Below are 42,730 nucleotides of genomic sequence, written 5' to 3'. Positions count from 1 at the left end.
GTGAGCTGGCCCCTTGAATGACAGGACACGGTCTATCGCTTATCTTTAAAGATAGGAGTAGGACTGTGAGTACGACTAGGAATACGGATACCGTTGAAGTGATCATGAGAGACCAGCGTCGCAGGCGCTGGTCCCTTGCAGAGAAGGCCGCGCTGGTTCGTCGAACCTACGAGCCGGGTATGAGCGTGTCGCTCGTTGCACGCCAGGAAGGTGTCGCTGCCAGCTTGCTGTTCCAGTGGCGCAAGCTGGAACGACAAGGGGCGCTCACCGCTGTATCGGCCGGCGAGGCAGTGGTGCCTGCATCCGAGCTGGCTGCCGCCCGCGCCGAGATCGCCAAGCTGCAGCGTGTGCTCGGCAAGAAGACCCTGGAGAACGAGATCCTCAAGGAAGCCGTGGAGTACGCCGCCGAAAAAAAGTGGATTGCGCGCTCACCCTTGCTGGACGGGGACGGCCTGTGAAGGCCGTCTGCCGTGCGCTGGGGTTGGCGCGCTCAAACATCCATCGCCTGCAAGTTCGACCTCGGGACTGGGTTGACGGTCGAACACAGCGAACCGCTGCCGCCAGCGACGCTGCGTTGCTCGCTGAGATCACGGCTCAGATCACAGACCTGCCGACCTACGGCTATCGGCGCGCTTGCGCATTGGTCAATCGCCAGCGGGTCAGCACCGGCGCTGCGCGCGTGAACGCCAAGCGCGTCTACCGGGTGATGGCGGGCCAGGCTTTGCTGCTGCCGAAGGCGCCGAGGCGTCGACAGTCCAGCCGACCCCACGAGGGCAAGGTGGCGGTCGACCAAAGCGATGCGCGCTGGTGCTCGGATGGCTTCGAGATCAAATGCGACTCGGGCCAGACCGTCACTGCAACGTTTACGAAGGACTGCTGCGACCGCGAGATCGTGGCGTATCGGGCGTGGGAAGGCAAAGGGCTACCGGGCGAGCCGGTGCGCGAGATGCTCATCGAGGCGGTAGAAAAGCGCTTCGGACACGTGGACGCCATTCCCAGCGCGCATGTGCTGGAGTTCCTCTCTGACAACGGCAGTGCCTACATCGCGGCCGAGACCCGGCAAATTGCCCGGCAGTTGGGGCTGAAGCCGGTCAACACCCCAGTGTGCAGCCCGCAGAGCAACGGCATTGCCGAGAGCTTCGTGAACACGTTCAAACGCGACTACGTCAGCCGCATGGACCTCGCCGATGCCAGGACCGTGATGGCGCAAATGCAGGCCGCCTTCGAGCACTTCAACGAGGTGCACCCGCACTCGAGCCTGAAGATGAAATCACCCAGGGAGTTCAGGCAGCAGCGCGCTGCCCAGGGACGTCTCGCTCAAGCCGAGACGCTACATTGCGAATAGCCGTGTCCTGAAATACGGGGGCAAGATCATCAGGAACAAGGCGTGCTGAATTTATGTGTTCCTGGAGACGTCGAATCTCTTTGCGAGCCGCCTTCGCCTTCTCTCTCACCGCCCATGTAGCCTCTCTCCATAACATTGCTCGGTCCAACACCTCAGTGGCAGCTTCTGGCACCATAGCTGTCCCGCACGCCAGAAATCCGCTCAACAGAACCGCCGCAAAGCGGTCGCCGACCTGCGCGAAATCACGGGCGGCAACGGGTCGCAATCCGACATCCTGGCTCTGCGCTTTTGCTCACCCTGCAAGATAAACGGATCATCCAACCTGAATGAAGCGGTCCATAGCATCCTGCGCACGCACCGCCTGCACCCAGGCGCTCACCGCTCCCTCATCGGTCAGCGTCCGCACCTGCTGAAAAGCCACCTCGGCCTCGGGAAAACGCCGGCGCAGCAGGTTCAGCCACTGCTTGAGCCGCCCTGCGCGCTGGCGCGGCTCCAGGTCGCGGCACACCAGTTGCCAGAAGTCGGCGATGTGCGGCAGCAGGTCGGCCCACTGCACCGGCGCGGGCTGCGTGCCCGGGGCAGCGCCATCGGCCGCGCGGATCGCCCAGGCCAGGCCCGGGTCGGCCACTATGCCGCGCCCGAGCATCAGTGCGTCGCACCCGGAGAGTGCGCGGCAGCGCTGCGCATCTTCCACGGTCCAGATCTCGCCGTTGGCCACCACCGGAATCGACACCGCCGCGCGGATCGCCGGGATCTGCTCCCAGTACGCGGGCGGGCGGTAGCCGTCGAGCTTGGTGCGCGCGTGCACCACGATCTCGCAGGCGCCGCCGGCCTGCATGGCCTGGGCGCATTCGAGCGTCAGGCTGGCGTCGTTGAAGCCCAGGCGCATCTTGGCCGAGACCGGCAGATGCGCGGGCACGGCGCGACGCACGGCCGCCACCAGGGTGGCGATGCGCTCGGGCTCCTGCAGCAGCGCGGCGCCGCCGCCGTGGCGGTTGACCACCTTGGCCGGGCAGCCAAAGTTCAGGTCGATGCCCTCGGGGCCCAGCGCCGCCAGGCGCGCCGCGTTGTCGGCCAGGCTCGCGGGGTCGGACCCGAGCAGCTGCGCGCGCACCGGCGTGCCGGCGAGCGTGCGGCCTTTGTTGCGCAGCTCGGGAAGGTAGCGGTAGAACACCTTGTCGGGCAGCAGCGTGCCGGTGACACGGATGAATTCGGACACGCAGCGGTCGACCCCGCCGACGCGCGTGAGCACGTCGCGCAGCACAAAGTCGAGAAGGCCCTCCATCGGGGCGAGCAGCAGGGTCATGCGGTGCAGGCGCCGCACCACGGCGCGCAGTATTCGGTCAAATCAGCCCCAAACGCTTGCCAGACAAGCGCTTGCAGCTATCAAAAAAAGAGCCAGGCAACGTGCGCTGCCTGGCCCTGGTCACGCGGGTGCGGTGGTCAGGCCGCGGCCAGGCGCCACAGCGAGGTCACCTCGGCCGCGCGCGCCGCAGCCAGCGCATCGCCCGACTCGGTGGCCTTGGCGTGCTGCGGGCGCACATCGCGGCGCTCGACCACGCGCAGGCCGCCCTCGGCGATCCAGGCCAGCAGCTGCTCGCGCGGGCGCAGGCCCAGGTGCTCGGCCAGGTCGGACAGCACCAGCCAGCCTTCGCCGCCGGGCGCCAGGTGCGCGGCCAGCCCGGCCAGGAAGCCGCGCAGCATGCGGCTGCCTTCGTCGTACACCGCGTGCTCGATCGGCGAGCTCGGGCGTGCCGGCACCCACGGCGGGTTGCAGACGATGAGCGGCGCCTGCCCGGCCGGGAACAGGTCCACGTCCTGCAGCTCGACCTGTTTGGTCAAGCCCAGGCGCTGCAGGTTGTCCTTGGCGCAGGCCAGGGCGCGCGGCGCGTTCTCGGTCGCCACCACGCGGCGCACGCCACGGCGCGCCAGCACGGCGGCCAGCACGCCGGTGCCGGTGCCGATGTCGAAGGCCAGTTCCTTGGACGGCAGCGGCGCCTGGGCGACCAGGTCGATGTATTCGCCGCGCACCGGCGAGAACACGCCGTAGTGCGGGTGGATGCGGTTGTTCGGCCCCTCGCCTAAGGCGGCGATCTCCACGCCCTTCTTGCGCCATTCGTGCGCGCCGACCACGCCCAGCAGCTCGCGCAGCGACACCACCTGCGCCTCGCCCGTGGCCGGGCCCCAGGCTTCGGTCAGCGCCTCGGTCCAGTCGGGAGCGCGGCGCAGGTTGATGCTGTAGTCGCCTTCCACGCGGATCACGATGGCCGCGAGCGTGCGGGCACGCTGCGACTGCGCTTGGCGGTGCAGGTGGAACACCTCTTCGGGCGTCGAGCGCGCGATTTTCTCGGCCGCGCGGGCGGCCGCCTTGGGCGGCTTGGCCTCGATGCGGCGCTGCAGCGCCTGCAGCAGCAGGCGGGCGTTCTGAAAGTCGCTGCGCCACAGCATGGCGGTGCCGGCACAGGCGAAGCGGTAGGCCGAGTCGGCCGACAAAGTGTCCTTGGCCAGTTCGACGCGGCGCGGCGCCGGCGCGCCGCTTTCGGAACGCCAGCGCGCGGAGCGCACCTCGCCCTGTTCGTTCCATTCAATCATGGGGTCTTTCAGTTGAGGGGGCGCTTCAAGCGCACTTCTTCGATCTTCACGCTGCCGACCACGGCCGTCTTGGCGGTGGTCATTTCGCGCTTGAAGCCGGCGAGTTCGTGGAAGCGGATGGCGCGCTCGTTGCGCAGCGGCACCCAGGCGGTGACGTTGGTGCAGCCCTCTTCGGCCAGGCCGTCGCGCGCGGCGTCCCACAGCGCCAGGCCCACGCCCTTGTTCCAGTGCGTAGGAGCGGCGTAGATGGCCCAGATTTCTCCGGTGGTGGGGCGCGACTTCTCGTCGCGCGAGCGGTCGTAGCCGACGAAACCGACGATCTTCTCGTCTTCCACCGCCACCTGCACCTGCGGTTCGCAGTACTCGATGGCTTCGCGCCAGTAGGCCTGGCGCTTCTCGACGGACATGGATTTCAGTTGGTCGTCCGGCACCAGGCCTTTGTAGGCGGTCTGGGCAGACAGGGTGTGAATTTGGGCGATGGCTTTGGCATCGCGGAGCGTGGCGGGACGTACCTGAATACTGGACATGGAAAAACCGAACGGAAACGGAAAAAAACAGAAAGGAGCGGCATTGTCGCCGCAAACGAATTTCCAACCTCAGCGCTCGTGTTGCGTCCACCCGCTGCACGGGCCACGGCAGGCGCCCGGCGCAAGGCCTGCGCGGCGCGCGCCCGGCCGGGCGCGGCGCCTCAGAGCCAGCGCCGCAGCAGGCCCATCACGCGGTCGAAGCGCGCGCCATAGGGCGGATAGAGCAGCGCGCCCAGCGACCAGCGCGACTGCACCAGCACGGCCTTCTGGTGGCAAAAGCGCAGGAAACCCGGCTCGCCGTGGTACGCCCCCCAGCCGCTGTCGCCCACGCCGCCAAAAGGCAGGTTGTCGTGCGCGATGTGCACCAGGGTGTCGTTCACCGTCACGCCGCCGCTCACCGTGCGGTGCAGCACATCGTCGCGCGTGGCCTCGCTGTTGCCAAACCAGTACAGCGCGAGCGGGCGCGGCCCGCCGTTGATGTGGGCAATGGCATCGTCGAGCCGCTCGTAGGCGATCACCGGCAGGATGGGGCCAAAGATTTCTTCCTGCATCAGCTGCATGCCGGCGGTGGCACCCAGCACCAAGGTGGGCGGCATCTGGCGGCCCATGCCGCCGTCGAGCACGGCGCTGGCCGCGTGTGGCGCGGCGCCCGGCGCGGGGTCCATGTCATGCACTTCGGCACCCTGCGACTGGGCCTGCTGCAGCATCGAGCGCAGTCGCGCGATGTGGCGCGGGCTGATGATCGAGGCGTAGTCGGGGTTGCCGACGATGCGCGGAAACAGCCGCGCCACCGCGGCGCGGTAGGCCTCGGCAAAGGCTGCCTCGCGCCCGCGCGGCAGCAGCACGTAGTCGGGGGCGATGCAGGTCTGGCCGGCGTTGAGCAGCTTGCCGTGGGCGATCTTGAGCGCGGCATCGCCCAGGTCGCAGTCGGCGTCGATGATGCAGGGCGACTTGCCGCCCAGCTCCAGCGTGGTCGGCGTGAGGTGGGCCGCCGCGGCCTGCGCCACCTTGCGGCCCACTGCGGTCGAGCCGGTGAACACCAGGTGGTCGAACGGCAGCGCGGCAAAGGCGCCCGCCATGGCGGCGTCGCCCTGCACGACGCAGAATTCGTCGGGGGCAAAGAACTGCGCCGCCAGCAGCGCCAGCTGCGCCGCGGTGTGCGGCGTAAGTTCGCTGGGCTTGAGCATCACGCGGTTGCCGGCCGCCAGCGCCGCGATGACCGGGGCCAGTGCCAGCTGCACCGGGTAGTTCCAGGGCGAGATCACGCCCACCACCCCGAGCGGCTGGCGCTGCACCCAAGCCCGCGCGGGCTGCAGGTGCAGCGGCGTGCGCACTTTTTGCGGTTTGGCCCAGCGCGCCAGGTGGCGCAGCGTGTGCGACAGCAGCGCGCGCAGTACGAACATATCGGCAACTTCAGTCAACCGCTGCGAACGAACGCCAAAATCCGCCTGCACAGCGGCGGCCAGCGTCGGGCCATGTTCGTCGAGCAGCTTCTGGATGCGCAGCAGGCGCTCACGGCGCACCAGCAGGGGCACGTCGGTGTGGGCGCGGCTGGCCGCGTACTGGGCGTCGAACAGGGGGCGAAGGTCGGCAGGGGTCATGGAAAACATCATAGGTGCCGCACCCGCGCACGCTTGTAGGAAAAGCCGTTGAGAAAGCGCCTGCGGTCAAAGATCGCGCGGCTGCACGTCGGTCACCTCGCCTGCGCCGGGCAGAACGCCGCCGCGCCGCGGAGGCTCCGGCGCCGCAGCGGCCCCGCCGGGGTCGGCGCGCGGGCCGGTCCAGCGCGCGCCCGAGCGGTAGACCGTGCTCCAGCCGGTGCGCGGGTCCATGCGCATCGTCCAAGGCACGACGGGCTGGCCCGTCAGCCGTGCCCACCCTGCGCGCAGCCCCCACACCAGGGCCAGCACCAGCGCGGCCGCCAGCAGGCTCAGGAACAGCACCAGCCCGGCGGCCAGCAAAACGGCCCGGATGAGCCAGCGGGTCAGGCCCGCAACAAAATCGTTCAATCCATCTCCTTTCAGGGTCTGTCCCTGGGGCAGCCCGCAGGGGCCGCAGGTTTCAAGCCAAAAAGGCTGCCAACACTGATGCAGCAAGCGCCGGCAGCTCTCATTTTGATCCAGCCGCATCACGCAGGCTGGGCCGCGCTGAAGTGGAAGACCCCCGGCTCCAGCACCGGATCGACCCCCACCGCAATCACGCTCTTGGGCGGGAAGCGCCCTTCGAGCAGCAGTTTGGACAGCGGGTTCTCAATGCGCTGCTGGATCGCGCGCTTGAGCGGCCGCGCGCCAAACACCGGATCGAACCCGACCTTGGCCAGCTCGGCCAGCGCCGTCTCGGAAACGCGCAGCTCCAGGTCCATCTTGGCCAGGCGCCCTTCGAGCAGCCGCAGCTGGATGCGCGCGATGGACTCGATGTGCTTGGCGTCGAGCGCGTGGAACACCACGGTTTCGTCGATGCGGTTCAGGAATTCGGGGCGGAAATGGTTTTTTAGTTCCCCCCACACCGCTTCCTTGATGTCGTCCGCGTCCTGGCCGACCATGGCCTGGATCAGGTGCGAGCCGATGTTGCTGGTCATCACGATCACCGTGTTCTTGAAGTCCACGGTGCGGCCCTGGCCGTCGGTCAGGCGCCCGTCGTCGAGCACCTGCAGCAGCACGTTGAACACGTCGGGGTGGGCCTTTTCGACCTCGTCAAGCAGCAGCACCGAATAGGGCTTGCGGCGCACGGCCTCGGTGAGATACCCGCCCTCCTCGTAGCCGACGTAGCCCGGCGGCGCGCCGATCAGGCGGGCCACCGAGTGCTTTTCCATGAACTCGCTCATGTCGATGCGCACCATGTGGTCTTCGCTGTCGAACAGGAAGCCCGCCAGCGCCTTGCACAGCTCGGTCTTGCCGACGCCCGTGGGGCCGAGGAACAGGAAGGAGCCGGTGGGCCGGTTCGGGTCGCTCAGGCCCGAGCGCGAGCGGCGGATCGCATTGGCCACGGCGGCGATCGCCTCGTCCTGGCCGACCACGCGCTCGTGCAGCTTGTCCTCCATGACCAGCAGCTTGTCTTTTTCGCCCTGCATCATCTTGGCCACCGGAATGCCCGTGGCGCGGCTCACCACCTCGGCGATTTCCTCGGCGCCGACCTGGGTGCGCAGCAGGCGCGGCGCGGCCACCGCGCCGTCCTTGCCGGCCTCCTTGGCTTGCGCCTCGCTGAGCTTCTTCTCCAGCTCGGGCAGCTTGCCGTACTGCAGCTCGGCCACGCGGTTGAAGTCGCCCTTGCGCGTAAGCTCCTCGATCTGGAAGCGCAGTTGGTCGATGTCCTCGCGCACCTGGGCGCTGCCCTGGGCGCTGGCCTTCTCGGCCTTCCAGATTTCGTCGAGGTCGGCGATCTCCTGCTGCAGCGTGCCAATCTCCTCGTTGATGAGTTCAAAGCGCTTCTGCGAGGCTTCGTCCTTTTCCTTGCGCACGGCCTCGCGCTCGATCTGCAGCTGGATCAGGCGGCGGTCGAGCTTGTCCATCACCTCGGGCTTGGAGTCCATCTCGATCTTGATCTTCGAGGCGGCCTCGTCGATCAGGTCAATCGCCTTGTCGGGCAGGAAGCGGTCGGTGATGTAGCGGTGCGAGAGCTCGGCCGCGGCCACGATGGCCGGGTCGGTGATCTCGACGTTGTGGTGCTTCTCGTAGCGCTCCTTGAGGCCGCGCAGGATGGCAATCGTCGCCTCGACGGTGGGCTCACCCACTAGGATCTTCTGGAAGCGCCGCTCGAGCGCGGCATCCTTCTCGATGTACTTGCGGTATTCGTCGAGCGTGGTCGCGCCCACGCAGTGCAGCTCGCCGCGCGCCAGCGCCGGCTTGAGCATGTTGCCCGCGTCCATCGCGCCCTCGGCCTTGCCGGCACCCACCATGGTGTGCAGCTCGTCGATGAAGACGATGGTCTGGCCCTCGTCCTGCGCCAGTTCCTTGAGCACGGTCTTCAGGCGCTCCTCGAACTCGCCGCGGTATTTGGCCCCGGCCAGCAGCGCCGCCATGTCGAGCGAGAGCACGCGCTTTTTCTTCAGCGACTCGGGCACCTCGCCGGCGACGATGCGCTGCGCCAGCCCTTCGACGATGGCCGTCTTGCCCACGCCCGGCTCGCCGATCAGCACCGGGTTGTTCTTGGTGCGCCGCTGCAGCACCTGGATGGCGCGGCGGATCTCGTCGTCGCGGCCAATCACCGGGTCGAGCTTGCCAGCGCGCGCGCGCTCGGTCAGGTCGATGCAGTATTTCTTCAGCGCCTCGCGCTGCCCCTCGCTCTCGGCACTGTCCATCTTCTGGCCGCCGCGCACGGCGTCGATGGCCGCTTCCAAGCTCTTGCGCGTAAGGCCGTTTTCCTTGGCGATGCGCCCACCCTCGCCCTTGCTGTCGGTCAGCGCGAGCAGGAACAGCTCGCTGGCAATGAAGTTGTCGCCGCGCTTGATGGCCTCCTTCTCGGTGGCCTGCAGCACGCGGCCCAGCTCGGGCCCGCCCTGCACCTGCTCCTGGCCCTGCACCTGCGGCAGGCGCTTGACGGCGGCCTCGGCCGCTGCCAGCAGGCCCGGCACGTTGGCGCCGGCGCGCTCGAGCAGCGCACGCGGGCCGTCGTCCTGGCGCAGCATGGCGACCAGCATGTGCACGGGCTCGATGTAGGCGTGGTCGTTGCCCAGCGCGAGCGACTGCGCGTCGGCCAGGGCTTCTTGGAACTTGGTGGTGAATTTGTCGAGACGCATGGTCCATATCCTCCGAATTGCGCTGCACTTGGGGCAGGTCCGGCCCGATTTCAAGACAGCAGCCGGGCCGAAGGCTGCGCTGCGTCAGTGGGTCCATGCGCGCCGGCGCACCCCAAAAGCTATTATTTTTATAGCCGTCAGCGCTTTATCCATAAAGGCTACGACCACTTTTAACTCTAATCCTGCGCGCACCTCAGGCGTTGCTGGCGGTGATGCCCCAGCGCGCCAGCGCCGCGTCGTCGCTCACGCGCGCGTCTACCCAGCGCGCGCCTGCGGCGGTCTGCTCTTTCTTCCAGAACGGCGCCTGGGTCTTGAGGTAGTCCATCAGGAACTCGCAGGCCTGGAAGCTCTCGCCGCGGTGCGCGCTGGTCACGGCGACCAGCACGATCTGGTCGAGCGGCTGCAGCAGGCCGACGCGGTGGATGATGCGCGCGCCAAAGATGTCAAAGCGCCGGAACGCCTCGGCGCCCATCGCCTCGATGGATTTCTCGGTCATGCCGGGGTAATGCTCGAGCTCCATCGATGCGACCTGGTCGCCTTCGTTGCGGTCTCGCACCGTGCCGACGAAGCTGCAGACGGCGCCCACGCGCTTGTCCTGCGCGCGCAGGGCGGCCAGTTCGGCGGACACGTCGAAATCGGCGGTTTGGATGGAAATGCGCAGCGGGTTCATGGGCAAAAATGAAAAGGCAAAGGCAAAGGATTAAGGCGAGCGGTGCAGGCGCGGCGCGGCCAGCAGGGCGCGCTCTTCCTCCACCACCTGGTGCAGTTGCTTCATGGCCGCCGAGGCGGGCAGCGCCGCCAGCAGCGCCTGCAAGTGCTCTACGTCGCCCACCGTGGGCGCCACCTTGATCTGCGCGATGGCGGCCGGCACATTGCCCGCCTTGACCAGCGCCAACACCTTGGCAGCCCACTCGCTCTTTGCACGCGCCATACCGGCCCTCTTAAAGTCCGGCGGAAATGCCGGTAGCATGGGCCGCACTTTAACGCTCCCCTGCACGATGGCCACCCAAACAATCACCGCCCACGGCTACAAGCTCTATCCGTCGCCGCGCAACCTGCATCCCACGGTGTTCGCGCAGCAGGTGTTTGTGCCCCACCCCTACGCCCTGATCAACCTGCCCGACTACGACCTGGCGGGCAAGGCCACGCTGTTTGCCGCGTGCCGCCTGGCCGACATGAAGATGGGCCAGCTCGTCACGTTCGAGCTCGCCGCCGACCAGGCGCGCTTCGAGCGCCTGTTCACGCCCGACTAGCGCCATGGACGACGACAACCAGATTTTCGTGCCGCCGTCCTTCATGGCGGCGTACAGCGACGCGCGCGGGCGCCTGCGCGAAAGCGCCGACGTGGTGCGCGCACGCTACGAGCTGTGCGAAGACCTGGCCAACCACCTGGTGGAACAGGCGCAAACCCTGTACCACGTGCAGGCGCCGTCAGAATCCGAGATCTTGCGGCGCATCCATGCGGGCCTGAGCGGCGGCGAGTCGGGAATCCCGCCGGGCGAGGCGACCTGGATCGTGGTCCGGCTGGCCGAGCTGCTGGCGTGGCCGTGCCCTGACCTGCCTGCCGCAGACGCGTGATGCGGCCCGTGGCCATGCCAACTGCGCACTCCGCGTGTGCCCGGGGGCGAGCGCTCAGCGGTGCGTCGACCCCACGCGCCGCGTGGCGACCGCGCGCGCACAACGGCGCCGGGCGGCAGCCACCGTCGCCAGCGCCAAGGCGATGAGCGCCAAGGACGCAGGCTCTGGCACCGCGCCCGGAGGGACCTCCGCGGCGACGCGGAAGTTGGGTCCGAACAGGCCCGGCACCACGAGGCCATAGCCCCCCGGCTCCGCGAAGGCGTCGGCAGCGGATGCCAGCGAGGTGAGGTAGGCGATGTTCGGCGCCAGGGCCAGGCCCGTCGCCAAGCCGACAACGAAGTCGGGGAAAGGGTCGGGGTTGGGGTCGAAGTTGGGATAGAACGCCCCGATGGCATAGGTGCCTGCCGCCAGCGTGATCGATGCGATGTCCTCGAAAAGCCAGCGGCCCAGCGTGGAAGCCGACGCCTGCGCCGCACTCGCGTTCGACACCGTCGCCTGGCGCAGCAAGGTGCCCGCCGAGTCCCACAACCCGACCTGGTGTGTGTCGGTCAAGCCTGGCGCCCCTTCGTCGAAAAGGCCCAACCCATCCAAGGTAACTGCCGACGTCACCTGGAAGGACCAGCCCAGGTTGTTGAACCCAACCGTTTGGAACACGGTGCCGCTCGTGAAATCGAGCCCCAAAGGCGCCGCCTGCGCAGCAGTTCCGAAGGTCATGGCCCCGGCCAGGGCGGCGGCGGAGAGGAGGGAGACTTTCATGGGTGGTTCCTTTGCGTTGGATGGCATCGCGCCCCGAAGCAGGCACCGCCGCAGCACCTACAGCAAGATGCGATCCAAGGCCGAGTTACCAATGCAAGCCTTTGATTTATATGAATTTTTCTCAGCCATCCGCGGGCCAGGAGGCTGGCGGGTGTAAAGCGCTTCGACAACGCCCGCCTGGCGCGGGGCCTGAGCCACCCCGCCTGCGGCGGCAGGCCTAACCGCCCGTGACGGGCGGGAAGAAGGCCACCTCGGCGCCCTCGTCCAGTGGCGCGGCCTCGTCGCTCAACACCTGGTCGAGCGCCATGCGCACGGCCTTGCCGCGGGCCAGGCTGCTGGCGTGGGCGCCGCCGCGCGCGATCAGTTCGTCGCGCAGCGCTCCCAGCGTCGTGGCGCTGGTGTCCAGCGACTCGCTGCCCTGCCCCACGGCCTCGCGGATGGAGGCGAAATAACGCACCGTGATTTTTTTCATGACAGCAACTCCGCAAAGGAAATGAAGCGCACGGTGTCGCCCTGCGCAATGGTCTGGCCGGCGGGCTTGTCGACCACGCCATCGCCCCAGGCGGTCGAGGTCAGTACGCCCGAGCTTTGGTTGGCAAACAGGTCCAGGCCGCCTTCGGCGTTGCGCTGCACGCGCAGGAACTCGCGGCGCGTGTCGGCCTTGGGGCATGCGAAATCGGCGCGCAGGGACGTCGACGGGGGCGCCACATCGTGCACGCCCTGCAGGCGCAGCACAAAGGGCCGCACTAGCAGCAAAAAGGTCACGAAGCTGGACACCGGGTTGCCCGGCAGGCCCATGAAGTGCGCTGCGCCCAGGCGGCCATAGGCGAAGGGCTTGCCCGGTTTCATGGCGATCTGCCACAGGTCCAGGTGGCCCAGCGATTCCACGGCCGGCTTGATGTGGTCTTCCTCGCCGACCGAGACGCCGCCGCTGGTGAGCACCAGGTCGTGCGCGGCCGCGGCCTGGCGCAGCGCTTCGATGGTGGCCTCGCGCCGGTCGGGCACGATTCCGAAGTCCGCCACTTCGCAACCCAGGCGCCGCAGCAGGGCGCGCAAAAAGAAACGGTTGCTGTTGTAGATGGCGCCGGGCCGCAGGTCCTGCGGTGCCACCTCGCCGGGCATGACGAGCTCGTCGCCGGTCGAGAACAAGGCCACGCGCGGGCGCCGCGCCACCGGCAGCTGTGCCAGGCCGATGCTGGCGGCCAGGCCGAGCTCGGCCGGCGTGAGGCGCGTGCCGGCCTGCAGCACCACGGCACCGAGCGCGATGTCTTCGCCGGCGCGGCGGATCCACTGGCCTGGCTGCGGCACGGCGTGGACGCGCACCTGGCCGCCGTCCAGGGCTGTGCAGTCTTCCTGCATCAGCACCGCGTCGGCGCCGGGCGGAATCGGCGCACCGGTGAAGATGCGCGCCGCCGTGCCCGGCTGCAGGGGGTGGCCGGCGCTGCCGGCCGCGATGCGCTGCGAGACGGGCAGCACGGCACCGGCCTGCGCCACGTCGGCGCAGCGCAGGGCGTAGCCGTCCATGGCGCTGTTGTCCTGGGGCGGCACCTGCAGCGGCGAGACGGCGTCCTGCGCCAGCACGCGGCCGTCGGCGTCGAAGGTGGCGACGCGCTCGGTGCCCGGCAGCAGCGTGGCCTGGGCCAGCAGCTCGGCCAGGGCCTGGTCCAGGGGTTTCATCGGGGGGCGCATGTCAGGGGATCTCCGTGCAATTCCCAATCGTAGGCAAAGCGTTCGCCCTGGGAGAGCAGCCAGTCCACGATCCGGTCGGGTGCGTTCAGGTCGAACACCGGCAGCTGCGTCGCGCTGGGCAGCCGGCCCGGCGCGTCGGTGGCGATGGCGACGATGAAGTCGTCTTCGGCATAGCTCGCCGGGCGGCTGGCGTACGTGTCCGTCGGTGCGCGCCAGATCTCGATCTTGGGCAGGTCGCTGTCCTTGAAGCCCTCGACCAGCACCCAGTCCACGCCCTGGTAGAGCTCGGCCAGCAGGTGGTGCACGCTCAGCTGCGTGGGTTGCTCGAACTCGCGCATCAGCGCCAGGCGCTCGTCGGACGCCACCACCACCTCGAACGCGCCCGCCTCGCGGTGGCGCCAGGTGTCCTTGCCGGGGTGGTCGATGTCAAAGCGGTGGTGCGCATGCTTGACCACCGAGACGCGCTGGCCGCGTTGGCGCAGCCCGGGGATGAGCTGCTCCACCAGCGTGGTCTTGCCGCTGCCCGAAAACCCGGCAAAGCCGACGACGTTCATCCGCCCCTCCTTGAAACGCTATCTTTTGCATAGCTACAAGCGCTTGACAGATAAGCGCTGCAGCCAGATTTGACCATCAATCGCAGTGGCGCGCGATGTAGTCCTTGACCTGCTGCACATCGGCCGCCATGACCTGCACGCGCTTGGGCAAGTCCTCGATGCCGGCGAACCTCGCGGGCCGCTCGGGCGCGTGACCCAGGGCTTCTTGAATAGTCTCGGCGAACTTGATCGGCAGCGCCGTCTCGAGCACCAGCATGGGCTGGCCCGGCGTGCTGTGTTCGCGCGCCACCTTGACGCCGTCGGCGGTGTGGGTGTCGATGGTCACGCCAAAACGCTGGTGCGTGTCGCGGATCGTGGCCAGGCGGTCGGCGTGCGTGCTCTTGCCGCTGGCAAAGCCGTAGGTGCGCGCCGCCTCGGCAAAGGCCGGATCGGCGCTCAGGTCGAAGCGCCCGTCCTGGCCCAAAGCGGTGCCAAACAGCGCCTGCACGCGCGCGCCGTCGCGGCCGAGCAGGTCGAACACGAAGCGCTCGAAGTTGCTGGCTTTGCTGATGTCCATCGACGGGCTCGACGTCTCGTGTGTGTCGGCGCTGCCGCGCACGCGGTAGACACCGGTGCGGAAGAACTCGTCGAGCACGTCGTTCTCGTTCGTCGCCACGACGAGCTTGTCGATCGGCAGGCCCATGCTGCGTGCCACATGGCCGGCGCAGACGTTGCCAAAGTTGCCGCTGGGCACGGTGAAGCTGACCTTCTGGTCGTTCGCGGTGGTCGCCTGCACGTAGCCGGCGAAGTAGTACACCACCTGCGCCAAGAGGCGCGCCCAGTTGATCGAGTTGACGGTGCCGATCTTGTATTTCGCCTTGAAGGCGTGGTCGTTGCTCACGGCCTTGACGATGTCCTGGCAGTCGTCGAACACACCTTCGATGGCGATGTTGTGGATGTTCTCGTCCTGCAGGCTGAACATCTGCGCCTGCTGGAACGCGCTCATGCGGCCGTGCGGGCTGGTCATGAAGACGCGCACGCCCTGCTTGCCGCGCATCGCGTACTCGGCCGCGCTGCCGGTGTCGCCGCTGGTCGCCCCCAGGATGTTGAGCTGCTCGCCGCGGCGGCCCAGTTCGTACTCGAACAGGTTGCCCAGCAGCTGCATCGCCATGTCCTTGAAGGCCAGCGTCGGGCCGTTGGACAGGGCTTCGAGCCACAGGCCGTCTTCGAGGTGGCGCAGCGGCACGATCTCGCCGGTGCCGAACACCTCGGCGGTGTAGGTCTTCTCGCACAGCGCGCGCAGGTCGGCGTCGGGGATGTCGTCGATGAAAAGCTGCAGGATCTGGAACGCGAGCTCGGCATAGCCCTGCTCGTGGTAGGCCGTGCGCAGGCGCGTGAGCAGGGCGCCGTCCACCTGCGGGTAGCGCTCGGGCAGGTACAGGCCGCCGTCGGGCGCCAGACCTTCGAGCAGGATGTCGCAAAAACGCTTGCGCTGCGGGTGGCCGCGCGTGGACAGGTACAGCATCAGTTCAGCTCCTCCTTGCGGATGCGCGTGATCGGCGCCAGCACCGTCGGCAGGCCCTGCATCTGCGCAATGGCGTCGTTCATGGTGCCCTCGCGCGTGTCGTGCGTGAGGATGATCAGGTCGGTCTGCATCGAACCTTCGCCGCCCACCTCGTCGGCCTCACGCTGCAGCATGGCGTCGACGCTGATGCCGGCAGCCGCCAGGATGCCGGTCACCTTGGCCAGCACGCCGGCCTGGTCGGCCACGCGCAGGCGCAGGTAGTAGCTCGTGACCACATCGGCCATCGGCAGCACCGGCAGCGTGTCCATGGCGCCCTGCAGCGTGTGCGGCTGAAAGGCCAGGTGCGGCACGCGGTGGTGCGGGTCGGCGGTGTCCAGGCGGGCGATGTCGACCAGGTCGGCGATCACGGCGCTGGCCGTGGGCTCACTACCGGCGCCCTTGCCGTAGTAGAGCGTGGTGCCGACGGCATCGCCGTTCACCACCACGGCGTTCATCGCGCCCTCGACGTTGGCGATCAGGCGCTTGGACGGCACCAGGCTCGGGTGCACGCGCAGCTCGACGCCGCTGGCGGTGCGCTTGGTGATGCCCAGCAGCTTGATGCGGTAGCCCAGCTGTTCGGCGTACCTGATGTCGGCGGCGGCCAGCTGCGTGATGCCCTCGACGTAGGCCTTCTCGAACTGCACCGGGATGCCGAACGCGATGGCGCTCATGATCGTGACCTTGTGCGCCGCATCGACGCCCTCGATGTCGAAGGTCGGGTCGGCCTCGGCATAGCCAAGGCGCTGCGCGTCCTGCAGCGCGGCACCGAAGTCCAGGCTCTTGTCGCGCATCTCGCTGAGGATGAAATTGGTCGTGCCATTGATGATTCCGGCCAGCCACTGGATGCGGTTGGCCGTGAGGCCCTCGCGCAGCGCCTTGATGATCGGGATGCCACCGGCCACGGCCGCCTCGAACGCGACCATGACGCCCTTGGCCGAGGCGGCAGCAAAGATTTCGGTGCCGTGCACGGCCAGCAGCGCCTTGTTGGCGGTGACCACGTGCTTGCCGGCGGCGATGGCCTCCATCACCAGCTGCCGGGCAATGCCGTAGCCACCGATGAGTTCGACCACGATGTCGATGTCGGGGTTAGCGATGATGGCGCGGGCGTTGTTCACCACCTGCACGCCGGCGCCCGCCACGCTCCTGGCGCGCTCGACGTCCAGGTCGGCCACCATGGTGATCTCAATCCCGCGGCCGGCGCGGCGGCGAATTTCTTCTTGGTTGCGTTGCAGTACGTTGAACACGCCGCTTCCGACGGTGCCGATGCCCAGCAGGCCGACCTGGATTGGTTTCATGGTGTTTATCAAAGGTAAAAAGTGGTTCTAACGCTTGTCCGGCAAGCGCCAGCAGCTATCAAAAAGAGAGTCCTCACGCGCCGCCATGGCGCTTGCGGTACTGCTCCAGGAACTTGGCCATGCGGCCGATGGCGTCGCGCAGGTCTTCCTCGTGGGGCAGGAAGACGATGCGGAAATGGTCGGGCTGCGGCCAGTTGAAGCCCGTGCCCTGCACCAGCATGACGCGGGTCTCTTCGAGCAACCGCAGGAAGAACTGGCGGTCGTCGGTGATCGGGTACAGCACCGGGTCCAGGCGCGGGAACATGTACAGCGCCGCCTGGGGCTTGACGCAGCTGACGCCCGGAATGGCGGTGATCAGCTCATAGGCCAAATCGCGCTGGCGGCGCAGGCGCCCGCCTTCGCGCACCAGGTCGTTGATGCTCTGGTAGCCGCCCAGCGCCGTCTGGATCGCCCACTGGCCCGGCACGTTCGGGCACAGGCGCATGTTCGAGAGCATGTTCAGGCCCTCGATGTAGTCGCTAGCGGCGGCCTTGTCGCCCGTGATCACCATCCAGCCGGCGCGATAGCCGCACGAGCGGTAGCTCTTGGAGAGCGAGTTGAAGGTCAGCGTGACCACGTCGTCGCTGAGCGATGCCAGCGCCGTGTGCACTGCGCCGTCGTAGAGCACCTTGTCGTACACCTCGTCGGCCAGGATCACCAGGCCATGCTCGCGCGCAATCTCGACGATGCCGCGCAGCAGCTCGTCGGAATACAACGCGCCGGTCGGGTTGTTGGGATTGATGACGACGATGCCGCGGGTGTTCGGCGTGATCTTGGCGCGGATGTCGGCCAGGTCGGGCATCCAGCCGTTGGCCTCGTCGCACATGTAGTGCACCGGCGTGCCGCCCGAGAGGCTGACGGACGCGGTCCAGAGCGGGTAGTCGGGGGCCGGCAGCAGCAGCTCATCGCCGTTGTCGAGCAGCGCGTTGGTCGCCATGGCGATCAGCTCGCTGGCGCCGTTGCCCAGATAAATGTCTTCGAGCGTGACGCCCTTGACGCCCTGCTGCTGGGTGTAGTGCATCACCGCTTTGCGCGCCGCGAAAATGCCCTTGCTGTCGGAATATCCCGCCGAATTGGGCAGGTTGCGGATCATGTCCTGCTGGATTTCCTCGGGCGCGTCGAAGCCGAACACCGCCAGATTGCCAATATTGAGCTTGGTGATTTTCTGGCCCTCTTCCTCCATCTGCCGGGCGCGGTCCATGATGGGGCCGCGAATATCGTAGAGAACATTAGCCAGCTTGGCGGATTTTTGGACGGTTTTCATGCGCAGTAGGACGGAGTGCAAAGGCATTACCGCAGCCAGGGCCACGGCGAAACCTATAATTTGACCACAGTTCCACAGCCCGCTGCGGGCACCGTGCAGTGTCCTATTTCCCCCCGAGAGACCATGAAATTCCAGCCTGAGCATTCCGACGCACAAAGCATCACCGGCTACGGCCCTGGCTGGATCAGCGTGGGCAGCGAGAAGATCAGCGACAGCATCATCCTGGGCGCCCGCGGCCTGCGCATGGCGTGGCCCTGCGCGCGTTTCGAAGACCTGGCGCCCGCGCACTTCGCCCAGCTGGCGCAGCTGGACGCGGAACTGATCCTGTTTGGCAGTGGCAGCCAAAACCGCTTTGCGCCGCCGGCGTGGCTGCAGCCCCTGATGGCGCGGCGCATCGGCGTGGAGACCATGGACACCCACGCGGCCTGCCGCACCTATAACATTTTGGCGGGAGAAGGACGCAATGTGATTGCCGCACTCATCCTCGAACAGCCGGCATTCTGACCCAACGCAGGTGTTTCAGGGTAAAATTACAGGTTGCGGCCGGGGCGCCTGAAGAACAAGAACGACCCGCATCCCCGGCTTTTCAACGACCTCACCCAGAGAGATTGAAGTTTATATGGCGATCGTTGTCAACAAACCCCTTCCCGAATTCGAAGCCAATGCCACCGGTGGCGTCAAGGTGTCCAACACCTCGCACAACGGCCAGGTGATGATTTTGTATTTCTACCCCAAGGACAACACGCCCGGCTGCACCACCGAGGCCATGCAGTTCCGAGACAAGTACAAGGATTTCGTGAAGGCCGGTGCTGCAGTGTTTGGTGTGTCGCGCGACAACATGAAGTCGCACGACGAGTTCAAGGCCAAGCTCGAGCTGCCATTTGAGCTGATCGCCGACACCGAGGAAAAAATGTGCCACATGTTCGGCGTGGTCAAGAACAAGATCATGTACGGCAAGAAGGTCAAGGGCATCGAGCGCAGCACCTTCCTGGTCAACGAGGAAGGCATCCTGACGCACGAGTGGCGCGGACTCAAGGTGCCGGGCCACGTCGAAGAGGTGCTCAAAGCCGTCAAGTCGCTCAACGCCCTGAAAAAGCAAGCGGCCTGATTTCGGCAGCGGCCCGCGTGCACCGGTGCGCCCGGACAGGCGCCGGGGCCATGCATAATGGACCAATGCCGCTGAACCGCGCGACGCCTTCCTCCTGCACACAAGCCGCCTGGGCCACCAGGCGGCTTTTTGCTATCCAGACCTACCTGTCCGAGGCCTTGCACCATGCCCCTGCCCCCCGCCCCCACCCGGCGCGCCGCCCTGCTCTCGCCCGAAGCCTACGAAGCCCCTGTCCGCCGCACTGGCGCACAGGCCACAGCCCAGTCCCTGCCCGCAGCGCCTGACACTGCCGCGCAAGTGACCCCGGCGCGGCCCCCGGCGCGCAAAGCCGCCACCGGCACCTCCAAGGTGCGCAGCATTGCAGACACTGCGCGCCACACCCCCGACGCCCCGGCGAAGGCCCGCGGGCCGGCCCCTGAGGTCGTGCCGATCGCTGCGAAGGCGGCGCCCGCGGCACGCCCCCCCGCTCCCGTGGTTGCCGCAGCGCCTGCGCGCGCCCGCAAGGCCCGCGGCACGGGTCCGGCCAAGCTCTTCGTGCTCGACACCAACGTGCTGCTGCACGATCCCACCTGCCTGTTCCGCTTCGAAGAGCACGACATCTTCCTGCCCATGGTGGTGCTTGAAGAGCTCGATGCCCACAAGAGCGGCATGACTGAGGTCGCGCGCAACGGCCGCCAGGTCAGCCGCTCGCTTGATGCACTGGTGGGCGCGCAGGGGTCCGACATCGCGCTCGGCATCAAGCTCGACTCGACCGGCCAGCGCGCCGCGGGCGGCTGCCTGTTCTTTCAGACTGCGCCGCTGGATTACCACCTTCCCGCCAGCCTGCCCCAGGGCAAGGCCGACAACCAGATCCTCGGCGTGGTCGAAGCGCTGCGCAAGCTGCACGCGCCGCGCGAGGTGGTGCTGGTGTCCAAGGACATCAACATGCGTGTCAAGGGGCGCGCGCTCGGCCTGCCGGCCGAGGACTACCAGAACGACAAGGCGCTCGACGACGGCGACCTGCTGTACTCGGGCATCCTGCCCCTGCCGGCCGACTTCTGGAACCGCAACGGCAAGGCGGTGGAGAGCTGGCAAAGCGGCGCCCATACGTACTACCGCATCAGCGGACCCATCGTGCCGCAGCTGATGATCAACCAGTTCGTCTATTTCGAGGCGCCCGGCGAGCCCAGCCTGTACGCGCGCGTCAGCGAGATCCGCGACAAGACCGCCGTGCTCAAGACACTCAAGGACTACGGCCACGCCAAGAACGCCGTCTGGGGCGTGACCACGCGCAACCGCGAGCAGAACTTCGCCGTCAACCTGCTGATGGACCCGGAAGTCGACTTCGTGACCCTGGCCGGCACGGCAGGCACCGGCAAGACGCTGATGGCGCTGGCCGCGGGCCTGACGCAGGTGCTCGACGAGCGCCGCTACACCGAGATCATCATGACCCGCGCCACCGTGAGCGTGGGCGAGGACATCGGCTTTCTGCCCGGCACCGAGGAAGAGAAGATGGGCCCCTGGATGGGAGCGCTCGACGACAACCTCGAATTCCTGGCCAAGGGCGACGGCGGCAACCCCGGCGAATGGGGCCGCGCGGCCACGACCGAGCTGATCCGCAGCCGCATCAAGATCAAGAGCATGAACTTCATGCGCGGGCGCACCTTCCTGAACAAGTACGTGATCATCGACGAGGCGCAAAACCTCACGCCCAAGCAGATGAAAACCCTAATCACGCGCGCCGGCCCGGGCACCAAGATCATCTGCATGGGCAACCTGGCGCAGATCGACACGCCCTACCTGACCGAGGGCTCGTCGGGCCTGACCTTTGCGGTGGACCGCTTCAAGGGCTGGCCGCACAGCGGCCACATCACGCTGGCACGCGGCGAGCGCTCGCGCCTGGCCGATTTCGCCAGCGAAGTGCTGTAGTCCCATGGCAGCCGGCTGGATCAGCGCGCTCAAGCTCGTGCCGTGGGCCGAGGTGCTCGAGGCCACGCCCCAGCTGGTGCAGGGCGCGCGGCGCCTGCTGGGCGCCAGCGACAAGGCGGCGCCCCCGAGCGCCGAACCTGGCAGCGGCGCCGACGCGCTGCAGGCCCTGGAGCAGCGCGTGGCGCAGTTGGAGGAGGAACAGCGCGACGCCGCGGTGCTGCTGCAGTCCCTGGCCGAGCAGAACCTGCAGGTCGTGCAGATGGTGCAGGCGCTGCGCCTGCGCCAAAAGCGCCTGCTCGGCGCCACGGCCGTGCTGAGCGCCCTGTCTGCCGGGCTGCTCGCCTGGGCCCTCACCCGCTAGGAGCGGCTGCACCTGCAGAACAGGCCCTCCAGGCGCTTCACTTTTGATAGCTGCCAGCGCTTACCCCATAAGCGCTAGCAGCTATTTTCGTTAGAAATCGTTGCCCGACCCCATTGCCAGGCTCTCGAAGCGGGTCTGCGACTTCTGGAAGAACAGCTTCACGGTGCCCGTGGGGCCATTGCGCTGCTTGCCGATGATGACCTCGGCCACGTTCGGCTCCTTGCTGTCCTTGTTGTAGTAGTCGTCGCGGTAGATGAACATGATGATGTCGGCATCCTGCTCGATGGCGCCGGACTCGCGCAGGTCGCTCATCATCGGGCGCTTGTCGGTGCGCTGCTCCACACTGCGGTTGAGCTGCGACAGCGCAATCACGGGGCACTGCAGCTCCTTGGCCAGCATCTTCAGGCCGCGCGAGATCTCGCCCAGCTCGGTCGCGCGGTTCTCCCCCTGGCTGCCGCTCGAGCCACTCATGAGCTGCAGGTAGTCGACCACGATCAGGCCGAGCTTGCCGCACTGGCGCGCCAGGCGCCGTGCGTTGGCACGCAGCTCGGACGGAGTGAGGCCCGGCGTCTCGTCGATGTGCAGCGACACCGTGCGCAAGCGCTCGATGGCCTCGGTCAGGCGCGGCCACTCGTCGTCGGTGAGCTTGCCGGTGCGCAGGTTGCCCTGGTTGATGCGGCCGATCGAGCCCACCACGCGCACCGCCAACTGCGCCGCCCCCATTTCCATCGAGAAGATGGCCACGGGCAGGCCCTCGTTGAGCGCCACGTGCTCGGCGATGTTCACGGCAAACGCCGTCTTGCCCATGGACGGGCGCGCGGCCAGCACCACCATGTCGCCCGCCTGCAGGCCCGACGTCATGCGGTCGAGATCGATGAAGCCCGTCGGCACGCCCGTGATGTCGTTGGGGTTGTCGGCCATCTCCTGCACGCGGTCGAGCAGGTCGACCACCAGGGTGTCCATGGCCTGGAACCCCTGCTTCATGCGCGAGCCTTCCTCGCCGATATTGAAGATCTTCTGCTCGGCCTCGTCCAGGATCTTGGCCACCGGCCGCCCCTGCGGGTTGAAGGCGTTTGTGGCGATCTCGTCGCTGGCCGTGACCAGCTTGCGCAGGATCGCGCGCTCGCGCACGATCTCCGCGTAGCGGCGGATGTTGCTGGCGCTGGGCACGTACTGCGCCAGTCCATTGAGGTAGGCCAGGCCACCGATCTCTTCGGATTTGCCCAGGCTCTGCAGCTGCTCGTACACCGTGATCACGTCGGCCGGCTTGCTGGCATTGACCAGTCCGGCGATGGCCGAAAAGATCAGGCGGTGCTCGAAGCGGTAGAAGTTGTCCTCGACCAGCAGATCGCCCACACGGTCCCAGGCGTTGTTGTCGAGCAGCAGACCGCCCAGCACGCTGGACTCGGCCTCGATGGAGTGCGGGGGCACGCGCAGCTGCGAAATCTCGCGGTCGAAGGGGGCAAAGCCACCGTCCATGGGCATGAAGGCGTCAGACATCGGGTTCCTTGGGCAAGCTTTTGATCCTAGCAGGCGCGCACCGCGGCGCACCCGTGCAAGGTGTGGACAAGTCTATGGACAACACGTGCACAGGCTGTGGACAGCCGTGCAGAGCCCGGCGTGCGTGCGCAAAAACACAAAAGCCGCCCAAGGGCGGCTCGTGTGCGGGGGCAGTGCCAATCAGGCGGTTTCGCCGTAGACCGAAACCGTCACTTCGACCACCACATCGGTGTGCAGGGCCACGCTGATGGTGTTGTCGCCAATGGTCTTGATGGGGCCATTGGGCATGCGCACCTGGCCCTTGAGGACCTTGTAGCCTTGCTTGTTCAGTTCTTCAGCGATGTCGCCGTTGGTGACCGAACCAAACAGGCGGCCGTCCACGCCGGCCTTTTGCGTCAGCTTGAAGACCTTGCCGGCGAGCTTTTCGCCGTCGGCCTGCGAAGCGGCCAGCTTTTCGGCGGCAGCCTTTTCCAGTTCAGCGCGCTTGGCTTCGAACTCGGCCTTGGCCGACTCCGTGGCGCGGCGGGCACGGCCCGCGGGAATCAGGAAGTTGCGTGCATAACCGTCTTTGACCTTGACCAGGTCGCCGAGGTTACCGAGGTTCACAACCTTGTCGAGCAGGATGATTTGCATGGTTGTGCTCCTTAGATCTTGTGCTGGTCGCTGTAAGGCACCAGCGCCAGGAAGCGCGCGCGCTTGATGGCGGTGTTGAGCTGGCGCTGGAAGATGGCGCGCGTGCCGGTCAGGCGTGCGGGAATGATCTTGCCATTTTCAGCGATGAAATCGCGCAGCGTGTCCACATCCTTGTAGTCGATTTCTTCGACGCCAGTGACGGTGAAGCGGCAGAAGCGCTTGCGCTTGAACAGCAGCGATTGGGTGTTGCGCTTGGGGCGCTTGTCTTTGTTGAATTTCTTGAACGTGGCCATTGCGGACCTCTTGAAAATTAATCTTGTTGAATATCCTGAACGTGGAGCACTGCATGCTTGCCGTTGCGCGGCGTGGCCAAAAATCCGGTGAAACACCAGAGGCTGCCGATGGGCTGTTTGGCCAATCGCTCGGCCATCGCACCAAAAGCCACCGCTTTGACCACCGCCTTGACTTCGCGCTGCTGGCCGGCCTCTTGCTGCTGCGAGCTGTGCTCGAGGCGCAATTCAATGGCTGGCAGTCCGGCGGGCGTGAATCGCAGGGCCTGGGCCTCGGCGATGCAAGCGGTCAGGGCGACGCGGTTCTCCACTCCCTTGGGCTAAGCGAGGGGCTTAACGCTCTGCGCGCTCGGTACGCTCAGCGCGCTCGCCGCGGTCGGGGCGCTCACCGCGTTCACCCGATGCTGCGTACTCTGCCTGGCTGACCTTGCGGGCTTCTTCGCGCTCGACCGTCTTCATCATCGACGAAGGACCGGTGTCGGCCTTCTTCTTCTGCACGGTGAGGTGGCGCAGCACGGCGTCGTTGAACTTGAATGCGTGTTCGAGTTCAGCCATCACAGCCTGGTCGGCTTCGATGTTGACGCACAGGTAGTGGGCCTTGGCCAGCTTGTTGATCAGGTACGCCAGTTGGCGGCGGCCCCAGTCTTCCACGCGGTGCACCTTGCCACCGCCTGCGGTGATCATGCCCTTGTAGCGCTCGAGCATGGCGGGAACCTGCTCGCTTTGATCCGGGTGGATCAACAAAATGATTTCGTAATGACGCATGCATACTCCTTCTGGATTAAAACCACCCACTGCGCCTGTAGTGGTGTGGCAAGGCAAAGCCGCAAATTATAGTACGCACTTGTGGCTCTGTACACTTGCACCGTTTTTGGGCCGGTGCACACGCCCTGGCACGGCGACTGGGCAGCGCCTTTCGCCTCGGCCGCCTTGAAATACCTGGCAACAACCCCAGCTGGTGCGCGTTCACGGCATCTTTTCTTAGACAGATACGAAACCATCCGACATGTCCAACCACACTCCCCACGCCAACGCCTCCGGCAACCTGCCGCCCGAAGAACTTGAAGCGGCCATGGCCGCCAACGCCTCCGACGAGATGGACCGCCTGCAGGCCGAGCTGGCCGAGCTCAAGGCCAAGAGCGCCGAGCTGGCCGACCAGTTCCTGCGCGCCAAGGCCGAGTCCGAGAACGCCCGCCGCCGCGCCGAAGACGAAGTGGCCAAGGCGCGCAAGTTCGGCATCGAGAGTTTTGCCGAGAGCCTGTTGCCGGTGGCCGACAGCCTGGACGCGGCCCTGGCCATTCAGAACGCCACGGCCGAGCAGCTGCGCGAAGGCACCGACGCGACCCTGCGCCAATTGCTCTCGGCGCTGGAGCGCAACAAGGTGCTGGCCATCAATCCCGGCGCCGGCGACAAGTTCGACCCGAACTTTCACCAAGCCATCAGTGTCGTGCCGGCCGACCAGGAAGCCAACACCGTGGTATCGGTGCTGCAAAAGGGCTACCTGATTGCCGAACGCATTCTGCGCCCAGCCCTGGTCACGGTCGCCGGCCCGAAATAAAAAACACCGGCCATGGCTTGAACCCTTTCAAGTTATCCACAAGTTACTAGGCATTACTGGCTCTTGCCAGCCACTTCAATCAAGCATCGCGGAGAAAAAAATGGGAAAAATCATCGGCATTGACCTCGGCACGACGAACAGCTGCGTTTCCATCATGGAAGGCAACACCACGCGCGTGATCGAAAACAGCGAAGGCGCCCGCACGACGCCTTCCATCGTGGCCTACCAGGACGATGGCGAAGTGCTGGTCGGCGCCTCGGCCAAGCGCCAGGCCGTCACCAACCCCAAGAACACGCTGTATGCGATCAAGCGCCTGATCGGCCGCAAGTTCAGCGAAAAGGAAGTGCAGAAGGACATCGACCTGATGCCCTACCAGATCGTGGCGGCCGACAACGGCGACGCCTGGGTCGAAGTGCGCGGCACCAAGATCTCGGCCCAGCAGGTCAGCGCCGACATTCTGCGCAAGATGAAGAAGACCGCCGAGGACTACCTGGGCGAGCCCGTGACCGAGGCCGTGATCACGGTGCCGGCCTACTTCAACGACGCCCAGCGCCAGGCCACCAAGGACGCCGGCCGCATCGCCGGCCTCGAAGTCAAGCGCATCATCAACGAGCCCACCGCAGCGGCCCTGGCTTTTGGCCTGGACAAGCAGGACAAGCGCGACCGCAAGATCGCCGTCTATGACCTCGGCGGCGGCACGTTCGACGTCTCCATCATCGAGATCGCCGACGTCGACGGCGAGAAGCAGTTCGAGGTGCTGTCGACCAACGGCGACACCTTCCTCGGCGGCGAAGACTTCGACCAGCGCATCATCGACTACATCATCGGCGAGTTCAAGAAAGAGCAAGGCGTCGACCTGAGCAAGGACGTGCTGGCCCTGCAGCGCCTCAAGGAAGCGGCCGAAAAGGCCAAGATCGAGCTGTCCAACAGCGCGCAGACCGATATCAACCTGCCCTACGTCACGGCCGACGCCTCGGGTCCCAAGCACCTGAACATCAAGCTCACGCGCGCCAAGCTCGAGAGCCTGGTCGACGAGCTGATCGAGCGCACCATTGCCCCTTGCCGCACCGCGATCAAGGACGCCGGCATCAGCGTCTCCGACATCAACGACGTGATCCTGGTCGGCGGCATGACGCGCATGCCTAAGGTGCAGGACAAGGTCAAGGAGTTCTTCGGCAAGGACCCGCGCAAGGACGTGAACCCCGACGAAGCCGTGGCCGTGGGTGCCGCCATCCAGGGCCAGGTGCTCTCGGGCGACCGCAAGGACGTGCTGCTGTTGGACGTGACGCCGCTGTCGCTGGGCATCGAGACCCTGGGCGGCGTGATGACCAAGATGATCACGAAGAACACGACCATCCCGACGAAGTTCGCGCAGACCTTCTCGACGGCCGACGACAACCAGCCGGCCGTGACCATCAAGGTGTTCCAGGGCGAGCGCGAAATCGCCTCGGGCAACAAGCTGCTGGGCGAGTTCAACCTCGAAGGCATCCCACCAGCCGCGCGCGGCACGCCGCAGATCGAGGTGTCGTTCGACATCGACGCCAACGGCATCCTGCACGTGGGCGCCAAGGACAAGGGCACGGGCAAGGAGAACAAGATCACCATCAAGGCCAACTCGGGCCTGTCGGAAGAGGAAATCCAGCAGATGGTGAAGGACGCCGAACTCAACGCCGCCGAGGACCACAAGAAGCTCGAACTCGTCCAGGCGCGCAATCAGGGCGAAGCCGCCGTGCACAGCGTCAACAAGAGCCTGGCCGAGCACGGTGACAAGCTCGACGCTGGCGAAAAGGACAAGATCGCCGCCGCCGTGAAGGAGCTCGAAGATGCGCTCAAGGGCGAAGACAAGGCCGCCATCGATGAGAAGACCACGGCGCTGATGACCATCAGCCAGAAGCTGGGCGAGAAGATGTACGCCGAAGCCCAGGCGGCGCAGGCCGGCCAAGCGGCAGGCGCTGGAGCTGACGCCGGCGCCGCCCCAGGCAACGCAGCGCCCGAGCACGACGACAACGTCGTGGACGCCGAAGTCAAGGAAGTCAAGAAGGGCTAAAAGCGGTTGCGCTGAACCCAGCCGCCGCGCCGGACCTCTGCAGAGTGTCCGGCGCGGCGTTCCTGTTCCAACCGGGTCCCTACATCCATGTCCAAAAGAGACTATTACGAAACCCTCGGCGTGGCCAAGAACGCCACCGAGGACGAGATCAAGAAGGCTTATCGCAAGCTGGCGATGAAGCACCACCCTGACCGCAACCAGGGTGACACCGGCAAGGCGGCCGAGGAGAAATTCAAAGAGGCCAAGGAGGCCTACGAGATGCTCTCCGACAGCCAGAAGCGCGCCGCCTACGACCAGTACGGCCATGCGGGCGTGGACCCGAACATGCGCGGCGGTCCGGGCGCCGAGGGCTTTGGCGGTTTTGCCGAGGCGTTTGGCGACATCTTTGGCGACATGTTCAACCAGGGCGGGCGTGGGCGCGGCGCCGGGGGCCGCCAGGTCTACCGTGGCAGCGACCTGAGCTATGCGATGGAAGTGACGCTCGAAGAGGCTGCGCGCGGCAAGGACGCGCAGATCCGCATTCCGTCGTGGGAGTCGTGCGACACCTGCCACGGCAGCGGCGCCAAGCCCGGCACCAGCGCCAAGACCTGCGGCACCTGCGCGGGCTCGGGCAGCGTGCAGATGCGCCAGGGCTTCTTCAGCGTGCAACAGACCTGCCCGCACTGCCGCGGCACCGGCAAGATCATTCCCGAGCCCTGCACCAGCTGCCACGGCCAGGGCAAGGTCAAGAAGCAAAAGACGCTGGAAGTGAAGATTCCGGCCGGCATCGACGACGGCATGCGCATCCGCTCGACCGGCAACGGCGAGCCCGGCACCAACGGCGGCCCGCCCGGCGACCTCTACATCGAGATCCGCCTGAAGAAGCACGACATCTTCGAGCGCGACGGCGACGACCTGCACTGCCAGGTGCCGGTGAGCTTCATCACGGCCGCGCTGGGCGGCGAGATCGAGGTGCCGACGCTGGCCGGCAAGGCCGCCATCGACATCCCCGAAGGCACGCAGGCCGGCAAGCAGTTCCGCCTGCGCGGCAAGGGCATCAAGGGCGTGCGCGCCAGCTACCCCGGCGACCTGTACTGCCACATTGCCGTGGAGACGCCTGTCAAGCTCACCGAGCACCAGCGCAAGCTGCTGCGCGAACTCGAAGAGTCGCTCAAGAAAGGCGGCGGCCGCCACTCGCCCAGCGGCGAGAGCTGGACCGACAAGCTGAAGAACTTCTTCAGCTGACCCTCGCCTCCCCAAAAACCGCCTGTGCCGCCCCGGCCCAGGCGGTTTTTTCATGGGTGCCCTGGCGCGCCCCGGAGGTAGGATGGCCGCACCAGGAGGGCATCCGGCTATGACCGTCACCATCAGCTTCCTCGGTGGCGCAGGCACCGTCACCGGCTCCAAATATCTGGTGCGCCACGGCGGCCACAGCCTGCTGGTGGACTGCGGCCTGTTCCAGGGCTACAAGCAGCTGCGCCTGCGCAACTGGCAGCCGCTGCCGCTGCCGGTGGCACCCGACCAGATCGGCGCCGTGGTGCTCACGCACGCGCACCTCGACCACAGCGGCTACCTGCCGCTGCTGGCGCGCGATGGCTACACCCACCCCATCCACGCCACGGCGGGCACGCGCGACCTGTGCGCCATCCTGCTGCCCGACAGCGGCCACCTGCAGGAGGAAGACGCCGCCTTCCTCAATCGCCACCAGCTCTCGCAGCACGCACCGGCGCTGCCGCTGTATACCCGGCTCGATGCCCTGCACTGCCTGCGGCAGTTCCGCAACCACGCGTTCCACCAGCCCTTCGAGCCCCTGCCAGGCTGGCGCGCCACGTTCACGCGCGCCGGCCATACCCTGGGCGCGGCCAGCGTGCTGCTCGAAGTGGGCGGGCGGCGCATCCTGTTCTCGGGCGACCTGGGCCGCCCCGACGACCTGGTGATGGATCCGCCCGAGGCACCGCCCGCCGCCGACACGGTGCTGATCGAGTCCACCTACGGCGACCGCCAGCACCTGCAGGAAGGCCTCCTGGACCAGCTCGGCCCGACCCTCCAGCGCCTGGCCCAGCGCGGCGGCGTGGCCATGGTGCCGGTGTTTGCCGTGGGCCGCGCGCAAACCGTGCTGCACGCCATCCACCTGCTCAAGGCGCAGGGCGTGGTGCCGCGCTCGCTGCCCGTGTTCCTGGACAGCCCCATGGCGGTCAGCACCACCGGCCTGTTCGCGCAGCACCGCGATGGGCACCGGCTCAGCGCCCACGACGTGCACGCCCTTTCGCACAGCGCCACCCTGGTGCAGACGACGGACGAGTCCAAGGCCCTGGCGCGCCGCCACGGCCCCATGGTGATCCTCTCGGCCAGCGGCATGGCCACGGGCGGGCGCGTACTGCACCACCTGGCGCTCTACGCGGGCGACCACCGCAACATGGTCATTCTCACCGGCCACCAAGCGCCGGGAACGCGCGGCGCGCGCATGGCCGCCGGCGAAAAGCGCATCCGCATCCACGGCCAGGAGGTCGCGGTGCGCGCCGAGGTGGTGCAACTGACCAGCGCCTCCGCCCACGCCGACGCCGACCAGACCCTGGCCTGGCTGCGCCGCATGGCGCACGCGCCCGAACAGGTGTTCGTGGTGCACGGCGAAATGGGCGCGGCCGACATGCTGCGCGAGCGCATTGCGCACGAACTGCGCTGGCGCGCCAGCGTGCCCGAGCACGGCAGCACGCTCAACGCCTGAACGCCTGCCCGCCCGCAGGCAGCCAGCGCCACATCAAAAACCATAGCGTCTTGCGCTTTCTATGCCAGGGTTTCAGACTAAAAACACCTTGAAACCCTTCAGGGATGCGCGCAAGCAGCTCTCATTTGTGATGCACGGCCTGGGGACAGCGCCACTGCACCGCAGCCGCACGATGAAAGTCATCGCGCTTCACGATGGCAGACATGGAGAACATGGGCGAAAATGCCAAGTCTTCTTGAAATGAGAAGACAGCACCCGCCATGAAAAACTCCGAGCGCAATTTTGCGCGCCGCCTTGACCTGACCTCGCTGCAGCTGTTCGTCGCCGTGTGCGAGCTCGGCAGCATCGGCCGCGCGGCCGAGCGCGAATTCATTGCCGCCTCGGCCGTGAGCAAGCGCCTGTCCGAGCTGGAGGCCGCCGCCGGCACCGCCCTGCTCGACCGCCACAGCCGCGGCGTGACACCCACGCCCGCGGGCGAGAGCCTGCTGCACCATGCGCGCACGGTGCTGTTCGGCCTGGAGCGTCTGCAGGGCGAGCTGAGCGAATACGCGCAGGGCGTGCGCGGCCATGTGCGCATGCACGCCAACATCTCGGCCATCGTGCAGTTCCTGCCCGAAGACCTGGGCGCGTTCGCGCGCGCCCACAGCCAGGTCAAGATCGACCTGCAGGAACACCTGAGCAGCGCCGTGCTGCACGCGGTGCAAGAAGGCGCGGCCGACATCGGCATCTGCAGCACGGCGGCCGCGCACAACGGCGTCAGCGCGCTGCAAAGCCGCGCCTACCGGCAGGACCATCTGGTGCTGGTGGTGCCGCAAGGCCACGCCCTGGCTGCGCAAGCAGCTATAAATTTTGAAGACGTGCTGGACTGGGACATCGTCGGCCTGCACGCCAACAGCAGCATCAGCCTGGCCATGCGCACCGCCGCCGCCGCGGCCGGCCGGCCCTTGCGCCAGCGCATCCAGGTCACCGGGCTGGACGCCATGTGCCGCATGATCGACAACGGCCTGGGCGTGGGCCTGCTGCCCGACCGCGCCTTTGCCCTGATGCACGGCGTGGGCCGGCTGCAGGCCATTGCGCTGCGCGACCCCTGGGCGCAGCGCGAGCTGCGCCTGGTGGCGCGCGACTTCGACACCCTGCCCGCCACGGCGCGGCTGCTGGTCGAGCACCTGGCGCCAGCCAGCGCCGCGGCACCGCCAGCCACCGCACTGCCCTCCTAAAATCGAACCACCCCACCTGAAGGAAGACCACGCCATGGGACGCACCCTGTACGACAAGATCTGGGACGAGCACGTCGTCCACACCGAGGAAGACGGCACCGCCATCCTCTACATCGACCGCCACCTGGTCCATGAAGTGACCAGCCCGCAGGCCTTCGAGGGCCTGCGCCAGGCCGGGCGCAAGGTCTGGCGCATGAGCTCGATCGTCGCCACGGCCGACCACAACACGCCCACCACCGGCTGGGACGCGGGCTACGACGGCATCACCGACCCGATCAGCAAGGAACAGATCACCACGCTGAACGACAATATGGCGCAGATCAGCCCGGCCGCGTTCTTCCCGTTCATGCACCAGCGCCAAGGCATCGTGCACGTCATCGGCCCCGAAAACGGCGCCACCCTGCCCGGCATGACCGTGGTCTGCGGCGACAGCCACACCAGCACGCACGGCGCCTTCGGCGCGCTCGCGCACGGCATCGGCACGAGCGAGGTCGAGCACGTGATGGCCACGCAGACCCTGCTGGCCAAGAAGGCCAAGAACATGCTGGTGCAGGTCGACGGCCCCGTTGCCCCGGGCATCACCGCCAAGGACATCGTGTTGGCCATCATCGGCAAGATCGGCACGGCCGGCGGCACGGGCTACACCATCGAGTTCGCCGGCAGCGCGATCCGCCAGCTGTCGATGGAAGGCCGCATGACGGTGTGCAACATGGCCATCGAAGCCGGTGCGCGCGCCGGCCTCGTGGCGGTGGACGACAAGACCATCGCCTACGTCCAGGGCCGCCCGCTCTCGCCCAAGGGCGCCGAATGGGACCAGGCCGTGGCGTACTGGAAGACGCTGCACTCGGACGCCGACGCCGCTTTCGACACCGTGGTCAAGCTCAACGCGGCCGAGATCGTGCCGCAGGTCACCTGGGGCACCTCGCCCGAGATGGTGCTGGGCATCGACGCGCGCGTGCCCGACCCCGACAAGGAGAAGGACGCGAACAAGCGCGGCGCCATCGAGCGCGCGCTCACCTACATGGGCCTGCAGCCCGGCAAGGCGATCAACGACATCACCATCGACAAGGTGTTCATCGGCTCGTGCACCAACAGCCGCATCGAGGACATGCGCGAAGCCGCCGCCGTGGTCAAGAAGCTCGGCCGCAAGGTCGCCAGCAACGTCAAGCTCGCCCTGGTCGTGCCGGGCTCGGGCCTGGTCAAGGCGCAGGCCGAGCGCGAGGGGCTGGACGCGATCTTCAAGGCCGCCGGCTTCGAGTGGCGCGAACCGGGCTGCAGCATGTGCCTGGCCATGAACGCCGACCGGCTGGACCCCGGCGAGCGCTGCGCCTCGACCTCCAACCGCAACTTTGAGGGCCGCCAGGGCGCCGGTGGCCGCACCCACCTGGTCAGTCCCGCGATGGCCGCCGCGGCCGCCGTGCACGGCCACTTCGTCGACATCCGCCCCTTGGCCTGAACCGCCGAAGGAGACTGTTCCCATGAAAAAAACCGCCACCTTCATCGCCCTGGCGCTGGCCTTTGCGCTGGCCGGCTGCAACACCGTCAAGGGTGTGGGCCAGGACATCGGCAAAGCCGGCTCCGCCATCGAGCGCGCCGCCAAGTAAGAGGCTCCCACACCATGCAGAAATTCACCCTTCACCAAGGCCTCGTGGCCCCCATGGACCGCGAGAACGTCGACACCGACGCCATCATCCCCAAGCAGTTCCTCAAGTCGATCAAGAAGACCGGCTTCGGCGTGAACCTGTTCGACGAGTGGCGCTACCTGGACCCCGGCGAACCAGGCCAGGACCCGGCCAGCCGCCGCCCGAACCCCGACTTCGTGCTGAACCAGCCGCGCTATGCCGGCGCGTCCATCCTGCTGGCGCGCAAGAATTTTGGCTGCGGATCGAGCCGCGAGCACGCGCCCTGGGCGCTCGACCAGTACGGCTTCCGCGCCGTGATCGCGCCGAGCTTTGCCGACATCTTCTTCAACAACTGCTTCAAGAACGGCCTGCTGCCGATCGTGCTGCCGGAATCCACCGTGGCACAGCTGTTCGATGAAGTGGCGGCCTTCCCCGGCTACCAGCTCACCATCGACCTCGAGCGCCAGGTGGTCCTGAGGCCGCAGGGCCAGGAGATCCCGTTCGAGGTGCAGGCGTTTCGCAAGTACTGCCTGCTCAACGGCTTCGACGACATCGGCCTGACCCTGCGCCAGTCCGACAAGATCGCCGCCTTCGAAGCCCAGCGCCTGGCCACCAAGCCCTGGCTCGCGCACACCATGGCGCCCTGAACCCATTTACCGTCAAATCCGCCTCCAGCGCTTACCCAGTCAGCGCTTTCAGCTATCAAAAGAGAAGTAACAATGAAAATCGCAGTTCTGCCGGGTGACGGCATTGGCCCCGAAATCGTCGCCGAAGCCGTCAAGGTGCTGGACGCCCTAGACCTGTCGTTCGAGATGGAATCGGCCCTGGTCGGCGGCGCCGCCTTTGACGCCCACGGCCACCCGCTGCCCGAGGCCACGCTGCAGCTGGCCAAGGACGCCGACGCCACGCTGTTTGGCGCCGTGGGCGACTGGAAATACGACACCCTGGACCGCCCGCTGCGCCCCGAGCAAGCGATCCTGGGCCTGCGCAAGAACCTCGGCCTGTTCGCCAACTTCCGCCCCGCCATCTGCTACCCGCAGCTGGTCGATGCGTCGAGCCTCAAGCGCGACCTGGTGTCGGGCCTCGACATCCTCATCATCCGCGAGCTCACGGGCGACATCTACTTCGGCCAGCCGCGCGGCCGCCGCATCGCCACCGACGGCCATTTCCCCGGCGCCGAGGAAGCCTTCGACACCATGCGCTACTCGCGCCCCGAGATCGAGCGCATCGCCCACGTCGCCTTCGAGGCGGCCCGCAAGCGCAAGGCCGCGGGCGGCCCCGGCCGCGTGACCAGCGTGGACAAGGCCAACGTGCTCGAAACCTTCCAGTTCTGGAAGGACATCGTCACCGAAGTGGGTGCGCAGTACCCCGACATCGCCCTGGACCACATGTACGTCGACAACGCCGCGATGCAGCTGGTCAAGGCACCGAAGAAGTTTGACGTGGTGGTCACCGGCAACATGTTCGGCGACATCCTGAGCGACGCCGCCGCCATGCTGACCGGCTCGATCGGCATGCTGCCCTCGGCCAGCCTGAACGACAGGAACCAGGGGCTGTACGAGCCCAGCCACGGCAGCGCCCCCGACATCGCCGGCAAGGGCCTCGCCAACCCACTGGCCACCATCCTCTCGGCCGCGATGATGCTGCGCTTCTCGCTGAACCAGGAAGAAGCGGCCCGCCGCATCGAGAGTGCCGTGCAGGCGGTGCTGGCCCAGGGCCTGCGCACGCCCGACATCTGGAGCGAAGGCACGACCAAGGTGGGCACCGCGCAGATGGGAGATGCGGTGGTGCAGGCGCTGGGCTGAAAGCCGCTGCGCAAGAAAAGCGCAGCCACCAGAAAAAGGCAGTCCGTGCGGGCTGCCTTTTTTTATGGACGCTCGGCGGGAAGCAGCGGCGGCGCCTCGCTCGCAATACGCAGCCGCGCCGTCAGTTCGGCGCGGCCGGAACCAGCCCGTACTTGGACATGATGGACACCAAGGCGGCCTTGTCGGGCGGCCCCCCGGCATTGACCACGGCGGCGATGTCCCTGAAGTATTGGGCGCCGATGTCGGGAGACTGAACGATCAGGGCGCGAGCCGTCTCATGGAATGGATTCGAGAACGCATGCACCACGCCCTTTGGCGTGCCCATGCTCTGGCCGGGAGCCAGATCGCGTGTCTGCGCGCCGACCGTGTACCGAAGTGTTCCTTCCAGCACGTAGACGCACTCTTCGTTGTTGGAATGGCTGTGGGGCGGAGGAACGTTGGAACCAGGAGGCACCGTGAGTTCAAACATCCCGAGTCCCGCCGTGCTCGAACCATCGACGATGTAGTGGATGCCCAATTGACCGACCTTGATTTCAGCAGCACCCATGGCATTCCTCCGGCAGGCAGAGATGGCGGCACATTTTCTGGAAAAGCCTAGCACTGGGGCGGCTCGGGAACAAGACCAGGCCCCCAGGGCTGGCAATCCGGTACTTCCAGAACCATCTAGCCTTCAGGCGAAGCCAGCAAAACCCGCGATCCAGTACAATCGCTACCCATGTTTGCCGCCCGCCCGTTCGCCCTGAACTCAGCATCCGCCGCCCAGGCCGGTGTGGTCGCGCGCGCAATCACCACCAAAACCACGACCATTAAGGGCTGATCCAGTCCGGTTCGTCGTGCGCCCTCCCTGGCCAGACGAGCCGGGGCAAACAGTCTGGTCTGCACTGTTTTTTTACTTGATAAGGGCGTTGAAATGAGCAAGTTAGTAGGTTTGGTCGGCTGGCGCGGTATGGTCGGCTCGGTTTTGATGGACCGCATGGTGCAGGAAAACGACTTCGGCCTGATCGAGCCGGTGTTCTTCTCCACCTCGAACGCCGGCGGCCAAGCCCCGGCCATGGCAAAGAACGAAACCACGCTGCAGGACGCGTTCGACATCGACGCCTTGAAGCGCTGCGACATCATCCTCACGGCCCAGGGCGGCGACTACACCAGCGAAGTCTTCCCCAAGCTGCGCGCCGCCGGCTGGAACGGCCACTGGATCGATGCGGCATCGACCCTGCGCATGAACGGCGACGCCGTCATCGTGCTCGACCCGGTCAACCTGCCTGTCATCCACAACGCGCTGGCGCAGGGCGGCAAGAACTGGGTCGGCGGCAACTGCACCGTCAGCTGCATGCTGATGGGCGTGGGTGCGCTGTACAAGGCCGGTCTCGTCGAGTGGATGAGCACGCAGACCTACCAAGCGGCCAGCGGCGGCGGCGCGCAGCACATGCGCGAATTGCTGACGCAGTACGGCACGCTCAACGCCGAGGTGCGCAACCTGCTCGACGATCCCAAGAGCGCCATCCTGGAGATCGACCGCAAGGTCATCACCAAGCAGCGCGCCCTGACGGCCCACGAAACCGCCAACTTCGGCGTGCCCCTGGGCGGCAGCCTGATCCCCTGGATCGACAAGGACCTGGGCAACGGCATGTCCAAGGAAGAGTGGAAGGGCATGGCCGAGACCAACAAGATCCTGGGCCAGGGCGAGGGCTTTGGCACGGCGGCCATTCCAGTCGACGGCTTCTGCGTGCGCGTGGGCGCCATGCGCTGCCACAGCCAGGCGCTGACCTTCAAGCTCAAGAAGGACGTGCCCGTGGCCGACATCGAGGCCCTGATCGCCGCCGACAACGAGTGGGTGAAAGTGGTGCCGAACACGCGCGAGGCCACTGTCCGTGACCTCACGCCCGTGGCCGTCACCGGCACCATGACCATCCCGGTGGGCCGCATCCGCAAGCTCGCCATGGGACCGGAATACGTGGGCGCCTTCACCATCGGCGACCAATTGCTGTGGGGCGCTGCCGAGCCGCTGCGCCGCATGCTGCGCATCCTGCTGGAAGCCTGAACCCGGCGTTCTGGGCGCGGGTGGACAGGCCACAGATCAGAAACGTCTGGTTACGCTCGTTGTCTTTGGACAACACCTTGGCGCATGCCCAGCGCTGTTCCCGCTCCCTGCCAAGCCCCTCCACGGGCTTGGCTTGTCAGTGCAAAACATTGCTGCTATGGTGCTTTTCAGACCTTTTCTCTAGCCGGGCGGCGCGGGCACAGACCATGCAAGCCACAAGCCGCTTGATCGAGCTGCAAACCCTACCAGTTGATAAAACACATGCATCGTTGGAAATATTCCGTGCTCGCGGCCGCTGCTGCGCTGTCACTGGGCGTCTATGCGCCAGACGCCAGCGCCCTGGCCCTGGGAACGATCACGGTGCAGTCCGCCTTGGGCGAGCCCTTGCGCGCCGAGATCGACCTGCCGCAAATCACGCCCGCTGAAGCCGAATCCCTGCGCGCCTCCACGGCACCGCCCGAGGTCTTCCGCGCCCAGGGCATGGAATATTCAACCACCGCCCCCCAGGTGCAGATGCAACTGCAGCGGCGCGCCGACGGCCGCACCGTGCTGCGCCTGAGCAGCAGCAACCCGGTCAACGACCCGTTTCTGGACCTGGTGGTCAACGCCACCTGGGGCGCCGGGCGCATTTCGCGCAGCTACACCCTGTTGCTCGACCCGCCCACGGCGCGCAAGGCCCCCGCAAGCCCGGCGGCGCTGCCGCAAGCGGCCGCCCCCGCAGCCAGTCCGGCACGCAGCGCCGCAGCGGCGGCCCCGCGTGCGGCTCCCGCGGCCCGCCCCACGCCCACTTCGCCCGAAGACGGCGCCGCCGTTACCGTGCGGCGCGGCGACACGGCAGGGCGCATTGCCGGCGCGCACCGCCCCGATGGCGTGTCGCTGGACCAGATGCTGGTGGCCCTGGTCCGCAGCAACCCCAGCGCCTTCATCGATGGCAATGTCAACCGCATCAAGGCAGGCGCCGTGCTGCAACTGCCCAGCGAAGCCCAGGCACAGGCCGTGCCGGCCGGCGAGGCGCGCCAGATCGTGGCCGTGCAAAGCCGCGACTTCAATGCATTCCGGCGCAAGCTGGCCGGCGCAGCACCCGCGACCGTGCTCTCCGCCGCCGAGCGCTCGGCCACGGGCGCGGTGCAGGCCCACACCGAGGACCAGCTTCCCACCAGCACCGCGCCCGACAAGCTCACCCTGTCCAAGGGCGCCCTGCAGGGCCAGAAGGCCACCGAAGAATTGCTGGCCCAGCGCAAACAGGCCCATGCGGCGTCGGCACGCGTCGAAGAGCTGGCCAAGAACATCGAGGAACTGAACCAACTCAGCGCCAGCTCGGGCACCGCGCCAGCCCCAGACGCAGCGGCCAGCGCCACTGGACCAGGCCCGAGCGTAAGCAACCCCGGCCTCAGCGCCGCTCCCGTCGCCGCCTCCGCCGAACCGGTCGCCCCTGCGGTGGCCAGCACGGGCGCAGCCGCTGCCGAAACGCCAGCCGCACCGGTCCCCGAAGCCACTCCCGCCCCTGCACCGGCGCAGCCCTCTGCAGCGTCCGCGCCCGCCGCGTCGGCGGCCCCGGCTGCGGCACCGGAGTCGGGAATGCTCTCGGATCTGCTCGATGAGCCTACTGTTCCACTCGCAGCCGGCGCGCTGCTGGCCCTGCTGCTGGGCTATGGCGGCTACCGCGTGGTCCAGCGCCGCCGCCTGGCCAGGCCTGCGGACAGCGCCTTCATCGACAGCCGCGCACAGCCCGACTCGTTCTTCGGCGCCAGCGGCGGCCAGCGTGTCAACACGGCCAACAGCGAGAGCACCACCGGCACGTCCTCGCTGGCCTACTCGCCCAGCCAGCTCGACGCCGGCGGCGATGTCGACCCCGTGGCAGAGGCCGACGTGTACCTGGCCTATGGCCGTGACCTGCAGGCCGAGGAAATTCTCAAGGAAGCCGCGCGCCAGAACCCGTCTCGGGTCGCAGTGCATGCCAAGCTCGGTGACATCTACGCCAAGCGCCAAGACCGCAAGGCGCTGGAGGCCGTGGCCCGCGATGTCCTTGGCCTCACCGACGGTGCAGGGCCCGATTGGGCCCGCCTGGCCGAGCTCGGGCGCGAACTGGACCCCGAGAACCCGCTCTACCGGTCCCGCGGCGCATCGCCTGCCGCCACCGATGCCAGCGCGCCGGCCCCTGCGCCCGCTTTTGCCCCCCCCGCGCCGCTGCCGGCGCTCGATCTGGACCTCGACTTCGACCTGCCAGACGATGCCCTGACCGAGGCGCCGCCCCCCGGGCAACACAGCTTTGCCGCTGCGGCGGCGGCCGCAGCCATCGCCCACGCCGCCGCACCATCGCCGCGCGACCTGCCTGCCGCACCGCCCGCTGTGGAAGACGGCGCGCCGGAACTGCCGCAGCTGGGCGACGACCCGGACGCCGAGCCTGCGTTCAGTGCCCCGGAACCCGACCCGGTCGCCAGCCCACCGGCCATCGCACCGCCCGACATGGCCGACATGGATTTCCCGCTGGACCTGCCGCCGCTCGACAGCGTTGACACCGAGCCCGCGCCTCTCGCCACCGAGCCGGCGTCTTTCACCGTGTCCGATTCGGGCATGATGGAATTCGATCTGGGGCACCTTTCGCTGGACCTCGGCGATGCCCATGGAGACGGCACCGATGGCGCTGAGCCGGCCCTCCCGGGCCCCGCCCTGCCCGACGACCCTCTGGCCACCAAGCTGGCGCTGGCACAGGAATTCAACACCATTGGCGACAGCGAAGGCGCGCGCACGCTGATCGAGGAAGTAATCGCGGAGTCGTCCGGCGATCTCAAGACCCGGGCGCAGCGTCTGCTGTCCGAACTCGCTTGACCGTCGCAACGGTCAAGCCTGTGCGGCGCCCCACGGGGCGCCGCAGCGCCTTCGGAGACACACCATGAGGCTCGCGCTGGGCGTCAGCTACAGCGGCAACGGCTACCAGGGCTGGCAAAGCCAGAGTTCGGGCCAGACCATCCAGGACAAGCTCGAAGCCGCGCTGGCGCGCTTTGCCACGCACCCCGTGTCCACGCTGTGCGCCGGCCGCACCGACGCCGGGGTGCACGGCCTCATGCAGGTGGTGCATTTCGACACGCCGCTGGAGCGCACGCCACAGTCGTGGGTGCGTGGCACGAACGCCTTTCTGCCCGCCGACATTGCGGTGCAATGGGCGCAGGCCGTGCCCGGCGCGTTCCATGCGCGGGCCAGCGCCACCGCGCGGCGCTATGCCTACGTGCTGCTGCAGTCGCCCGTGCGCCCCAGCGTCGATGCCGGGCGTGTGGGCTGGGTGTTCCGGCCGCTCGACGGCGATGCCATGCGCGCTGCGGCCGCCCACCTGCTGGGCGAGCACGACTTCAGCTCGTTTCGCGCCGCCGCCTGCCAGTCGCCGACGCCCGTCAAGACCCTGCACCGCATCGACATCACGCGCCGCGGCTCCGCGCATCCGCAGACCGGCGACGCCGGGACCGCGTGCTACTGGCGCTTTGAATTCGAGGCCAACGCCTTTCTGCACCACATGATCCGCAACCTCATGGGCTGCCTGATCGCCGTGGGCCAGGGCGCGCAGCCCGCGGACTGGGTGCGCGAGGTGCTGGCGGCACGCTCGCGCAAGGTGGCCGCGCCCACGTTCTCGCCCGACGGCCTGTACTTTCTCGGACCGGTCTACGACCCCGCGTGGGGCCTGCCCACACGCACCCCTGCGTATGATTGGCTGCCATGAGCAGCCACCGATCCAGCCTTATCTCCCCCCCTTCCGCACACTCTCTCCCAGCGCGCACCCGCATCAAAGTCTGCGGTCTGACGCGCGAACAGGACGTGGACGCCGCCGTGGCGGCGGGCGTCGATGCCGTGGGGTTTGTGCTCTACGCCCCCAGCCCGCGCGCCGTCACGCCCCAGCGCGCGGCGCAGCTGGCCGCGCGCCTGCCGCCGTTTGTCACGCCGGTGCTGCTGTTCGTCAACGAGTCCGCTTCCAATGTGATAGCTGCGAGCGCTTATGTGGCGGGCGCCACACTGCAATTTCATGGTGATGAGACACCCGAGCAATGCTGGGCGGCCAGCGGTCAGGGCGCCCGGGCCTTCGTGCGCGCCGCGCGCATTCCCCTGGGGGCCGAGGGTGCGCGCTTCGACCTCGTAGAATATGCCCATGTTCACTCTCGCGCCCAAGCCATCCTGCTCGACGCCCACGTCGAAGGCTATGGCGGCGGCGGCCAGTCCTTTCAGTGGTCACTGCTACCTCCAAGCGTCGCCTGTCACCTCGTTTTAAGTGGTGGGCTCACGCCTGCAAACGTGACCGATGGCATTTTGCAGGTGCGCCCGCGTTGCAAGACGCTGGCAGTTGATATCAGCTCCGGCGTCGAGCTTGACGGCCCTGGTGGCCAACCCATCAAGGGCGTCAAGGACGCCGACAAGATTTATCGCTTCGTCGCCGCCGTGCGTGCGGCCGATGCCCAACTTGCGAACACCCCCCATGGCTTCTTACCAACAACCTGACTCCTCGGGCCACTTCGGCCGCTACGGCGGCAGCTTTGCCAGCGAGACCCTCACCTTTGCCCTGCAGGAGCTGCGCGACGCCTATGCGCGCTACCAGCACGATCCCGACTTTGTCGCCGAGTTCGCATACGAGCTCGCGCATTTCGTCGGCCGGCCCTCGCCCATCTACCACGCTGCGCGCACCAGCCGCGAGATCGGCGGCGCGCAAATCTACCTCAAGCGCGAAGACCTCAACCACACCGGCGCGCACAAGATCAACAACGTAATCGGCCAGGCCATGCTCGCCAAGCGCATGCGCAAGCCGCGCATCATTGCCGAGACCGGCGCCGGCCAGCATGGCGTGGCCACGGCCACGATCTGCGCGCGCTACGGCCTCGAGTGCGTGGTCTACATGGGCGCGGAAGACGTCAAGCGCCAAAGCCCCAACGTCTACCGCATGAAGCTGCTGGGCGCCACCGTGGTGCCGGTCGAGTCGGGCAGCAAGACGCTCAAAGACGCGCTCAACGAGGCCATGCGCGACTGGGTGGCCAACGTCGACAACACCTTCTACATCATCGGCACCGTGGCCGGCCCGCACCCCTACCCCATGATGGTGCGCGACTTCCAGAGCGTGATCGGCACCGAGTGCCTCACGCAGATGCCCCCCATGCTGGCCGAGCAGAAGATCGCTGCCGAGCAACCCGACGTGGTGGTCGCCTGCGTGGGCGGCGGCAGCAACGCCATGGGCATCTTCCACCCCTACATTCCGTTTGAAAACGTCCGCCTGATCGGTGTCGAAGCCGCTGGCGAAGGCCTCGATACGCCCAAGCACTCGGCTTCGCTGCAAAAGGGCAGCCCCGGCGTGCTGCACGGCAACCGGACCTTCATCCTGCAGGACGACAACGGGCAGATCACAGAGACGCACAGCATCAGCGCCGGCCTGGACTATCCCGGCGTCGGCCCCGAACACGCCTGGCTGCAAGAGATCGGCCGGGCCGAATACGTCGGCATCACCGACCAGGAGGCTCTGGCGGCCTTCCACCACCTGTGCCGCACCGAGGGCATCATCCCCGCGCTCGAGTCGAGCCACGCCTTTGCCTACGCGATGCAGCTGGCCAAGACCCTGCGGCCCGACCAATCCATCCTGGTCAACCTCTCGGGCCGCGGCGACAAGGACATCGGCACGGTGGCCGACCTCTCGGGCGAAGATTTTTACGACCGCCCCTCCCTGCGCGGCCTGTCCGTGAAGGGTGGAGACAGCAAACCATGAGCCGCATCCAGACCACTTTCGAACAACTCAAGGCGCAGGGCCGCACGGCGCTGATCCCCTACGTCACGGCCGGTTTCCCGTTTGCCGACATCACGCCGGCCCTCATGCACGGCATGGTCGAGGCCGGGGCCGACATCATCGAGCTCGGCGTGCCGTTCTCCGATCCCATGGCCGACGGCCCGGTGATCCAGAAGGCGGGCGAGAAGGCGCTGGCCCTTGGCATCGGCATGGTGCAGGTGCTGGCGCAGGTCGCCGAGTTCCGCAAGCGCAACCAGACCACGCCCGTGG

At 67.1% G+C, this 42,730-nt stretch carries 43 protein-coding genes (1 of these 43 cut by a window edge); 22 read left to right on the top strand and 21 right to left on the bottom strand.

Going from position 1 to position 42,730, the window contains the following annotated elements; genetic code table 11:
* Window positions 1–104 precede the first annotated feature (104 nt).
* A protein-coding gene (locus tag B2J86_RS06330; RefSeq protein WP_173024986.1) for an IS3 family transposase occupies window positions 105–1,345 on the top strand; the annotation gives its coding sequence in 2 pieces (ribosomal slippage) (window positions 105–402 and window positions 402–1,345; 1,242 coding nt in all).
* Window positions 1,346–1,658: 313 nt separating this feature from the next.
* On the opposite strand, the gene B2J86_RS06325 is transcribed toward B2J86_RS06330, so the two are convergent.
* From B2J86_RS06325 to B2J86_RS06290, 8 genes are all read right to left on the bottom strand, one after another.
* Complete coding sequence (locus B2J86_RS06325; protein ID WP_173024994.1) at window positions 1,659–2,651, bottom strand: tRNA-dihydrouridine synthase; 993 nt, start codon at window positions 2,649–2,651, stop codon at window positions 1,659–1,661.
* 137 nt (window positions 2,652–2,788) lie between these two features.
* A complete protein-coding gene (locus B2J86_RS06320) occupies window positions 2,789–3,937 on the bottom strand; it encodes a class I SAM-dependent methyltransferase (protein ID WP_173024985.1) in 1,149 nt (382 codons plus the stop codon).
* Window positions 3,938–3,945: 8 nt separating this feature from the next.
* A complete protein-coding gene (locus B2J86_RS06315) occupies window positions 3,946–4,464 on the bottom strand; it encodes a GNAT family N-acetyltransferase (protein WP_169170329.1) in 519 nt (172 codons plus the stop codon).
* 161 nt (window positions 4,465–4,625) lie between these two features.
* Window positions 4,626–6,065, bottom strand: coding sequence for an aldehyde dehydrogenase family protein (locus tag B2J86_RS06310; protein ID WP_173024984.1), 1,440 nt, complete (start codon window positions 6,063–6,065; stop codon window positions 4,626–4,628).
* 66 nt (window positions 6,066–6,131) lie between these two features.
* Entirely contained in the window at window positions 6,132–6,473 is a 342-nt protein-coding gene (locus tag B2J86_RS06305; RefSeq protein WP_169170327.1) for a hypothetical protein, read from the bottom strand.
* A 119-nt stretch (window positions 6,474–6,592) separates the two neighbouring features.
* Window positions 6,593–9,199, bottom strand: coding sequence for an ATP-dependent chaperone ClpB (gene clpB / locus B2J86_RS06300; RefSeq protein ID WP_173024983.1), 2,607 nt, complete (start codon window positions 9,197–9,199; stop codon window positions 6,593–6,595).
* A 193-nt stretch (window positions 9,200–9,392) separates the two neighbouring features.
* Window positions 9,393–9,869, bottom strand: coding sequence for a molybdenum cofactor biosynthesis protein MoaE (locus tag B2J86_RS06295; RefSeq protein ID WP_169170325.1), 477 nt, complete (start codon window positions 9,867–9,869; stop codon window positions 9,393–9,395).
* Between the two features lie 30 nt (window positions 9,870–9,899).
* A complete protein-coding gene (locus tag B2J86_RS06290) occupies window positions 9,900–10,130 on the bottom strand; it encodes a hypothetical protein (RefSeq protein WP_173024982.1) in 231 nt (76 codons plus the stop codon).
* A 67-nt stretch (window positions 10,131–10,197) separates the two neighbouring features.
* Between B2J86_RS06290 and B2J86_RS06285 the strand changes: the two genes are divergently transcribed.
* Both B2J86_RS06285 and B2J86_RS06280 read left to right on the top strand, forming a co-directional pair.
* On the top strand, window positions 10,198–10,452 hold the full coding sequence (locus B2J86_RS06285) for a hypothetical protein (protein WP_169170323.1): 255 nt from the start codon (window positions 10,198–10,200) through the stop codon (window positions 10,450–10,452).
* Window positions 10,453–10,456: 4 nt separating this feature from the next.
* Window positions 10,457–10,777 (top strand): hypothetical protein, encoded by a 321-nt coding sequence (locus B2J86_RS06280; protein ID WP_169170322.1) that lies wholly within the window; start codon window positions 10,457–10,459, stop codon window positions 10,775–10,777.
* A gap of 54 nt (window positions 10,778–10,831) precedes the next feature.
* On the opposite strand, the gene B2J86_RS06275 is transcribed toward B2J86_RS06280, so the two are convergent.
* From B2J86_RS06275 to B2J86_RS06245, 7 genes are all read right to left on the bottom strand, one after another.
* Entirely contained in the window at window positions 10,832–11,533 is a 702-nt protein-coding gene (locus B2J86_RS06275; RefSeq protein ID WP_216842308.1) for a DUF4082 domain-containing protein, read from the bottom strand.
* A gap of 217 nt (window positions 11,534–11,750) precedes the next feature.
* Window positions 11,751–12,005 (bottom strand): molybdopterin converting factor subunit 1, encoded by a 255-nt coding sequence (gene moaD, locus B2J86_RS06270; RefSeq protein ID WP_169170321.1) that lies wholly within the window; start codon window positions 12,003–12,005, stop codon window positions 11,751–11,753.
* Window positions 12,002–13,210, bottom strand: coding sequence for a gephyrin-like molybdotransferase Glp (glp, locus tag B2J86_RS06265; RefSeq protein WP_254067986.1), 1,209 nt, complete (start codon window positions 13,208–13,210; stop codon window positions 12,002–12,004). The genes moaD and glp overlap by 4 nt, the downstream gene beginning before the upstream one ends.
* Window positions 13,207–13,776: a molybdopterin-guanine dinucleotide biosynthesis protein B gene (gene mobB, locus B2J86_RS06260; RefSeq protein ID WP_173024980.1), complete on the bottom strand. Its 570-nt coding sequence runs from the start codon at window positions 13,774–13,776 to the stop codon at window positions 13,207–13,209. Before mobB ends, glp begins: the two co-directional genes overlap by 4 nt.
* 76 nt (window positions 13,777–13,852) lie before the next feature.
* Window positions 13,853–15,280, bottom strand: coding sequence for a threonine synthase (gene thrC / locus B2J86_RS06255; RefSeq protein ID WP_173024979.1), 1,428 nt, complete (start codon window positions 15,278–15,280; stop codon window positions 13,853–13,855).
* On the bottom strand, window positions 15,280–16,614 hold the full coding sequence (locus B2J86_RS06250) for a homoserine dehydrogenase (RefSeq protein WP_173024978.1): 1,335 nt from the start codon (window positions 16,612–16,614) through the stop codon (window positions 15,280–15,282). The genes thrC and B2J86_RS06250 overlap by 1 nt, the downstream gene beginning before the upstream one ends.
* Before the next feature lie 73 nt (window positions 16,615–16,687).
* Window positions 16,688–17,917 (bottom strand): pyridoxal phosphate-dependent aminotransferase, encoded by a 1,230-nt coding sequence (locus B2J86_RS06245; protein WP_169170316.1) that lies wholly within the window; start codon window positions 17,915–17,917, stop codon window positions 16,688–16,690.
* Window positions 17,918–18,040: 123 nt separating this feature from the next.
* Here B2J86_RS06245 and B2J86_RS06240 point away from each other — a divergent pair, with 123 nt between their 5' ends.
* The 4 genes from B2J86_RS06240 to B2J86_RS06225 all read left to right on the top strand — a co-directional run bounded on the left by B2J86_RS06240 (window position 18,041) and on the right by B2J86_RS06225 (window position 21,294).
* On the top strand, window positions 18,041–18,421 hold the full coding sequence (locus B2J86_RS06240; protein ID WP_173024977.1) for an Mth938-like domain-containing protein: 381 nt from the start codon (window positions 18,041–18,043) through the stop codon (window positions 18,419–18,421).
* A gap of 115 nt (window positions 18,422–18,536) precedes the next feature.
* On the top strand, window positions 18,537–19,025 hold the full coding sequence (locus tag B2J86_RS06235; RefSeq protein WP_173024976.1) for a peroxiredoxin: 489 nt from the start codon (window positions 18,537–18,539) through the stop codon (window positions 19,023–19,025).
* 165 nt (window positions 19,026–19,190) lie between these two features.
* A complete protein-coding gene (locus tag B2J86_RS06230; protein WP_173024975.1) occupies window positions 19,191–20,933 on the top strand; it encodes a PhoH family protein in 1,743 nt (580 codons plus the stop codon).
* 4 nt (window positions 20,934–20,937) lie between these two features.
* Window positions 20,938–21,294 carry a hypothetical protein gene (locus tag B2J86_RS06225; protein ID WP_169169065.1) on the top strand — a complete coding sequence of 119 codons (357 nt, stop codon included), beginning with the start codon at window positions 20,938–20,940 and terminating at the stop codon, window positions 21,292–21,294.
* Between the two features lie 90 nt (window positions 21,295–21,384).
* Here B2J86_RS06225 and dnaB read toward each other — a convergent pair whose 3' ends face one another.
* The 5 genes from dnaB to rpsF form a co-directional block, all read right to left on the bottom strand.
* The gene (gene dnaB, locus B2J86_RS06220; RefSeq protein WP_169169064.1) at window positions 21,385–22,794 is read right to left on the bottom strand and encodes a replicative DNA helicase; all 1,410 of its coding nucleotides are present in this window, start codon (window positions 22,792–22,794) and stop codon (window positions 21,385–21,387) included.
* A gap of 180 nt (window positions 22,795–22,974) precedes the next feature.
* Window positions 22,975–23,427, bottom strand: a complete 453-nt coding sequence (gene rplI / locus B2J86_RS06215) for a 50S ribosomal protein L9 (RefSeq protein ID WP_169169063.1) — start codon at window positions 23,425–23,427, stop codon at window positions 22,975–22,977.
* An 11-nt stretch (window positions 23,428–23,438) separates the two neighbouring features.
* Window positions 23,439–23,720, bottom strand: a complete 282-nt coding sequence (gene rpsR, locus B2J86_RS06210) for a 30S ribosomal protein S18 (protein ID WP_005795932.1) — start codon at window positions 23,718–23,720, stop codon at window positions 23,439–23,441.
* A gap of 17 nt (window positions 23,721–23,737) precedes the next feature.
* On the bottom strand, window positions 23,738–24,028 hold the full coding sequence (gene priB, locus B2J86_RS06205; protein ID WP_169169062.1) for a primosomal replication protein N: 291 nt from the start codon (window positions 24,026–24,028) through the stop codon (window positions 23,738–23,740).
* Between the two features lie 22 nt (window positions 24,029–24,050).
* Window positions 24,051–24,482, bottom strand: coding sequence for a 30S ribosomal protein S6 (gene rpsF / locus B2J86_RS06200; protein WP_169169061.1), 432 nt, complete (start codon window positions 24,480–24,482; stop codon window positions 24,051–24,053).
* 241 nt (window positions 24,483–24,723) lie between these two features.
* Here rpsF and grpE point away from each other — a divergent pair, with 241 nt between their 5' ends.
* The 9 genes from grpE (at window position 24,724) to leuB (ending at window position 34,670) form a co-directional block, all read left to right on the top strand.
* Window positions 24,724–25,275 (top strand): nucleotide exchange factor GrpE, encoded by a 552-nt coding sequence (gene grpE, locus B2J86_RS06195; protein WP_169169060.1) that lies wholly within the window; start codon window positions 24,724–24,726, stop codon window positions 25,273–25,275.
* 100 nt (window positions 25,276–25,375) lie between these two features.
* Complete coding sequence (gene dnaK, locus B2J86_RS06190) at window positions 25,376–27,322, top strand: molecular chaperone DnaK (protein WP_169635775.1); 1,947 nt, start codon at window positions 25,376–25,378, stop codon at window positions 27,320–27,322.
* 87 nt (window positions 27,323–27,409) lie between these two features.
* Window positions 27,410–28,546 carry a molecular chaperone DnaJ gene (dnaJ, locus tag B2J86_RS06185; RefSeq protein ID WP_169635774.1) on the top strand — a complete coding sequence of 379 codons (1,137 nt, stop codon included), beginning with the start codon at window positions 27,410–27,412 and terminating at the stop codon, window positions 28,544–28,546.
* Between the two features lie 109 nt (window positions 28,547–28,655).
* Window positions 28,656–30,026 (top strand): MBL fold metallo-hydrolase, encoded by a 1,371-nt coding sequence (locus B2J86_RS06180; protein WP_169635788.1) that lies wholly within the window; start codon window positions 28,656–28,658, stop codon window positions 30,024–30,026.
* A gap of 260 nt (window positions 30,027–30,286) precedes the next feature.
* On the top strand, window positions 30,287–31,243 hold the full coding sequence (locus B2J86_RS06175; RefSeq protein ID WP_173024974.1) for a LysR family transcriptional regulator: 957 nt from the start codon (window positions 30,287–30,289) through the stop codon (window positions 31,241–31,243).
* 34 nt (window positions 31,244–31,277) lie between these two features.
* Window positions 31,278–32,699 (top strand): 3-isopropylmalate dehydratase large subunit, encoded by a 1,422-nt coding sequence (leuC, locus tag B2J86_RS06170; RefSeq protein WP_173024973.1) that lies wholly within the window; start codon window positions 31,278–31,280, stop codon window positions 32,697–32,699.
* Between the two features lie 22 nt (window positions 32,700–32,721).
* Entirely contained in the window at window positions 32,722–32,847 is a 126-nt protein-coding gene (locus B2J86_RS06165; protein ID WP_173024972.1) for an entericidin A/B family lipoprotein, read from the top strand.
* 14 nt (window positions 32,848–32,861) lie between these two features.
* The gene (leuD, locus tag B2J86_RS06160; RefSeq protein ID WP_169635772.1) at window positions 32,862–33,512 is read left to right on the top strand and encodes a 3-isopropylmalate dehydratase small subunit; all 651 of its coding nucleotides are present in this window, start codon (window positions 32,862–32,864) and stop codon (window positions 33,510–33,512) included.
* 72 nt (window positions 33,513–33,584) lie between these two features.
* Window positions 33,585–34,670, top strand: a complete 1,086-nt coding sequence (gene leuB / locus B2J86_RS06155) for a 3-isopropylmalate dehydrogenase (protein WP_169169052.1) — start codon at window positions 33,585–33,587, stop codon at window positions 34,668–34,670.
* A gap of 121 nt (window positions 34,671–34,791) precedes the next feature.
* On the opposite strand, the gene B2J86_RS06150 is transcribed toward leuB, so the two are convergent.
* Window positions 34,792–35,217 carry a cupin domain-containing protein gene (locus tag B2J86_RS06150; RefSeq protein WP_169169051.1) on the bottom strand — a complete coding sequence of 142 codons (426 nt, stop codon included), beginning with the start codon at window positions 35,215–35,217 and terminating at the stop codon, window positions 34,792–34,794.
* 363 nt (window positions 35,218–35,580) lie between these two features.
* Between B2J86_RS06150 and asd the strand changes: the two genes are divergently transcribed.
* The 6 genes from asd to trpA all read left to right on the top strand — a co-directional run.
* Window positions 35,581–36,711: an aspartate-semialdehyde dehydrogenase gene (gene asd / locus B2J86_RS06145; RefSeq protein ID WP_169635770.1), complete on the top strand. Its 1,131-nt coding sequence runs from the start codon at window positions 35,581–35,583 to the stop codon at window positions 36,709–36,711.
* Between the two features lie 261 nt (window positions 36,712–36,972).
* Window positions 36,973–39,540 (top strand): FimV/HubP family polar landmark protein, encoded by a 2,568-nt coding sequence (locus B2J86_RS06140; protein WP_173024971.1) that lies wholly within the window; start codon window positions 36,973–36,975, stop codon window positions 39,538–39,540.
* A gap of 64 nt (window positions 39,541–39,604) precedes the next feature.
* Complete coding sequence (truA, locus tag B2J86_RS06135; protein ID WP_169169048.1) at window positions 39,605–40,423, top strand: tRNA pseudouridine(38-40) synthase TruA; 819 nt, start codon at window positions 39,605–39,607, stop codon at window positions 40,421–40,423.
* Entirely contained in the window at window positions 40,420–41,193 is a 774-nt protein-coding gene (locus B2J86_RS06130) for a phosphoribosylanthranilate isomerase (RefSeq protein WP_169169047.1), read from the top strand. Before truA ends, B2J86_RS06130 begins: the two co-directional genes overlap by 4 nt.
* Window positions 41,171–42,442, top strand: a complete 1,272-nt coding sequence (gene trpB, locus B2J86_RS06125) for a tryptophan synthase subunit beta (protein ID WP_173024970.1) — start codon at window positions 41,171–41,173, stop codon at window positions 42,440–42,442. Before B2J86_RS06130 ends, trpB begins: the two co-directional genes overlap by 23 nt.
* Window positions 42,439–42,730, top strand: the 5' portion of a protein-coding gene (gene trpA / locus B2J86_RS06120) for a tryptophan synthase subunit alpha (RefSeq protein WP_173024969.1). The gene runs 518 nt beyond the window's last position; only the first 292 of its 810 coding nucleotides appear in the window; the start codon lies at window positions 42,439–42,441; the stop codon falls past the right edge of the window. The genes trpB and trpA overlap by 4 nt, the downstream gene beginning before the upstream one ends.

It is taken from the genome of Acidovorax sp. SRB_14 (assembly GCF_012932145.1).
Classification (GTDB): Bacteria; Pseudomonadota; Gammaproteobacteria; order Burkholderiales; family Burkholderiaceae_C; genus Simplicispira.
The sequence above is the reverse complement of the archived record's forward strand: the minus strand, read 5'-3'. Positions and strand labels throughout refer to the sequence as shown.

Excerpts from the sequence above, each read along its gene's own strand:
- rpsR (WP_005795932.1), bottom strand. The coding sequence starts at position 23,720 with ATGGCCACGTTCAAGAAATTCAACAAAGACAAGCGCCCCAAGCGCAAC.
- B2J86_RS06165 (WP_173024972.1), top strand. The coding sequence starts at position 32,722 with ATGAAAAAAACCGCCACCTTCATCGCCCTGGCGCTGGCCTTTGCGCTG.
- B2J86_RS06175 (WP_173024974.1), top strand. The coding sequence starts at position 30,287 with ATGAAAAACTCCGAGCGCAATTTTGCGCGCCGCCTTGACCTGACCTCG.
- grpE (WP_169169060.1), top strand. The coding sequence starts at position 24,724 with ATGTCCAACCACACTCCCCACGCCAACGCCTCCGGCAACCTGCCGCCC.
- mobB (WP_173024980.1), bottom strand. The coding sequence starts at position 13,776 with ATGAACGTCGTCGGCTTTGCCGGGTTTTCGGGCAGCGGCAAGACCACG.
- truA (WP_169169048.1), top strand. The coding sequence starts at position 39,605 with ATGAGGCTCGCGCTGGGCGTCAGCTACAGCGGCAACGGCTACCAGGGC.
- glp (WP_254067986.1), bottom strand. The coding sequence starts at position 13,210 with ATGAAACCCCTGGACCAGGCCCTGGCCGAGCTGCTGGCCCAGGCCACG.
- B2J86_RS06280 (WP_169170322.1), top strand. The coding sequence starts at position 10,457 with ATGGACGACGACAACCAGATTTTCGTGCCGCCGTCCTTCATGGCGGCG.
- B2J86_RS06310 (WP_173024984.1), bottom strand. The coding sequence starts at position 6,065 with ATGACCCCTGCCGACCTTCGCCCCCTGTTCGACGCCCAGTACGCGGCC.
- B2J86_RS06245 (WP_169170316.1), bottom strand. The coding sequence starts at position 17,917 with ATGAAAACCGTCCAAAAATCCGCCAAGCTGGCTAATGTTCTCTACGAT.
- B2J86_RS06235 (WP_173024976.1), top strand. The coding sequence starts at position 18,537 with ATGGCGATCGTTGTCAACAAACCCCTTCCCGAATTCGAAGCCAATGCC.
- dnaB (WP_169169064.1), bottom strand. The coding sequence starts at position 22,794 with ATGTCTGACGCCTTCATGCCCATGGACGGTGGCTTTGCCCCCTTCGAC.
- B2J86_RS06290 (WP_173024982.1), bottom strand. The coding sequence starts at position 10,130 with ATGGCGCGTGCAAAGAGCGAGTGGGCTGCCAAGGTGTTGGCGCTGGTC.
- leuB (WP_169169052.1), top strand. The coding sequence starts at position 33,585 with ATGAAAATCGCAGTTCTGCCGGGTGACGGCATTGGCCCCGAAATCGTC.
- moaD (WP_169170321.1), bottom strand. The coding sequence starts at position 12,005 with ATGAAAAAAATCACGGTGCGTTATTTCGCCTCCATCCGCGAGGCCGTG.
- B2J86_RS06150 (WP_169169051.1), bottom strand. The coding sequence starts at position 35,217 with ATGGGTGCTGCTGAAATCAAGGTCGGTCAATTGGGCATCCACTACATC.
- B2J86_RS06275 (WP_216842308.1), bottom strand. The coding sequence starts at position 11,533 with ATGAAAGTCTCCCTCCTCTCCGCCGCCGCCCTGGCCGGGGCCATGACC.
- dnaK (WP_169635775.1), top strand. The coding sequence starts at position 25,376 with ATGGGAAAAATCATCGGCATTGACCTCGGCACGACGAACAGCTGCGTT.
- B2J86_RS06295 (WP_169170325.1), bottom strand. The coding sequence starts at position 9,869 with ATGAACCCGCTGCGCATTTCCATCCAAACCGCCGATTTCGACGTGTCC.
- clpB (WP_173024983.1), bottom strand. The coding sequence starts at position 9,199 with ATGCGTCTCGACAAATTCACCACCAAGTTCCAAGAAGCCCTGGCCGAC.
- rplI (WP_169169063.1), bottom strand. The coding sequence starts at position 23,427 with ATGCAAATCATCCTGCTCGACAAGGTTGTGAACCTCGGTAACCTCGGC.
- B2J86_RS06315 (WP_169170329.1), bottom strand. The coding sequence starts at position 4,464 with ATGTCCAGTATTCAGGTACGTCCCGCCACGCTCCGCGATGCCAAAGCC.
- B2J86_RS06325 (WP_173024994.1), bottom strand. The coding sequence starts at position 2,651 with ATGACCCTGCTGCTCGCCCCGATGGAGGGCCTTCTCGACTTTGTGCTG.
- trpB (WP_173024970.1), top strand. The coding sequence starts at position 41,171 with ATGGCTTCTTACCAACAACCTGACTCCTCGGGCCACTTCGGCCGCTAC.
- B2J86_RS06320 (WP_173024985.1), bottom strand. The coding sequence starts at position 3,937 with ATGATTGAATGGAACGAACAGGGCGAGGTGCGCTCCGCGCGCTGGCGT.
- B2J86_RS06130 (WP_169169047.1), top strand. The coding sequence starts at position 40,420 with ATGAGCAGCCACCGATCCAGCCTTATCTCCCCCCCTTCCGCACACTCT.
- leuC (WP_173024973.1), top strand. The coding sequence starts at position 31,278 with ATGGGACGCACCCTGTACGACAAGATCTGGGACGAGCACGTCGTCCAC.
- B2J86_RS06140 (WP_173024971.1), top strand. The coding sequence starts at position 36,973 with ATGCATCGTTGGAAATATTCCGTGCTCGCGGCCGCTGCTGCGCTGTCA.
- B2J86_RS06250 (WP_173024978.1), bottom strand. The coding sequence starts at position 16,614 with ATGAAACCAATCCAGGTCGGCCTGCTGGGCATCGGCACCGTCGGAAGC.
- B2J86_RS06285 (WP_169170323.1), top strand. The coding sequence starts at position 10,198 with ATGGCCACCCAAACAATCACCGCCCACGGCTACAAGCTCTATCCGTCG.
- B2J86_RS06180 (WP_169635788.1), top strand. The coding sequence starts at position 28,656 with ATGACCGTCACCATCAGCTTCCTCGGTGGCGCAGGCACCGTCACCGGC.
- B2J86_RS06230 (WP_173024975.1), top strand. The coding sequence starts at position 19,191 with ATGCCCCTGCCCCCCGCCCCCACCCGGCGCGCCGCCCTGCTCTCGCCC.
- leuD (WP_169635772.1), top strand. The coding sequence starts at position 32,862 with ATGCAGAAATTCACCCTTCACCAAGGCCTCGTGGCCCCCATGGACCGC.
- thrC (WP_173024979.1), bottom strand. The coding sequence starts at position 15,280 with ATGCTGTACCTGTCCACGCGCGGCCACCCGCAGCGCAAGCGTTTTTGC.
- dnaJ (WP_169635774.1), top strand. The coding sequence starts at position 27,410 with ATGTCCAAAAGAGACTATTACGAAACCCTCGGCGTGGCCAAGAACGCC.
- B2J86_RS06240 (WP_173024977.1), top strand. The coding sequence starts at position 18,041 with ATGAAATTCCAGCCTGAGCATTCCGACGCACAAAGCATCACCGGCTAC.
- asd (WP_169635770.1), top strand. The coding sequence starts at position 35,581 with ATGAGCAAGTTAGTAGGTTTGGTCGGCTGGCGCGGTATGGTCGGCTCG.
- B2J86_RS06225 (WP_169169065.1), top strand. The coding sequence starts at position 20,938 with ATGGCAGCCGGCTGGATCAGCGCGCTCAAGCTCGTGCCGTGGGCCGAG.
- rpsF (WP_169169061.1), bottom strand. The coding sequence starts at position 24,482 with ATGCGTCATTACGAAATCATTTTGTTGATCCACCCGGATCAAAGCGAG.